The organism is Janthinobacterium aestuarii, from assembly GCF_051380835.1.
In the GTDB taxonomy this organism is placed as follows: Bacteria; Pseudomonadota; Gammaproteobacteria; order Burkholderiales; family Burkholderiaceae_D; genus Janthinobacterium; species Janthinobacterium aestuarii.
This window is the reverse complement of sequence record NZ_JBNYXU010000009.1, coordinates 222,458-276,634: the sequence shown is the minus strand read 5'-3', so window position 1 is coordinate 276,634 and position 54,177 is coordinate 222,458. Positions and strand designations below refer to the sequence as shown.

The following is a 54,177-nucleotide window of genomic DNA, read 5'->3' as shown; positions in this document are numbered from 1 at the left end:
CCCACCCCTTCCCATCCCGAACAGGACCGTGAAACAACTTTGCGCCGATGATAGTGCTGCAACCAGTGTGAAAGTAGGTTATCGTCAGGCTTGTTATTCGCAGTAGAGAGAAACCCGATCAGCATGCTCGGGTTTTTTTTCGTCTGATGGTTTTGTTGGGCGCCGCGGGTGCTTGTCGGATTACGCGCGTAGCGCTAATCCGACCTACGTCCGTTTACAGCCGGCCAGGTCGGTAGGTCGGATTAGCGTAGCGTAATCCGACAACATTGTTGGCATTTTCGTGCCGATGCCGGCTTACGCGCTTGTGCGTCAAGCTGACTTACGGTATAATTCGCCTCCTCAGATCAGACGACTTGCTGCCCCGCTGGGAGCAGGTTGTTGAAAAAGTTATGCCTGATGACCATAGCAAGTTGGTCCCACCCCTTCCCATCCCGAACAGGACCGTGAAACAACTTTGCGCCGATGATAGTGCTGCAACCAGTGTGAAAGTAGGTTATCGTCAGGCTTGTTATATAAAAAAACCCCGCTAGGTGCGGGGTTTTTTTTCGTCTGCAGCGTTCATCGGATCAGATGCCCCAGGTGATGCTTTCATTTTCCGCCTTGGCCGAGCGCAGCATTTCCATCAGCGGATAGGCGCGCTGAGAAAAATGCACTTTTTGCGCGCGCGCATGGGCGCCCGTTTCGCCATCTTCCAGGGTTTCCGGCGTATGCACATCGTGTTCGATGTCGTTTTCCGGATGCAGTTTGCTTTCCGCGACTTCTTTTTCCAGCAAGGCCAAGGCATCGCCCGCTTCCGCTGGCGTGATGACGCCGCGCGTGGGGTTCTTGTGCAGGATGTCGAGGATACGCTGGGCATGTTCCTGATACATCAGCACTTCAGGGGAAGATTTGGATTTGAATGAGATCAACATAAGCGCTTTCTGAAACTTGTTGTTAGTGTCGAAACAATATCACGACTTGAAATGTCGCACAGGCCGTCCGTTTGTCCGGGATTGCATATTTGCAAGCCGGATAGAGCCATCTGTTGGACAACGCACGTATTTACAAGAGCTCGCTTATCGTGAAAACACCCGTTTAAGCGATCGTTAAGTCTCAATCCAGTTTCACCGAGTCCATGAAAGTGTCGATGGTGTCACGCGACAGCTTGCTTTCTTCGCCGAGAATGATGATCTGGAAGATACGTTTATCCTGCGCCACAAAACGGCCGACCAGCAAGACAGGCTTGCCTTGCTGCGTGCCTTTGGCTTCGATGCTGAGCGAACTGCGCTGGTGCGTTCCGGCAGCCGTGCTGCTGGCCGCCGATGCGGATTTTTCGCTGCGCACGGTGCCGTTGATGTTTTTCAACAGGGCAGTCTGCATGGCGGGCAGGGCCGCTTGCGCCTGTTCTGCGCTGTCGAGTACGGCGCTGCCGATGGCGAAGGTATTGCCATCGACTTCGCTGGCCGTCATGGTCAGGCTGACTTTCTTGCCATCGAGATCGACCTCGCGCGTCAGCACGGCGGGCTTGCTTGGAAACAAGGCCGTGAACTGCGCATCCGGACTGCGATAATCGCGCCAGTCGAATTTCGGACTACAGGCGGACAGGACGCTGGCGGCCGCGAGCGTAGCCAGAAAGAGGCAAAGTGATGGTTTTTTCATCAGCAGATGGTAGCAGCGCCGCCAGCCACGCGCAATCGCGCACGTGTGGCCCTCGCTCACTGGCCGGCTTATATTTCACGCAGTACGCGCCGGTACTGGATCGCTTCGGCGACGTGCGCTTGCATGATGACGGGGCTGCCCGCCAGGTCCGCGATGCTGCGCGCCACGCGCAGTACCCGGTGATAGGTGCGCGCCGACCAGTGCAATCGCGCCATGGCACCATGCAGCAGCTGTTCGCCATGCGTTTCAAGGCGACAATGCTGTTCGATTTCCGTGCTGCTCAGGCGCTGGTTCGCTTTCCCCTGGCGTGCCAGCTGCAGGGCAAAGGCTGCCGCGACCCGCGTGGCGATGGCTTGCGTGCTTTCGCCTGCGCCTGCGTGCCGCCCCAGCGCCGCCGGTGGCATGGCGGCCACTTCAATCTGCAGGTCGATACGGTCGAGTAGCGGACCGGACAGGCGGCTGTGATAACGGAGCACGGCGTCTGGCGTGCAGCGGCAGCGTCCCGAAGCATGGCCCAGATAACCGCAGGGGCAGGGATTCATGGCGGCGATCAATTGAAAGCGGGCAGGAAACTCGGCCTGGCGGGCTGCGCGTGAAATGCTGATCACGCCCGATTCCATGGGCTGGCGCAGCACCTCGAGCACCCGGCGCTGGAATTCGGCGATTTCATCGAGAAACAGCACGCCGCAGTGGGCCATCGAGATTTCTCCCGGGCGCGGCACGTTGCCGCCGCCCACCAGGGCCACGCCGGACGCCGTCTGGTGCGGAGCACGGTAGGGGCGCCGTTTCCAGTGTTCCACCTTGAAGTGGCCGCCCAGCGAATGCACGGCGGCCGATTCCAGCGCTTCTTCGTCGCTCATGGGCGGCAGCACGCCAGGGAAGCGGCTGGCCAGCATGGTCTTGCCTGCGCCCGGTGGCCCCACCATCAGGACGTTATGGCCGCCCGCCGCCGCTACCTCGAGCGCCCGCCGCGCCTGCTGCTGCCCCTGTACGTCGGCAAAGTCCGGATACGCAAAAGCGGGTACGGCCAGCATGGGCTGATGGCGTTGCAGGGTGATCCGGCTGGCGTGCGCGGCAAAATGCGCGCAGACCTCGAGCAGGCTGTGGGCGGGATAGATGCAGGCATCGCTGACGAGAGCCGCTTCGTCCGCGTTCGCCTGTGGCAGGATGAAGGCGCGCGGTGCGCCTGACTGGCTGCGCTGCATGGCAAAGGTCATGGCCAGGGCGCCACGGATGGGGCGCAACTGGCCCGACAGCGACAGTTCGCCAGCGAATTCGTAGTGGTGTAATTGGTCGCTCGGCAACTGGCCGGAGGCGGCCAGGATGCCCAGCGCGATGGGCAGGTCGAAGCGCCCCGATTCTTTGGGCAGGTCGGCCGGCGCCAGATTGGCCGTGATGCGCCGCGCCGGCATCTCAAAGCCGCAGTTTTGCAGCGCGGCACGGACGCGGTCGCGCGATTCCTTCACTTCCGTATCCGGCAGGCCGACAATCGTAAACGAAGGCAAGCCATTGGCAAGGTGGACTTCGACACTTACCTCGGGCGCTTCCATGCCGGCCAGGGCGCGGCTTTTCAGGACGGCCAGACTCATCAGACTCCCCTGTGGCGCGGGCGCGGGCAGGATCAGTCTAGCGCATGGAAGGCCCTCGGGCTTGAGCTATGCCAGCAAGGCCGTCAATATCGGCGCCTGGCTGGCGGCACCTTACGCCTTGCTATCGTTCAGGCGCGTTTCCAGCTCGATCAGGCGCAGTTCCAGCGCGTCCAGCTTGGCGCGGGTCTTGGCCAGTACTTGCGCCTGGATATCGAATTCCTCGCGCGTGACCAGATCGAGGCGGGCGAAGCCCTGGGTCATCATCGATTTCACGTTTTTCTCGATATCCTTGGCTGGCGAGTTTTCGATGGCTTGATGGATCTTGCCTTGCAAGTCGTTAAAGAAGGTATTCATGTCCATGGTCAGTCCTTTTATGGTGCGGCCTGTGCATCGCACCATTGCGGTGCACAGCGGCGTTAATCTGGTGCGAAACTGGGCAAATTCACAATGCTTCAGCAGCCCGTACCCGCATGCCCAGAGGCTTGGAGGGTATGTATGGCCGGAAACGCACCTGTCAAGGTGGCAATGTAGCTGGCACGTATTCTGCTAAAGAAGGTATGAACGCTTTGTGATCTCCAGCCAAGATTTTAAACCTCAACCGCTTTAAAAGTTCAATAAAAGGGAATCGCCATGAAGAATCTGTCCAAGAACATGACTTTAGCTGCAGCGTTGACGCTGGCCATGACCGCCTTGTGCGGTAGCGCCATGGCCCAGGATGCAGTGGCGGCGCCTGCTGCAGCCGAGGCCGTACCTGATAACGTGGTGAGCTACAACGTGGCGCTGACCAGCGACTACCGCTACCGCGGCATCTCGCAAAGCCGCTTGAAACCGGCCATCAGCGGCGGTGCCGACTATACCCACAATCCGACGGGTTTGTACGTCGGTACCTGGCTGTCGAGCATCAAATGGATCAAGGACGGCGGCGGCGATACCAACCTGGAATGGGATGTGTACGGCGGCAAGCGTGGGGAGATCAGCAAGGATTTTACCTATGATGTAGGCGGCCTGTACTATTTCTATCCCTCGAATGGACTGAGCACCAATGCCAACACCTTCGAGCTGTACGGCCAGCTCGGCTATGGCCCGATGTATATCAAATACTCGCATTCGACCACGAATCTGTTCGGTGTTGCCGACAGCAAGAACAGCGGTTACCTCGATGTGGGGGCCAACGTCGAGGTGCACGATGGCTACATGCTGAACCTGCATGTCGGACGTCAGAAGGTCGAGCACAACGATTCCCTCAGCTACAGCGATTACAAGATCGGCGTGACCAAGGACTTCGGCATGGCGACCGTTTCCCTGGCTGCCGTGAAGGCCAACATCACGTCGCTGGCACCGAATGGCAAGAATCTGGCGAAATCCGGTCTCGTGTTGACCGTATCCAAAACCTTTTAAGCGAGACTGCCATGAAAATGATTACCGCAATCATTAAACCGTTCAAACTGGACGAAGTACGTGAAGCCTTGTCGGCTATCAATGTGCAAGGCATTACCGTTACCGAAGTCAAAGGTTTCGGCCGCCAGAAAGGTCACACGGAACTCTACCGTGGCGCCGAGTATGTCGTCGATTTCTTGCCAAAAACCAAGATTGAAGCGGCCGTCGATGACGCCATTGTCGACCAGGCCATCGAAGCGATCGAAGGTGCCGCGCGTACCGGTAAAATCGGCGATGGCAAGATTTTCGTCTACAACCTGGAACAAGTCATCCGCATCCGTACCGGTGAAACCGGTAACGAAGCGCTCTAAGGGGAATATCGATGCGTAAAAATATAACAAAATTGCTAGCTGGGTTTGCCTGTCTGTGTGCGTTTGGCGTCGCCGCGCCGAGCTTTGCCGATGCTCCCGCCAAAACGGAGGCGGCCACGACCACGGCCGTCGCCGCCCCCGCCGTCACGCCGGTGGCTGACGCAGCAGCACCGGCTGCCGCCGCTCCGGCCCCGGCCGCTGCAGCGCCAGCTGCCGCGCCCGTCGCCAACAAGGGCGATACCAGCTTCATGATGATCAGCACCTTGCTGGTGATCTTGATGACGATTCCCGGCTTGGCCCTGTTCTACGGCGGCCTAGTGCGTTCGAAAAACATGCTGTCGGTGCTGATGCAAGTGTTCATGGTGTTCGCACTGGTCATCGTGCTGTGGTGCATCTACGGCTATTCGATCGCCTTCACGGAAAAAACCGCCTTCTTCGGTGGCTTCGACCGCCTGTTCCTGAACGGTATCTGGGATCCGGCCAAGGGCACGTTTGCCGCGGCCGCCACCTTCAGCAAGGGCGTCGTCATTCCCGAGTTCGTCTTCGTCGCGTTCCAGGGCACGTTTGCCGCCATCACCTGCGCACTGATCGTCGGCGCCTTTGCCGAGCGCGCCAAGTTTTCCGCCGTGCTGGCCTTCGTCGTGCTGTGGTTCACGTTCGCCTACCTGCCAGCGGCCCACATGGTGTGGTTCTGGACCGGTCCTGACCTGATCACCAACGCCGCCACCTCGGCCAGCGAAGCCCTGAAGGCTGGCTGGATCTGGCAAAAAGGCGCGCTGGACTTCGCTGGCGGCACGGTGGTGCACATCAATGCCGCCGTCGCCGGCCTGGTGGGCGCGATCATGATCGGCAAGCGCGTCGGCTACGGCCGCGAATCGATGGCGCCGCACTCGCTGACGATGACCATGATCGGCGCATCCTTGCTGTGGGTGGGCTGGTTCGGTTTCAATGCCGGTTCCTCGCTGGAAGCGGGCGACGTGGCTGCGCTGGCCTTCGTCAATACCTTGCTGGCCACTGCCGCCGCCACCCTGTCGTGGGTATTTGGCGAGTGGATCAGCAAAGGCAAGCCATCGATGCTCGGTGGTGCATCGGGTGCAGTCGCCGGCCTGGTGGCGATCACCCCGGCGGCCGGCTTTGTCGGCCCGATGGGCGGCCTGGTCATCGGCTTGCTGGCCGGTGTCGTCTGCCTCTGGGGCGTGAATGGACTGAAACGCCTGATCGGCGCCGACGATTCGCTCGACGTGTTCGGCGTGCATGGCGTGGGCGGCATTCTCGGTGCCTTGCTGACGGGTGTGTTTGCTGCACCACAATTGGGCGGCCAGGGAATCTTCGACTATGTCACCAACAAGATGTCGGCGGATCCGTATTCGATCGGCCACCAGGTGTGGGTGCAGGCGCAAGCGGTCGGCACCACCATCCTCTGGTCTGCCATCATTTCCGTCATCGCCTATAAACTGGTCGACATCGTCATCGGCCTGCGCGTACCGGAAGAAGAAGAGCGCGAAGGCCTCGATATCACGAGCCATGGCGAGCAAGCGTATCATGGCTAAATAGTCATTATCTGGCATGCCAGCGCCCCGGCGCGGCATGTCCGGCTGGAAAAGGCGCCTCATTGAGGTGCCTTTTTTTCGTTGTGGGAATGTAAAAGGTCTTTAAAACAAGGCTTTTGCCCCGATTTGGGGTACTTACACGGTAATATAGTCGGCAGTTCTGTGTGCTTTTTTGAATACTGCACATAATTTAAGGATGTAACTATGGTTCCCCATCTCGTCACGGCCCTGACCGGACCGCTGCTCGACCTCGAAAAAAAGATTCTGGCCGCGACGCCGGCCATTGAGCGCTGGTTTCGCATGGAGTGGCAAGAGCACACGCCGCCCTTCTATTGCTCGGTAGACTTGCGCAACGCCGGCTACAAGCTGGCGCCCGTCGACACCAATCTGTTCCCTGGCGGTTTTCACAATCTGGCCACGGAAATGCTGCCCCTGTCCGTGCAAGCGGCCATGGCCGCCATCGACAAGTATTGCCCGGACGCCCGCAACCTGCTGATCGTGCCGGAATTGCACAACACCACGCCGCAGTACCTGCAAAACGTGGCGCGATTGATGCAGATTTTCCGCCAGACGGGGCTGCACGTGCGCTTCGGCTCGTGGTCGCCCGAGATTACCCAGCCCACGCCGCTGGCACTGCCTGACGGCAACATGCTCGTCATCGAGCCGCTCGTGCGCCTGAACAACGGCCGCCGCCTGGGCTTGAAGGATTTCGACCCGTGCACGATTCTGCTGAATAACGACTTGTCGGACGGTATCCCCGACATCTTGCAAAATATTCATGAGCAAAGTCTGCTGCCGCCCTTGCACGCGGGCTGGGCCTTGCGCCGCAAGAGCAACCACTACACGGCTTACGATGAAGTGGTGAAAAAATTCGGCAAGATGATCGATGTCGATCCGTGGATGCTCAACCCCTTCCACGCCAAGTGCAGCGACGTGAATTTCCAGGAAGGCGAGGGCGAAGATGCGCTGGCCGCCAGCGTCGACGTGCTGCTGGCCAAGATCCGCAAGAAGTACAAGGAATACGGCATCAAGGAAAAGCCGTTCGTCATCGTCAAGCCCGATGCGGGCACGTATGGCACGGGCATCATGACGGTGCGCGACGCCAGCGAAGTGCGCGACCTGTCGCGCAAGCAGCGCGAAAAAATGTCCATCGTCAAGGATGGCCAGCTGGTGACCGACGTCCTCATCCAGGAAGGCGTGCCCACGTTTGAAAGCATCAAGGATGCCGTGGCCGAGCCCGTCGTCTACATGATCGACCGCTACGTGGTGGGCGGCTTCTACCGCGTGCATGCTGAAAAAGGCGTGGACCAGAACCTGAACGCGCCAGGCTCGCAGTACGTGCCGCTGGCGTTTGCCCAGCAACATGCCGTGCCGGACTTGAAGGCCAAGCCGGGCACGGCCGCGCCGAACCGCTTCTATGTGTATGGCGTGGTGGCGCGCCTGGCCTTGCTGGCCGCGTCGCTGGAAATGGAGCGTACGGACCCGAATCCCGAGGTGTATTGAGCCCTCGCTGCAGCTCGCCGGGCCCGGTGACTACCGCGCCTGGCGATCTCGGCTAGAATCAAGCATTCCTTATCCAGGCTCCCCGATTGGACGCACCATGAAAATTGCATTCCTTGCCGACCCGCTGGCAGGCTTCAAGACTTACAAAGATTCCACCTTCGCCATGATGCGCGAGGCGGCCAAACGCGGCCATGCCGTGTATGCCTTCGAACAGAAGGACATGGCGCTGGAAGAGGGCATTGTCACGGCACGGGTCAAACACATCGAGCTGACCGGCGACGAGCACGACTGGTACAAGGTCGTCTCGACCGAAGAAGTGCGCCTGTCTACCCTGGACGCCATCATCGAACGCAAGGACCCGCCGTTCGACATGGAATACGTGTACGGCACGTATTTGCTGGAACTGGCGGAAAAGCAGGGCGCTTGCGTCTTCAACAAGCCGTCCGCCATCCGCGACAACAATGAAAAGCTGGCCATTGCCCAGTTTTCCGAATTCACGTCGCCGACCCTGGTGACGTCGGACGAAGCGCGCCTGCGCGCCTTCCACGCCAAGCACCAGGACGTCATCTTCAAGCCGCTCGACGGCATGGGCGGCACGGGCATCTTCCGCGTCAAGGCCGATGGCCTAAACCTGGGCGCCATCATCGAGACGCTGACGGACAATGGCGCGCAGACCATCATGGCGCAGCGTTTCATCGCCGACATCGTCAAGGGCGACAAGCGTATTCTCGTCATCGGCGGCAAGCCGGTGCCGTTTTCGCTGGCGCGCATCCCGCAGGCGGGCGAAGTACGGGGCAACCTGGCCGCCGGCGGCACGGGCGTGGCGCAGCCATTGACGGCGCGCGATCTGGAAATCGCAGAAAAGCTGGGCCCGATCCTGGCCGCGCGTGGCCTGATGCTGGTAGGATTGGACGTGATCGGCGACTATCTGACGGAAGTCAATGTCACCAGCCCGACCTGCTTCCAGGAAATCATGCAGCAGACGGGCTTTGACGTGGCAGCCATGTTTGTCGACGCCGTCGAGCATGGCGTTGCGCAAGCGCAGCAGCGCCAGAAGGTGAAATGACTATGGTAGGGATTTTGCTCATGACACATGCACCGCTGGGACAGGCGTTCATCGCCGCCTGCGCGCATGTGTTCCGGGGGCCAACGGAACGGTTTGAAGCCATCGACGTCGTCGCCGACCAGGACCTGATGGAAGTGCAGAAACTGGCGTCGGAAGCCATCTGCCGCCTCGACGACGGTTCCGGCGTACTGGTGATTACCGACGTGAAGGGCGGCACGCCGTCGAACTGCTGCAACAAGCTGGCCGATGCGGGGCGGGTGGAAGTCATCGCCGGCATCAGCCTGCCGATGCTGCTGCGCGCCATCACGTATCGCCGCGACACGCTCGACGTGGTGGTGGAGATGGCGCTGGCCGGTGCGCAAAGCGGCGCCGTGCGCGTCGATAACCGCATTCGCGTGGGCGAGTAAAGCGTGACATGGCCGCCGCCCTGAAGGCGGCGGGTTTTATAGCAGGGCTGGCAACAATGCAGTGCATTCAGGGATAGAGACCATACAAAAATGATTCAAAAAGAACTCGAAATCATCAACAAGCTGGGACTGCACGCACGCGCCTCCGCCAAATTTACCCAGCTCGCCGCCAAGTTCAAGAGCGACGTCTGGCTGACCCGCAACGCGCGCCGCATCAACGCCAAGTCCATCATGGGCGTGATGATGCTGGCCGCCGGCAAGGGCGCGAAAGTGACCCTGGAAGCAGAGGGCGATGATGAGCAGGCATGTGTCGATGCGTTGACCGCCCTGATTAATGACAGGTTTGGCGAAGGCGAGTAATGCCCGCCGAACGCAGCCGCAGCCGCATTCCGACAGGTCAACCCATGGCATCTTTCACGCTCCACGGCATCCCGGTTTCCCGCGGCATCGCCATTGGCCGCGCGCATCTGCTGGCGCCGGCCGCCCTTGACGTCAAACATTACCTGGTCGCCCAGGAACAGATCGAAGCCGAAGTGCAGCGCCTGCAAAGCGCAATCGCCACCGTCCACAAGGAACTGCAAACCTTGTGGAACGAGCTGCCCAAGGATGCGCCCACGGAGCTGGGCGCCTTCATCGACGTGCATGCGCTGATCCTCTCCGATCCGATGATTTCCGAAGCGCCGCTCGACATCATCCGCAAGCGCCACTACAACGCCGAATGGGCGTTGCTGACGCAGATCGATGAATTGTCGGCCCAGTTCGACGAAATCGAAGACCCCTATCTGCGCGAACGCAAGGCCGACATCCAGCAGGTGGCCGAACGCGTCTTGAAAGTCTTGCTGGGCACGGAGCAGCTGCTGCCCAAGGCCGCGGCCGAGGATGAATTGATGGCGCAGATGATCGTCGTCGCCCACGACATTTCGCCGGCCGACATGCTGCAGTTCCGCGACCGCTCCTTCATCGGCTTCATCACCGACGTGGGCGGGCAGAACTCGCACACTGCCATCGTCGCGCGCAGCCTCGATATTCCCGCCGCCGTCGGCATGTCGCAGGCATCGATGCTGATCGACCAGGACGACTGGCTGATCATCGACGGCGACGCCGGCGTCGTCATCGCCAACCCCAGCCCCCTGGTGCTGGAACAGTACCGCGAGCGCCAGGTGGCCATGCAGCGCGCGCGCAAGAAGCTGGGCAAGCTGAAAAAGACGCCGGCCGTGACCAAATGCGGCACGCCCGTCACCCTGCTGGCGAATATCGAATTGCCCGAGGATTGCCCGTTTGCGCTGGAGTCCGGCGCCAGCGGCGTGGGCCTGTTCCGTTCCGAATTCCTGTTCATGGGCCGCGCCCACAAGATTCCCACCGAGGACGAGCAGTTCGAGGCTTACCGCAACACGGTGCAGTCGATGAAGGGCCGCGTGGTCACCATCCGCACGCTCGATATCGGCGCCGACAAGCCGCTCGACCAGTCCGACCATACGGCCCTGAATCCCGCGCTGGGCTTGCGCGCCATCCGCTATTGCCTGGCCGAGCCGCAATTGTTCCTGACGCAGCTGCGCGCCATCCTGCGCGCCTCCGCCTTCGGCAAGGTGCGCATCCTGATTCCGATGCTCGCGCATGCGTTCGAGATCGACCAGTCGCTGGCCATGATCGCGCAAGCGAAGGCCAGCCTGCGCGAGGAGGGCGTCAAGTTCGACGACGAGGTCGAAGTGGGCGCCATGATCGAGATTCCCGCCGCCGCGCTGGCCTTGCCCATGTTCGTCAAGCGCATGGATTTCCTGTCGATCGGCACGAATGACTTGATTCAGTACACCTTGGCCATCGACCGTGTCGACTACGAAGTGGCGCATTTGTACAATCCGCTGCACCCTGCCGTGCTGCAACTGATCTCCATGACGATCGCCGCCGGCCACAAGGCGGGCATCGACGTGGCCGTCTGCGGCGAAATGGCGGGCGACGTGAAGCTCACGCGCCTGTTGCTGGGCATGGGCTTGCGCGAGTTTTCCATGCATCCGGCCCAGCTGTTGGCGGTCAAGCAAGAGATACTCAACAGCGACCTGGGCCTGATTGCGCCACAAATGCGCAAAATTATGCGTTCCATGGAACCAAATGTGATCGCGGAAGCCGTCCAGCAGCTGCAGCTCATGTAAACTGTCACCTTATCGGCATCAGGACACCTCGCGCGTGGCAAGAGGTGTCTTGATGCGAAAGTTGCAGCACCTATCATCGCGGTGCTGCATCGACCATGGCCCGTGGGGCCGCCCCCCTTTTATAAACCGACACATATGTCATCCATTGGAATCGTTTCGCCGCAAACCATGTATTTTGCGCAACCTCTGCAGCTGCAAAGCGGAGCATCGCTGCGGGACTATATGTTGATGTATGAAACCTACGGCACCCTGAACGCCGACAAATCGAACGCGGTGCTGGTCTGCCACGCCCTGAACGCCTCGCACCACGTGGCCGGCGTCTACGCGGACCAAGCGAAGAGCGCAGGCTGGTGGGACAATATGGTCGGCCCCGGCAAGCCGCTCGACACGGACAAATTCTTCGTCATCGGCGTCAACAACCTCGGCTCCTGCTTCGGTTCGACGGGCCCCATGCACACCAATCCCGCCACCGGCAAGCCGTATGGCGCCGCCTTCCCCGTCGTCACGGTGGAAGACTGGGTCAGCGCGCAGGCGCGCCTGGCCGATGAACTGGGCATCACCGAGTTCGCCGCCGTGATGGGGGGATCCTTGGGCGGCATGCAGGCGCTGGCATGGAGCATCATGTTCCCGGAGCGGCTGCGCCACTGCGTGGTGATCGCCTCGACGGCCAAGCTGTCGGCGCAAAACATCGCCTTCAACGACGTGGCGCGCCAGGCCATCCTGTCCGATCCCGATTACCATGGCGGCGACTTCTATGCGCACGGCGTGGTGCCGAAGAACGGCTTGCGCGTGGCGCGCATGGTGGGCCACATCACGTATCTGTCGAATGACGACATGGCCGAAAAATTCGGCCGCAAGCTGCGCGATGCGGCGCAGACGGGTGACTACAAATTCGGCTTCGGCATCGACTTCGAGATCGAATCGTATTTGCGCTACCAGGGCGACAAGTTCTCCGAATACTTCGACGCCAACACGTATCTCTTGATTACCAAGGCGCTCGATTATTTCGACCCGGCGCGCGCGCATGGCGGCGACCTGGCCAAGGCCCTGTCGGGCACCAAGGCCAAGTTCTTCCTCGCCTCGTTTTCCACCGACTGGCGCTTCTCGCCCGAGCGCAGCCGTGAAATCGTCGAGGCGCTCGTATGCAACCGCCGCCAGGTGACCTATGCCGAGATCGACGCGCCGCACGGCCACGACGCCTTTTTGCTGGAAGACGCGCGCTACATGAACATGGTGCGCGCCTATTATGGCCAGGTATGGAACGACATCGGGGCGGGCTTGCCTGCCGCCGCACAGCACACCGCCGTCCGCCAGGGCGCGAAGGAGACCGCATGACTTTTGACGAATTGAGCGCGCTGCGCCCCGACCTGGCCTTCATCGCCCACTGGGTGCCGAATAACGCGCACGTGCTGGACGTTGGCTGCGGCGAAGGCGTGATGCTGCAGTATTTGCAAAGCGACAAAGAGTGCAGCGGCTACGGCATCGAGATCGCCGACGACAAGGTGCTGGCCAGCACCCGCCGTGGCGTGAACGTGATCCAGCAGGACATGGAAAAGGGTTTGTCGATTTTTGGCGACAACAGTTTTGATACGGTGCTGTGCCTGTCGTCCCTGCAGATGATGACGCAGGTCGAGCCGCTGCTGCGCGACATCGTGCGCGTGGGCGCCGAAGCCATCGTCTCGTTCCCCAACTTCGCCTACTGGCCGCACCGCGTGGCGCTGCTCAAAGGGCGCATGCCCGTGTCGAAATCGCTGCCGTACCAGTGGTACGACACGCCCAACGTGCGCTGCGCCACCATCAACGACTTCCGCGAACTGGCCGAGGAATGCGGCCTGGAAGTGATCGAATGCGTGGCCCTGGCCGAAGGCAAGATGGTCTCCGTGCTGCCGAACCTGCGCGGCGACCTGGCCGTCTTCCGCCTGCGTAAAAAAGCGGTGCATTGATGAGCAAAAGCCCGGCGCCTGGCTGGCGTTCCTATGCCAACGGCCGCATGCTGGCCGTGCTGGTGCTGGGCTTCAGTTCCGGCCTGCCCCTGTTTATCCTGCTGTACCTGCTGCAGGCATGGCTGGCCAAGTCGGGCTTGAACGTCAAGGCGCTGGGACTGTTCGCGTTGGTGCAGTTCCCGTACATCTGGAAATTCCTGTGGGCGCCGCTGATGGACCGCTATCGCATCCTGGGACTGGGACGCCGGCGCGGCTGGATGGCGCTCACGCAAGTGGCGCTGTTCTTTTCCATCGGCGGCATGGGCATGCTGGACCCGCTCACGCAGATCGGCCTGATCGCGGCGGCTGCCGGCGGCGTAGCCTTTCTGTCGGCCAGCCAGGATATCGTCATCGACGCCTACCGGCGCGAAATCCTCAGCGATAACGAGCAGGGCCTGGGCGCGGCCGTCATCGTCAATGCGTATAAAGTGGCGGGCATGGTGCCGGGCGCGCTTTCGCTGATCCTGGCCGACCGCATGCCGTGGCAACCCGTCTTCTGGATCACGGCCGCCTTCATGCTGCCGGGGTTTGTCTGCACCCTGCTGATCAAGGAACCCACCGTGTACGGCTCGCCGCCGAAGACCATGCGCGAAGCGATCATCTTGCCGTTCCAGGAATTCATCGCGCGCGATGGCTGGCGTAACGCAATGTGGATCCTTGCCTTCGTACTACTCTACAAAATCGGCGACAGCATGGCCACGGCGCTGGCGACGAAGTTCTATCTGGACCTGGGTTTCAGCATGACGCAGATCGGCCTGGCCGCCAACACCACGGGTTTCTGGGCCAGCCTGGCCGGTGGCGTGGTGGGCGGCGTGTGGATGCTCAAGCTGGGCATCAACCGGGGCCTGTGGGTGTTTGGCGCGCTGCAGGCGGTCGCCATTCTCGGATTCGCCTGGCTGGCGCAGGTGGGGCCGAATACCATGCTGCTCAGCGCCGTGATCGGTTTTGAAGCCTTCGCCAGCCTGGGCCTGGGCGCGGCGGCCTTTGTCGCGTTCCTGTCGCGCAGCACGGACCCGCGTTACACTGCCACGCAATATGCCTTGTTTTCCAGCCTCAGTGCCGTGCCGCGCACCCTGATCAATGCCTCGGTGGGCTTTCTGGTCGCCGAGCTGGGCTGGTTCTCGTTTTTCATCGTGTGCTTCTTCCTGGCCTTCCCGGCCATGATGATGCTGCCTAAAATCGCTCCATGGAGGTCTGCCAATGGCACCAATATCCCTTAAACGTTACGCCGTCCTGGCCAGCCTGTGCGCGGCCACCGCGCTGTCGTCCCTGTCCGCCCACGCCCAGCAGGCGACGGTCCAGGATGGCATCAAGGTACGCCCCCTGTCGACTTCGCGCATTTTTGCCGGCGGCGCCGACTTCAATGAACAATCGAAGCAGCAATATACGCAGCTGGTCAACGAGGCGAAGGAAAAAAATGCGCTGGTACCCGACAGCGATCCGCAAGTCAAACGCCTGCGCGCCATCGCCCAGCGCATCATCCCGTTCGCCACGCGCTGGAACGAGGCGTCGGCCAACTGGAACTGGCAAGTCAATCTGCTCAATTCCGACCAGGTTAATGCTTTTTGCATGCCGGGCGGGCAGATCGCTTTTTACAGCGGCATCATCACCAAGCTGAATCTGACCGACGACGAAGTGGCCATCGTCATGGGCCATGAGATTTCCCACGCCTTGCGCGAACACTCGCAGGCGCAGGCCGGCAAGGGCAACCTGGCCGCCGTGGGCGCCAAGCTGGCCGGCGCCGGTCTGTCGGCCTGGCTCGGCGTCGATCCTAGCATCACCAGTACCGCCACGAATATGGCGGCGCAGGGTGTGATGCTGAAGTTTTCGCGCGACGATGAGCGCGAGGCGGACCTGATCGGCATGGACCTGGCCGCGCGCGCCGGCTTCGACCCGCGCGCCGGCGTCATCCTGTGGCAGAAAATGGCGGCCGTGAGCAAGGGCGCGCCGCCGGAATTCCTCTCGACGCACCCGTCGGGCAAGGACCGCATCTCGCAGATGAACAGCCACATGGCGCAAGTGCTGCCGCTGTACGCGCGCAGCAAGGGCGTCAGCGTGGACGCTTTGCCGCCGTACCGCAGCAACGCCATCGCGCAGCGCTAGGATGCCGGCCCGTCACGCCGCCGCACCCTTGCCCATGCGCGACGGCGTGGCGCCCAGCTACCTGTGGCTGCCGGAAGGGCAGTGGCCCGACATGCTGTCGTTCCTGCTCGAGCGCTATCCGCAGATCAGCGCCGCGCAATGGCAGGACCGCATGGCGCGCGGCGAAGTGGTCGATGGCGACGGCGCCGTGCTTTGCCCCGGCAGCGCGTACCGGCGCGGCATGCGCATTTTTTACTACCGCGAGCTGGAACGGGAAACGCCGATCCCCTTCCAGGAAGAGATACTGTTCCAGGACGAACACCTGGTGGTGGTCGACAAGCCGCATTTCCTGCCCATGACGCCGGCCGGGCGCTTCGTGCAGGAGACCTTGCTGACGCGCCTGAAGAAAAAGCTGGACTGCGCCGAGCTGACGCCGATCCACCGCCTCGACCGAGAGACGGCTGGCGTGGTGATTTTTTCGCGCCAGGTAGCCAGTCGCGGCGCCTATCAGTCGCTGTTCCAGCGCCGCGAAGTGCGCAAGACGTACGAGGCGCTGGCGCCCGTGCTGGCGGGGCGCGATTTTCCGTTTACCTATCGCAGCCGCATGGTCGAGGGCGCGCAGTTTTTCCTCATGCGCGAAGAGGCGGGCGAGCCGAATTCGGAAACCATCATCGAGGTGATCGAAGAGCGCGGCATTGTCGCCCTGTATCGGCTGCAGCCGCACACGGGCCGCAAGCACCAGCTGCGCGTGCACCTGGCCGCGCTGGGCATTCCCATCGTCAACGATGCGTTTTATCCGGTGGCGCGGCCGTGCAAGGAAGACGACATGTCGCAGCCCTTGCAGCTGCTGGCGCGGGCCATCGATTTCACGGACCCGTTGACGGGCGAGCCGCGCCATTTTGAAAGCCGGCGCATGCTCGGGTAATCCGACGCCACCACTGGCGCGGCCAACAATGTTGTCGGATGACGGTCCTGCGGCCCTCGGCGGCCCCACCTGATCCGACCTACGGTAGAGCAGGCGTAGGTCGGCTTAGCGCGAAGCGCGTAAGCCGACACCACCCGCGACGTGTCAAAGATCAGCCCTTGATCGTGTAATCGATGATCAGGGGCGCATGGTCGGAAAAACGCTCATCCTTGTAGACGCTGACCGTGTGCGCCTGGGCCGCGATGCCGGGGGTGGCGACGTGGTAGTCGATGCGCCAGCCCACGTTTTTCGCGTAGGCTTGTCCGCGGTTGCTCCACCACGTGTACTGGTCTTCGCGCTTGTCCAGGCCGCGGTGCACGTCGACGAAGCCCACTTCGTCGAAGACGCGCGTCAGCCAGGCCCGTTCCTCTGGCAGGAAGCCGGAATTCTTCTTGTTGCCCTTCCAGTTCTTCAGGTCGATTTCATGGTGGGCGATGTTCCAGTCGCCGCAGATGACCACTTCGCGTCCCAGCGCCTTCAATTCGAGCAAATGCGGCAGGAACAGTTCCATGAAGCGGAACTTGGCTTCCTGGCGTTCCGGCCCGGACGAGCCGGACGGGCAGTACACGGAAATGACGGACAGGTTGCCAAAATCGCAGCGTACGTAGCGGCCTTCGGCGTCGAATTCAGGGCTGCCGAAACCGATATGCACGGCGTCCGGCTCGACCTTGCTGTACACGCCAGTGCCCGAATAGCCTTTTTTCTCGGCGTAGTGGAAATGGCCATGGTAACCGTGCGGATTGAGGAATTCCGGCGTCATGTCGGGCAGCTGCGCCTTCAATTCCTGCACGCAGATGAAATCGGCCGTCTGCGTGCCCATCCAGTTGAAAAAGCCTTTTTTGGCGGCGGAACGGATACCGTTCAGATTGGCGGAAATAATTTTTGGCATAGGTCGAGAGTGAAAAGGGCGTTGTACGGGGCCGGCGGGCGCGGCATGGCGATTGTCTCGCCGGTGCGCGCGGATTAAAATACAGGCACTTTTAAAAAATGAGGCTAATGTGAATAATTTACGCCAGCAGTTTATCGCGTTTTCAGTATCCAAGGGAGTCTTGCGGTTCGGCGAGTTCACCACCAAGGCCGGACGTCAGTCGCCGTACTTCTTCAATGCGGGCCTGTTCCACGACGGCGCCACCCTGGCCGAGCTGGCGCAGTTCTACGCGCAAACCCTGCTCGATTCGGGCGTGGAATTCGACATGCTGTTCGGCCCCGCCTACAAGGGCATCACCCTGGCGTCGGCCACCGCCGTGGCGCTGGCCGGCAAGGGCCGCAACACCTCGTTCGCCTTTAACCGCAAGGAAGCCAAGGACCATGGCGAAGGCGGCACCATCGTCGGCGCCAAGCTGCATGGCAAAGTCGTCATCATTGACGATGTGATCTCGGCCGGCACCTCGGTGCGTGAATCGGTGGACATGATACGCGCCGCCGGCGCCGAGCCATGCGCCGTGCTGATCGCCCTGGACCGCATGGAGCGTTCCGGCCCGGACGGCCAGCTGTCGCCAAGTTCGGCCGTACAGGAAGTGTCGAAACAGTATGGCATCCCCGTCATCTCGATCGGCAACCTGGACGATCTGTTCGGTTACCTGAATGGCGCGGGCGCCGATCCGGAACTGCTCAAATATAAAGAAGCCGTCTCCGCATACCGCAATCGGTATGGTATTTAAGTCGTCCTCTCCAGCAGCGCCCGCAGCCGCGGGTCGCTGCAGGCCGTGGCAGCTTGCGGGTGGCATTGCAACAACCGCCGCAACAGTGCGCCGCCGATGCCGCGCCGGCGGAACGGCGGTTTCACGAACAGCATGTTCACCGCCACTTCATTGGCGTGTCGGCTGATGTCGAGCATGGCCACCTGCTGGCCGTCGATCCACGCGCATAGCGCGTTGTCCCCTTGCCAGTCTATCTGCATCACGTCAGCCATGGTTTCAACGCCGCATGCAGGCCCAGGGCGAACAGCCCGGCAAAAAAGCACCGCTTGAATACCTGCTGCGCGATGCGTCCGCGCAGCCATTGACCGGCCAGCATGCCGGCCAGCGCCGGCAGCAGCGCATACGCGGAGGTCCAGGCCGCGCCGAGGCTGAAGTTGCCGTGCAGGGCCAGGCTGGCCGCCAGCGCCACGGTCGATGCCGTAAACGCCAGGCCCAGCGCCTGCACCAGCGCATCGCGCGCCAGCCCCAGTCCCTGCAGATAGGGCACGGCGGGGATGACGAAGACGCCGGTGGCGGCCGTCACCAGCCCCGTTGCGGCGCCCGCGACGGGCCCCAGCCACGCTTCGTGCCGCGCCGGCACGCGCAACTGCAGCGAGAACAGTCCCGCCAGCGCATACAGCATCAGCGCCACGCCCAGCGCGACGACGGCCCAGGTGCCGCTGTCTTGCGGCAGCAGGGCGCCACCCGCCAGAGTGCCGGCCATGACGGCCGCCAGTATGGGCCACAAACGGCGCAGCAGGGCGCGCAGGCCGGGGCCGGCCGCCAGCTGCCACACGTTCGTCACCATCGATGGCACGATCAGCAGGGCGGCCGCCTGCACGGGCGGCATGACGAGGCTGAGCGTACCCATGGCCACCGTCGGCAAGCCGAGTCCGACTACGCCCTTGACGAAGCCAGCGGCGAGAAAACTGGCGCCGACGGCCAGCAGAAATGACGTCTCCATTTTTTCTATTCCACAGTGATTTTGCGTGGATTCTGCGCTTGCCCGGGGATTTCGCCAAGGCGGATTATTTTGAGTCAGCCTTAGTCAAATACGAAGGCTGCTAAGATGGCGAAAAGGAGAGCCGCCATGCGCTTTGATCTGGTCGATTTGCAGCTGTTTGTCAACGTGGTGGAGGCGGGCAGCCTGACGGCGGGCGCCGCGCGCAGCCATCTCGCATTGGCGTCGAGCAGCGCGCGTGTGCGCGGCATGGAAGAGATGCTGGGCATGCCCTTGCTGCTGCGCGGTCGGCGTGGCGTGGAGCCGACACCAGTGGGCCAGACCTTGCTCCATCACGCGCGCCTGGTGCTGCTGCAAATGGAGAAAATGCGCGGCGAACTTGGCGAATTTGCGCGCGGCTTGAAAGGGCAGTTGCGGCTGCTGTGCAATACGGCCGCGCTCAGCGAATTTTTGCCCGAGGCGCTGGGCGCATTTCTCGACCGCCATCCGAACCTGACCATCGACCTGGAAGAGCGCCTCAGTTACGATATCGTCAAGGCCGTCTCGGAAGGGCTGGCCGACATGGGCATCGTGTCCGACTCGGTCGACATGCGCGGCTTGCAGACGTTTTTGTTTCGCCCCGACCGGCTGGTGGTCATCGCGGCGGCCGACGGCGTGCACCACCGCGTGCTGGGCCAGGATGGTGTCGTCGAGTTCTCCACGGTGCTGGATCACGATTTCATCGGTCTGGCCGACGACAGCGCGATGCAGCAGTACCTGGGCATGCATGCAGCGCGCTTGGGACGCCCCTTGAAGGTGCGCGTGCGGCTGCGCAGCTTCGATGCCGTCTGCCGCATGGTGGCCAGCGGCGTGGGCATCAGCGTCGTGCCGCTGGCGGCGGCCAGCCGCTGCCAGCAGACGATGGCGCTGCGCTGCCTGGAATTATCCGATCCCTGGTCGGTACGCAATCTCACGATCTGCGTGCGCCAGTTCAGTGAATTACCCCTGTATGCGCGCCAGTTGATCGATCATCTGAAGGCGTGACAGGGCATGACAGGAGCAACGATGCGTTTTTCGGAAGACAAGATGGCCAGCCTGCTGTGCAGCGACCAGGTCGAGCGGCCCATCCACATCTGGCAGCCCGAGCATCCCCGCGCTGTGATCCTGGCGATCCACGGCGGCATGGCGCATGCGGGCGACTACGTCACGCCGGCGCTGACCTTCCGCCAGCACGGCATCGCCACCGTCAGCTTCGACATGGTGGGCCACGATGGCCAGCGCAAGGTGGACATTCCTTCGTTCGACACCTTCCTCGACGACGAGGAGCTGTTCCTCGCCTGGGTCAAACAGACGTATCCGGGCTTGCCCGTGTTCGTCATGGGCCACTCGATGGGCGGCCTGATCGCCACGCATTTGGGGTTGCGGCGCTTCGCGGGCGACCCGGCCATCAAGGGTTTTATTATCTCGTCGCCGTATTACGTGAATGCGATACCCGTGCCGAAGGTGCTGCAGATGCTGTCGGGCTGGCTGGCGCAGCGATTCCCCACGATGAAGGTGCCGCTGGGGAACCTGACCATGCTGCTCACGCACGATCAAACCATCACCGCGCGCCATTTCCAGGATGAGCGCGACGGCATCCGCGCCAGCGCGGCGTCGGTGCGCTTCGCCCATGCCTTGACGTCGGCGCAAAAGGAGCTGGCGGGCGGCTTGTCGGACTGGCGCTTCCCCCTGTTCGCCGTGGTGGCAGGCGACGACAAGCTGGCCGACAGCCGCGCCACGGAAAGCATGCTGCGCAGCGTGCCCGATGGCCTGCTCGACTATCACTACTATCCGGCCAATTATCACGAGAACTTCAATGAAGTGAACCGCGACGTCATCTTTGCCGCCATCCTGGCCTGGATGGAAAAACTGCTGGCGTCCGTAGCGCCTTGAGGGGCCAGTATCGTTATAATCGGTTTAACTAAATTTACCGCCGGCGAATGCCGGCCCGGTCCCCGCGGCACAGGGGAATACTCAAGGAACGAACGATGCGCTTGCTGATTGCCCTGATACTCCCGTGGCTGACCTTTTTCACGATCGGCCGCCCGATCGCCGGCATCATTTGCCTGATCCTGCAAATCACCTTGATCGGCTGGCTGCCAGCGACGATCTGGGCCGTGTACTCGCTGAGCCAGTACAAGACGGACCAGAAGATCGCCGAGGCCATGCGCCGGCGCTAACCTAAGACTGGCCTAAGCTGCGCTTCCTATCTTGATTCAACCGACATGAGGAGAGTGAGATGGCACCAGACAGACGCGGTACCTTGAACCTGGCGGCGGCAATGCTGGCCGCCGGGCTGTTGCTGGGAAGTGCGGCGCAGGCCCAAACCGACGGCGCACTGCCGCCTGTGCAGAAGAGCGGGGCGGTGGAATACCTGAGCGGCGGCATCGGCCTCGACGAATCGACGGCCATCAAGAGCGCCAGCCGGCATTGGCCCTTGAGCCTCGTGTTTTCCGTGCAGGCGGCGGACAAGGCAGAATTTGCTTCCGACGTGAAGCTGGAAATACGCGACGCCAAGGGCGCGCCGGTGCTGGAAACGACGGCCAGCGGACCGTTCCTGCTGGCGAAACTGGCACCGGGCAGCTACAGCCTGCGCGCCACCCTGGCAGGCAAGACATTGGAACGCAAGGTGCAGGTCAAGGCGGGATCGTCCGCGCGCGTGGAGCTGGTCTGGCCGGCGGGAACGAATCAAGGTAAATCCTGATGGCTGGCGACGGCAAGGCGCCTGAACAGGGCTTGTCGGCGCGGGGCCTGTCGGCGCATATCCTGCCCACGTCGGCGACCATGGTCGGCGTGTGCATGACGGTGCTGTCGATCGGGCACCTGGCGCCGCGCGGCGAGGTGCGCGTGGCCATCGACAAGCTGCTTGCTGTCGATGCCATCGTCTTTCTCGTCAGCGCAGTGCTCTCGTTCATGTCGCTGCGCCCCGGCCAGTCGCGCTTGCGCTACGAATGGTGGGGCGAGCTGCTGTTCATCTGCGGCCTGGCCCTGCTGGCGCTGGGCGCCGTGGTGCTGGCCTTTGTCATCAACTGAACCCGATCAACTGACCTTGAGCACGCGCCCTTCGGCGGCGCTTTGCAGCGCCAGTTCGATCAGGCGTATTGTCGCCGCCGCATCTTCGGCTGCCACGGGCGCCGCTGCGCCGTGGCGGATGGCGTCGGCCATGCCCTGGTAAAAGTCCTGGTAGCGGCCTGCCTGCATGTCGAGGTGTTCACAATGTCCGTCCGGCTGCGTGTCCAGGTGCAGCGCGCCGCGCACGGGATCGACACCCCAGCCGGGCTGGCCCGGCCTGCCGCCTGCCTTCAGGGCGTCTTCCTGCGGGTCGAGGCCAAACTTCACGAAACTGCCCTTGTCGCCATGCACGGCGAAGCGCGCCGTCGGCGCCTTCACCAGGCAACCCGCTTGCAGCACCACGCGCAGCCGGTCGTAGTACAAAACGATGTGCATGTAGTCGACGGCTTGCGCGCCATCACGCTGCAGGACGATATCGGCGTACAGTTTTTCCGGCTGGCCGAACAGCTGCATGGCCTGGTCCAGCATGTGCGGGCCCAGGTCGTACAGCAAGCCGCCACCCGGCGCGCCGGACTCGCGCCAGCGCTGGCGGATCTCGGGGCGGAAGCGGTCGAAGTGCGATTCGACGCTGGCGATGCGGCCCAGGGTGCCTTGTGCCAGCAGTGCTTTCAGGGTCAGGAAATCGCCATCCCAGCGCCGGTTGTGGTACACGCTGAGCACCAGCTTGCGTTCTTTCGCCAGCGCGATCAGGCTCTGCGCCTCGGCACTGGAAATGGTGAATGGCTTGTCGACCACCACGTGCTTGCCCGCTTGCAGGGCCGCCTGCGCCAGGCTGAAATGCGCTTCGTTGGGCGCGGCGATGACGACCAGTTCGATCGATGGATCGGCAAACAGCTGCGCGGGTTCCGCATACACGGTCGCGTGCGGCCAATCCTTGTGCACGAGCTCCGGCTTGCTCGAGGCGACGGCAGTCAGTTCCAGGGCATCGATGGTGGACAGGACGGGAGCGTGGAAGGTGGAGCCGGCAAAGCCGTAGCCGACGAGGCCGGTTTTGATCTTGTTCATGGCGTGTTCACAGGTGCGTGGAAGAATCCATGATCATACCCGCAAGCGGGCGGCGGCAACGCTGCTGCGATGTTGCTGCGCTGCCGCCGCCCGGACATTACTTCAGACTCCAGACGTATTGCACCTTGACGCTGGCGCCGACAGGCTTGCCGCCAGCGAGGGCCGGCTTGAACGTGCACTTGGCGATGCCGGTGCGCGCCGCTTCGTCGAGGGCCGGATGGCCGCTGCTTTTGACCACGCTCGAGCCCATTACCTTGCCGGTGGCATTCACGTCGAAGGACATGGTGACCGTGCCCTCTTCCTTCGCCTGCAGTGATGCGGCTGGCCAGGCCGGTTTGCCGCAGACGCCAAAGTCGACGATGGGGCGGCGTTCCAGCACGGGCGCGCTGTCGGCGGCGACGGCCTGGCCGTAGATGCCGAGGCAGGCGCCGGCCAGGGCCAGCAGCGGCACGGCCGCCTTCCAGTTCAGGGTGTGTGGTGCGGGGCGCAGCAATCGTTTGATACGTGACATAAGATCTCCTCCGTTGGCCGCCTGGGCCAGGTGGTGGGTTGAGAACTGGAGGCGTTCCAGTTCCGAGAGTGCAAGAGCCAGACGCCGCGGTTCGCCCAGTTGTCTTGCTGCGAAATCATCTGCAATGTGTTCGCGCTCGAGGCGCACGCCGCGTGAAATCCACCAGACGGCAGGGTGGAAGAACAGCAGCGCCTCGATGGCGTTTTGCAGCAGGTTGATCAGATAATCGTGGCGCCGGACGTGCGCCAGTTCGTGCGCCAGCAGCGCGTCGAGCAGGTGCGGCGGCATGCCGGTCAACAGCGCGGCGGGCACCAGCACCATGGGGCGCCAGATGCCGGCGGTGAGCGGGCTGGCGATGTTGTCGAGCACGCGCAGCCGCACGGGCCGCGTCACGCCGGCATCGTGCGCCATGCGCGACAGCCTGGTCTGCAGTTGGCCATGCGTGGCGCCCGTGTTCCTTGCGCTGCGCTCTATCCACAGCATGCCCAGCGCCATGCGCACGGCCAGCACGGCGGCGCATAGCGCCCACACGCCGACGACGGCGCGCAGCAGCAGGTCCAGGTCGGGCAGGCTGTCGGGCGCCAGCAGGGCGGCGGGCAGCAAGGCGCTGGAGTACAAGGCGCCTGTCACATCGCCGCCGGCCAGACGCAGATACAAGCCTGCCGCCGGCCATGCCAGGCAGGCCAGCAGGGCGCCGCAACCGACGGCGTAGCGCGCCTCCGGACGCGCATTGCGCAGGGCTGCCCGCGCCAGCGCCGTGGCGCAGCCGATCAGCAAGCCTTGCCACAGGAAGTGCAGCAGGGTCCAGCCCAGTGCTGGCACGAAGCCGCTCATGACTGATCGTCCTTGAGCATTTTTTCGATTTCCTCGCGTTCGGCGCGCGACACGCCCGTGCGCAGCGCCGCCAGCACCAGCGCCTTGGCCGAACCGGCAAAGGCCTTCTGCATCAATTCCTTGAGCAGATTCGTCTGCAGGCTGTCCTGCGCCTGCGCCGGCGCATACACGTGCGAGCGCTGACTTTCGTCGCGGATCAGCAAGCCCTTGCCGTGCATGATCTGCATCAGGCGCAGCACGGTGCCATACGTGATGGCCGGCTTGGCCAGCGCCATCGCCTCGTGCACCTGCTTGGCCGTGGCGGCGCCCAGCGGCCACAGCGCCTGCAGCAGATCGAGTTCGGCTGCCGTCGGTTTCGGAATGTCGTGCGTCTTGGCCATGCGGTTTTCCTCTTGCCTGAAATTCAATAAGGCTAGATTAAACCTTGTAGACAAAAATGTATACTTTAATTTTAATAAGCCTTCAAACGCCTTTCAGTACGGAGGAAAAGTCTAGACAAGGCTGTTTATAAGTGATGTGCGCAGGCGAAAAAAAAGACGCCGCAGCGTCTTTTTTTAGGCGAGGGGAGTTATCCCGCCAGCTTGGCCTTCAGCAGCTCCGTCAGCTGGGCCGGGTTGGCCTTGCCTTTGGAGGCTTTCATGGCCTGGCCGATCAGCGCATTGATGGCCGCTTCCTTGCCGGCGCGGTACTGCTCCACCGACTTGGCGTTCGCCGCCAGCACTTCGTCGACGATGGCTTCCAGGGCACCTGAGTCCGAGATCTGTTTCAGACCCTTGGCATCGATGATGGTGTCGACCAGGTTTTCGTCGCTGGATTTCGCTTCCCACATGCCGGCGAAGACTTCTTTCGCCGCCTTGTTCGAGATCGTGCCGTCGGCGATGCGCTTGAGCATGGCGGCCAGCTGCGCGGCGGAGACGGGGGCGTCGTCCAGGTCCACGCCTTCGCGGTTCAGGGTCGACGAGACGTCGCCCATCAGCCAGTTGGCGGCGGCCTTGGCGTTTTCCTTGCCGGCTTTGTCGACCACGGCGACGAAATAGGTGGCCATGGATTTCGACTGCGTCAGCACCAGCGCATCGTAGTCCGGCAGCGCGTATTCGCTGATGAAACGCGCGCGCATGGCGGCCGGCAGTTCCGGCATCGAGGCCTTGACCGTATCGATCCACGCTTGCGAGATGACCAGTGGCGGCAAGTCAGGGTCCGGGAAGTAGCGGTAATCCTGCGCGTCTTCCTTGCTGCGCATTTCGCGCGTTTCCTTGCGGTCCGGATCGTACAGGCGCGTCGCTTGCACGACCTTGCCGCCGTCTTCGATCAGTTCGATCTGGCGGCGTACTTCGACGTGCACGGCTTCTTCGATGAAGCGGAAGGAGTTCAGGTTCTTGATTTCGCAGCGGGTGCCGAATTCCTTCTGGCCGACGGGGCGCACGGAGACGTTGACGTCGCAGCGGAACGAACCTTCCTGCATGTTGCCGTCGCAAACGCCCAGCCACATGACCAGCGAGTGCAGCGCCTTGGCGTAAGCCACGGCTTCGGCGGCGCTGCGGATTTCCGGTTCCGAGACGATTTCCAGCAGCGGCGTGCCGGCGCGGTTCAAGTCGATGCCGCTCATGCCCGCGTAGTCTTCATGCAGCGACTTGCCGGCGTCTTCTTCCAGATGGGCACGCGTCAGGTTCACCGTCTTGGTGACGAATTCGCCATCTTTTTCGTAGCCGAAGGTCAGGGTGCCGCCGATGACGACGGGGTCTTCGAACTGGCTGATCTGGTAGCCCTTGGGCGAATCCGGATAAAAATAGTTTTTGCGCGCGAAGACCGAGTGCGGCGCGACGGTGGCGCCCACGGCCAGGCCGAAGCGGATCGCGCGGTCGACGGCCTGCTTGTTCATCACGGGCAGCACGCCTGGCAGGGCCAGGTCGACAGGACTTGCCTGCGTGTTGGCGTCGGCGCCGTACTTGATCGGCGAACCGCTGAAAATTTTGGATTCGGTCGTGAGCTGCACGTGGTTCTCAAGACCGATGACGACTTCCCATTGCATAGTGTTCTCGCTTATTTTTTGGTGGCGCCGCCTGGGCGGCGCGTCTGTTCTTATTAAATACCGGCAGGGCTGCGCGTATGCCAGTCCGTCACTTGCTGGAACTGGTGGGCGACGTTCAGCAGCTTCGCTTCGCCAAAATAATTGCCGATGATTTGCAGGCCGACGGGGCGCTTGCCGTTTTTCTCGCCTTCACCGAAACCGCATGGTATCGACATGCCGGGCAGGCCGGCCAGGCTGGTCGACAAGGTGTAGATGTCGGCCAGGTAGTTCGCCACCGGGTCGTCCGTCTTGTCGCCCAGGTCCCAGGCGACGGTCGGCGCGACCGGCCCCATGATGACGTCGCAGACGGCGTCCGGGCCATTCAGGACGGCGTCGAAATCCTGCGCGATCAGGCGGCGGATCTTTTGCGCCTTCAGGTAGTAGGCGTCGTAATAGCCGTGGCACAGCACATAGGTGCCGACCATGATGCGGCGCTGCACTTCCGGGCCGAAGCCCTGGGCGCGCGACTTCTTGTACATGTCCTGCAAGTCCTTGTACTCGGTGGCGCGGTGGCCATAGCGCACGCCATCGTAGCGCGACAGGTTTGACGACGCTTCGGCCGGGGCGATCATGTAGTAGGCGGGAATCGACAGGGCCGTATTCGGCAGCGAGATGTCGACCAGGGTGGCGCCCAGCTTTTCATACTGCGCCAGCGCGCCGCGCACGGCCGCTTCCACGTCCTTGGCCAGGCCTTCGCCGAAGTATTCGCGCGGCACGCCGATGCGCAAACCCGTGAGGGGTTGATCGAGGTCGCGCGAAAAATCTTCCGCCACGCCGCCCTGTTCCGGCGACAGGCTGGTCGAATCGCGCTCGTCGAAGCCGGCCATGGCACTCAAGAGCAGGGCGCAGTCTTCGGCCGAGCGGGCCATCGGGCCGCCCTGGTCCAGCGACGAGGCAAAGGCGATCATGCCGAAGCGCGAGACGCGGCCATACGTCGGCTTGATGCCGGTGATGCCGCAAAAAGCGGCTGGCTGGCGGATCGAGCCGCCCGTGTCGGTGCCGGTGGCCGCCGGCGTCAGGCCGGCCGCCACGGCGGCGGCCGAGCCGCCCGACGAGCCGCCTGGCACGGCGTGCTTGTCCCAGGGGTTCTGCACGGCGCCGAAAGCCGAATTCTCATTGCCGGAGCCCATGGCGAATTCGTCGCAATTGACTTTGCCCAAAGTGACCATGCCGGCCGCCTGGAATTTTTCCACCACGGTGGCGTCAAACGGGCTGGCGTAGTTGGCCAGCATTTTCGAGCCGGCCGTCGTGCGCCAGCCTTTCGTGACGAACAAGTCCTTGTGCGCGATCGGCACGCCCGTCAATGGCGTGGCCGTGCCGGCGGCGATACGCGCGTCCGCTTCGGCAGCTTGCGCCAGGGTCAGGGCACGGTCGACGTGCAAGAAGGCGTTCGAGTTGTCCGCTTCGATGCGGTCGAGGAAATGCGTCGCCAGCGCAACGGCGGAAATTTCCTTGTTCTGCAAAAGCGTGGACAGCTGTTTGATGGATTTTGTATGCATGGCGTTTCTATTTTGATATTCGGCAAAAAGGCGGGAACAACGCAACGGCGTGTTTATTCGATGACCTTGGGAACGAGATAGAGTCCATCCTGTACCTTCGGCGCCACGGCCTGGTAGGCGTCGCGGCGGTTCTGTTCCGTGGCCAGGTCTTCGCGCAGGCGCAGGGCGATATTGTCCATGTGGGCGGCCAGCGGGTGGCTCAGGGGCGCCACGCCATCGGTATTGACGGCTTGCATTTGTTCGGCGAGTGCAAAAATCTTGTTCAATTGGGCCAAAGACGTGACGGCCTGGTCGTCGGCCATTTCAAGTTGGGCCAGGTGGGCGATGCGTTTTACGTCGGAGAGTGTCAGGGACATGGCGAATGGCGCGGAGTGCCGCGCATTAGTATTAAGTTGGCGTTTTGATAAAACGCGGGTATTTACTGCTATTTTGCTCACAAAAATCGAGGAATGCCGCGTAACTCGCGGCTGCAAGAGTCGCACTTTTCCATGGTTTTTGAGCAAATCGCATTCAAATTATAAGGTAGAATGGCGGGTTAATGCGTTGCCGGCGCTGATGGACCGCTGCCGCAGCATAGAAAAGATTGCGCAAGCGCCAAGCGAAACCCGAAAAAATCGCCTCCATGGATTTTCAGGGTGCCTGAAAGCGCCCGCTTTGAAACTCCCCATAAACAGCTTTTGCGCAGCTCGATGCGCTACAGGACACTCATGTTTGGTTTTTTACGCAGGTATATCTCCACCGATCTGGCCATTGACTTGGGCACGGCCAACACCCTTATTTATGTACGCGGCCTCGGTATCGTCCTGGACGAGCCATCCGTCGTCGCCATCCGCCAGGAAGGCGGTCCGAATGGCAAGAAGACCATTCAGGCAGTCGGCAAGGAAGCCAAGCAGATGCTGGGCAAGGTGCCGGGCAATATCGAAGCAATCCGTCCGATGAAAGATGGCGTGATCGCCGACTTCACCGTGACCGAACAAATGCTCAAGCAATTCATCCGCATGGTGCACGACTCGAAATTCTTCCGTCCATCGCCGCGCATCATCATTTGCGTGCCTTGCGGTTCGACCCAGGTCGAGCGCCGCGCGATCCGCGAATCGGCCCTGGGCGCCGGCGCTTCGCAGGTGTACCTGATCGAAGAACCGATGGCTGCGGCCATCGGCGCGGGCTTGCCCGTGTCGGAAGCGACCGGTTCGATGGTGGTCGACATCGGCGGCGGTACCACGGAAGTGGGCATCATCTCGCTGGGCGGCATGGTCTACAAGGGTTCCGTGCGCGTGGGCGGCGACAAATTCGATGAAGCCATCGTCAACTACATCCGCCGCAACTACGGCATGCTGATCGGCGAACAGACGGCCGAAGCCATCAAGAAAGCCATCGGTTCGGCTTTCCCTGGTTCGGAAGTGAAGGAAATGGAAGTCAAGGGCCGCAACCTGTCCGAAGGCATCCCGCGTTCGTTCACCATCTCCAGCAACGAGATCCTCGAAGCGCTGACCGACCCGCTGAACAACATCGTCTCGGCCGTGAAAAACGCGCTGGAACAGACGCCGCCGGAACTGGGCGCCGACATCGCCGAAAAAGGCATGATGCTGACGGGCGGCGGCGCACTGCTGCGCGACCTGGATCGCCTGCTGATGGAGGAAACCGGCCTGCCGGTGCTGGTGGCCGAGGATCCGCTCACCTGCGTGGTGCGCGGTTCCGGGATGGCACTGGAACGTATGGACAAGCTCGGCTCGATCTTCTCCTACGAATAATCTGACAGAAGGGCCGGAAACCAATCCGGCCTTTTTTTGGTTTTGGCGTCGGCGTTTGACCGGGGCCTGCACGTTGGCGCACTGCGCCTGGCCTGATCATTGGAAGTCATGGAATACAGTCCTCCGCCACTTTTCAAACAAGGCGCCTCCGCCCGCGTCAAGATGATGGTGTTCGCCGGCATTTCTATCGCCCTGCTGCTGGTCGATTCGCGCATGCACGCGCTGACGGCCGTGCGCCAGGCAGTCGGCACCGTGCTGTATCCGGTGCAGATGGCGGCCCTGGTGCCGCGCGACGTGGCGCTTGGCGTCGGCAATTACTTTTCTTCGCTGTCCGCCCTGGAAAAACAGGTGCGCGACCTGAAGCACGAACAGATCGCCTCGGCGCAGATCCTGCAGCAGGCGCAGCTCAACATCGTTGAAAACAACCATTTGCGCAAGCTGATGGAAGCGCGCGAGCGCGTCCCCGTCAAGACCATGATGGCCGAAGTGCTGTACGACACGCGCGATTCGGCCACGCGCAAGATCGTGCTCGATCGCGGTATCCAGCATGGCGTGGAACTGGGCCGCCCCGTGATCGACAACCTCGGTGTGGTGGGACAGGTCACGCGCGTGTTCCCGTTTACTTCCGAAGTGACCTTGCTGACCGATGAAGAGCAGGCCATTCCCGTGCAGCTGCTGCGCAATGGCGTGCGCAGCGTGGCCATCGGCCGCGGCAAGTCCGGCACCATGGAGCTGCGCTTCACGGCCCCCAGCGCCGACATCCAGATCGGCGACATTGTCATTACCTCGGGCCTCGACGGCCTGTACCCGGCTGGCCTGGCCGTGGCGCGCGTGACCCTGGTCGAGCGCAATGCGCATGGCCCGTTCGGCCGCGTCGTGTGCCAGCCGCTGGCCGGCATCGAACGCAACACCCAGCTGCTCATTTTGATGACGTCGCCCGAGATTCCGCCGCGTCCGCCCGCTGAGGAAGTCAAGACGGGCCGCAAGATCGCCGGCAAGATGGCGCCAATCAAGGACCCTGCCAAGGAGGCTGCCGCTGCGGCAGCGCCTGCCGCCAAGCCGCCTGCCGCCAATGCGGCTGCGCCCGCGCCCGCAAAACCTGCTACGCCAGCGCCCGCACCAGCCGCCGTGCCACCGAAGGAAGCGACACGATGAACCGCCCGCATTACATCCTGCTGCCGGTCAGCCCCCTGTTCATCGGCTTTTCCCTGCTGTGCGCTTTTCTGCTGAACCTGCTGCCGTGGGGGCAGTTCGTCGGCGTGCCCGATTTCGTCGCCCTGGTGCTGGTCTTCTGGGGCATCCACCAGCCGCGCAAGGTCGGCATCGGCGTGGCCTTCTTCATGGGCCTGATGATGGACGTGCACGACTCGACCCTGCTGGGCGAGAATGCGCTGGCCTATACCTTGCTGTCGTATTTCGCCATCATGATGCACCGCCGCGTGCTGTGGTTCCCCATCATGACGCAGGCGCTGCACGTGCTGCCGCTGCTGCTGCTGACGCAGGCGCTGCAATTGCTGACGCGCTTGATCGTCTCGGGCCGCTTCCCCGGCTGGCTCAATTTCATCGAGAGCTTCGTCGCCGTCGCCCTGTGGCCCATCGTCACGTGGATCTTGCTCGCGCCGCAGCGCCGCGCCGTGGACCGCGACCATAACCGGCCGATCTGACGAGCGCTTGCCATGACTGAACTCAAGAACACCGAGCGCGAACTGCATTTTTTCCGCATGCGCCTGACCATCCTGGGCGCGCTCGTCTTCGTCTGCTTTTCGCTGCTGCTGGCGCGCTTCATCTGGCTGCAGGTGATCAAGCACGAGGACTATGCGACCAAGGCTGAAGACAACCGCATCGCCGTGGTGCCCATCGTGCCCACGCGGGGCCTGATCCTCGACCGCAACGGCGTGGTCCTGGCGCGTAATTACTCGGCCTATACGCTGGAAATCACGCCGTCGAAACTCAGCGCCAGCCTCGATTCCGTGATCGACGAGCTGTCGACCCTGGTGCAGATCGACATCAAGGACCGCCGCCGCTTCAAGAAGCTGCTGGAAGAATCGAAGAACTTCGTCAGCGTGCCGCTGCGCACGCGTTTGACGGACGAAGAAGTGGCGCGCTTCACGGCGCAGCGTTTCCGCTTCCCCGGCGTCGAGGTGCAGGCGCGATTGTTCCGCCAGTATCCGATGGGCGAAGTGGCCTCGCACGTGGTGGGCTTCATCGGCCGCATCAACCGCAATGAATCCAAGGCGCTGGAAGAGGGCGAGGACGCGGCCAACTACAATGGCACCGACCATATCGGCAAGGAAGGCCTGGAAAAAAGCTACGAAAAGCAGCTGCACGGCACCACCGGCTACGAAGAAGTGGAAGTGTCGGCCGGCGGGCGCGCCATGCGCACCTTGTCGCGCACGGCGGCCACCCCCGGCAACAACCTGATCCTGTCGATCGACATCGAACTGCAAAAAGTGGTCGAGGAAGCGTTCGGCGAATGGCGCGGCGCGGCCGTGGCCATCGACCCGGCCACGGGCGACATCCTCGCCTACGTGTCCAAGCCCGGCTACGACCCGAATCTGTTCGTCGACGGCATCGACCAGCAAAGCTGGAACGAACTCAATACCTCGCTGGACCGGCCGATGGTCAACCGTCCCCTGTCCGGCACCTACGCGCCCGGCTCGACTTTCAAGCCATTCATGGCGCTGGCCGCACTGGAACTGGGCAAGCGTACGCCGAGCCAGTCGATTTCCGATCCCGGTTTCTTCATCCTCGGCGGGCACACCTTCCGCGACGACAAGGTGGGCGGCCATGGCACGGTGGACATGCACAAATCCATCGTCGTCTCGTGCAACACCTATTACTATCAGCTGGGCCGCGACATGGGCATCGACGCCATTCACGACTTCATGAAGCCGTTCGGCTTCGGCCAGCTGACGGGCATCGACCTGAATAACGAAAAGACGGGCGTGCTGCCGTCGACGGAATGGAAGCGCAACCGCTTCAAGACGCCGCAGCAGAAAAAATGGGTGGGCGGCGACACGATTTCGGTGAGTAACGGCTCCGGCTACAATTCCTACACGCCGCTGCAGATCGCCCACGCGACAGCCAACCTGGCCAATAACGGCGTGGTGATGAAGCCGCATCTGGTGAAGATCATCGAAGACGCGGCCACGCGTGCGCGTACATTGACGGTGCCCAAGGAAAGCTACCGCATTCCGCTCAAGCAGGAAAACATCGACACCATCAAGCGCGCCATGGTGGGCGTGACGAGCGAGCAGGGCGGCACGGCCGCGCGCATCTTCACCGGCGTGCAGTACACGGTGGGCGGCAAGACGGGTACGGCGCAGGTGGTGGGCATCAAGAAAAACGAGAAGTACAATGCCAAGCTGCTGGCCGAGCGCCTGCGCGACAACGCCCTGTTTACGGCCTTCGCGCCGGCCGACAAGCCGCGTATCGCGATCGCCATCGTGGTGGAAAACGCGGGCTTCGGCGCCGGCGTGGCCGCTCCGATCGCGCGCAAGGCGCTCGACTACTACCTGCTGGGCAAGCGCCCGAGCGACAAGGAAAAGGACACCACCAAGGTGCCCAAGGAAGATGTCGACGAAGTGCGCACCCTGGAAGAAATCACGGACGAGCAGGCCGCCCCGGCACCTGCCAGGCAATAAGGAAGCACATGCCCATTAACGAGAGGCGCTCGCTGTGGCGGCGCGCCAAACCCTACCTGGCGGTGTTCGATCCGCCGCTGATGATCATCATCCTGATGCTGCTCAGTACCAGCTTGCTGACCCTGTATTCGGCCAGCATCGGCATCCCCGGCAAGATCGAGGATCACCTGCGCAACATCCTGCTGTGCTTTTTCGTCATGTGGGTGGCGGCCAACGTCACGCCGCAGATGATGATGCGCATCGCCGTGCCCGTGTACACGGTATCGGTGATCCTGCTGGTGGCCGTGGCGCTGTTCGGCACCATCAAGCTCGGTGCGCGGCGCTGGCTGCATATCGGCGTGATCGATATCCAGCCGTCCGAATTCCTGAAGATCGCCACGCCGCTGATGCTGGCCTGGTTCTTCCAGCATAATGCGGGCGCCCTGCGCTGGAAGTCGTTCCTGATGGCGGCCGTGCTGCTGCTGGTGCCCGTCTACCTGATCGCGCGCCAGCCCGACCTGGGCACGGCGCTGCTGGTGGTGGCGGCCGGCTTTACCGTCATCTTCCTGGCCGGCCTGTCGTGGAAGGTGCTGGCCGGCTTGCTGATCACCTTTGTTTCCTGCCTGCCGATCGCCTGGTCGCACCTGCATGATTACCAGCGCGACCGCGTGATGATGCTGATCGACCCGACCAAGGACCCGCTGGGCAAGGGCTTCCATATCATCCAGTCCATCATCGCCATCGGTTCCGGCGGCATGACGGGCAAGGGCTGGACGCACGGCACGCAGGCCCACCTGGAATTCGTTCCGGAGCGCACGACCGATTTTATTTTTGCCGTATATTCCGAGGAATTCGGCCTGGTCGGTAACTTGATCCTGATGCTGATGTATTTGCTGCTGGTGGGACGGGGGATGATGATCGCCGCCAACGCCCCCAGTTTTTTCACTCGCCTGCTGGCAGGAGCGATAACTATGATTTTCTTTACGTACGCCTTTGTAAACATGGGCATGGTCAGCGGCATCGTGCCGGTGGTCGGCGTCCCCCTCCCATTCCTCAGCTATGGCGGCACCGCGCTGCTGACCCTGGGCGTGGCCACCGGTATCCTGATGAGTATTCAGCGCCACCGCAAGCTGGTGCAGACCTGATGCGGGCGCCTTTCGACATCTTCGCCATGCGCGGATTGAGCCTGGCGGTCTTGCTGACCCTGGCCGCCTGCGGCACCACGCCGCAAAAGCCCGCATCGAATAACGTGCCGCTGCCATCCGGCGGCAAGGTCAAGGTGCCCGTGCGCCAGGATCCCACCTTGCCGGTATTGCCGGCGGCCGGCTCCGGGCGCGGCGGCTACTATAAGGATGACGGTCCGGGCGACAATCCGCCCGCCAACCTGCGCGACGTGCCCGATGCGGAAGTGCGCAACGAGCCGTATTCGACGCGCTCGAACCGCCCGTATGTCGTCTTCGGCAAGACCTACACGCCGATCACCGACAACGAACCGTTCAAGCAGAAGGGCACGGGCACCTGGTATGGCAAGAAGTTCCATGGCCAGCGTACCTCGTCGGGCGAAATCTACGATATGTACAAGATGACGGCGGCCCACCCGACCTTGCCGATTCCATCGTATGCGCGCGTGACGAGCATCGACAGCGGCCAGCAGGTGATCGTGCGCATCAACGACCGCGGCCCGTTCCACGCCACGCGCGTCATCGACGTGTCCTATACGGCGGCGCTGAAACTGGGCTTCCTGGGCAAGGGCAGCCACCAGGTGGTCGTCGAGCGCCTGCTGCCGGCCGATATCGATGCCATTCTGGCGGCCCGTGCGGCGCCAAAGCCGGTGCCGTCGGTGGTGGCCATTTCCATCGATACGCCCGTGGAAACGGGCGCTGTGGTGCAGCCGGAAGTGGCGTCGCAGATGCTGCCCGTCGATGCGACGGTGGCGATGCCTGCTCCGGCGGCGCTGGCCAGCGGCTTCTATTTGCAGCTGGGCGCCTACTCGCGCGCCGACAATGCGGAATCGGGGCGTTCGCGCCTGGCGCCGTACGCGGCAGCCTTGGGTACGCTGGGCGTGGTGCAGGCAGGTAACCTGTTTCGCCTGTACGGCGGACCGTTCTCCAGCCGTGCCGAGGCGGCACGTGCGGCGGCGAATTTGCCGGAATCGACGGGCATCAAGCCCATCGTCATCGAAAGATAAGCGTAGGCCGGATGAGGCGCAAGGCACCGTAACCCGACGCAATTGTCAGCAGTCATTTACAGGAGCGCAGTTCCTGCTCCGGGAACTGCGCCTTGATTTTCTCCAGCCGTGCGCGCGTGGCCGCGTCGAGGTCGCGGAACTGGTAAGCGAATTGCTTGCTGGCGCTGTAGCGCGGCGCGACGCGGGCGCTGTGCACACCCTGTTTGTTGAGCATTGCCAGCTGGCTTTGCGCGCTCGTTTCCGACTTGAATACGCCCAGTGAAATGCCCCAGCGCAGCGGGCTGCTTTCGTTCATGATGAAGTAATTCGTCACGCCCAGCTGCTTCAATTCGCCGGCCTTGCGGTCGGCGCCTTCCTTGCTGCCCTGCGGCGGGATATACACCATGTAGCTGGAAATGTCCTGGCCGGCCACGTTGCGGCGCGACTGGCGGTCGCCCAGGTCCAGCGCCGCCGCTTGCGCTTCGAAGCGGCGGCCGTCGGCCAGCAGGAAATTGCCCACTTCCGTGCACGCATACGATGGCGGCGCCGCTGGTGCTGCCGCTGCCGCTGGTGCTGCCGCTGCCGCGCCTTCGGCTGCTGGTAGCGCGACAGGCGCCGTGGCCTGCTCCTGCGTCAGCAAGGTGAGCTTGCTCGCCTGCAGCTGGTTTTTCAGGCGCGCCGGTTCGCGCGTCTCGGTGCGAAAACTGCCCAGATAACCCTGGCCGATGGCCAGCACCAGCAGGTTGACGCCGGCCAGCAGCCCGAAGACGAATTTCAGCATACGTGGTTTCCTTGTGTTCCTGCGGCCCCGGCGCGCGCGGCCGCCTGCAGGCCGATCATGACGATATTATCGACCAGGTGCAGCGGTACCGCCAGCGCCAGGGCCGGTGCGATGCGCGGTGCGGCACCGCCAGACAGCAGGCAGGCGCTGGCGCCGTGCATGCGCACGGCGCGTTCGATGGCCCCCGCCTGCGCGGCCAGGCAGCCGGAGAGGATGGCATCGTCCGTGTTGTCGGCAAAGCCGGCCGGCAGCATGGCGTCGCTGGCGATTTGCGGCAGCTGCGCCGTGTTGCGCGCCAGCGAACTGGCCATCAGTCCCAGTCCCGGCAAGATCATCCCGCCGAGGAAAACGCCATCGGCCGTGATGGCGTCGATGGTGGTGGCCGTGCCGCAATTGGCGACGATGACGGCCTGGCCAGGCGCCAGCGCCTGCGCGCCGATGGCGGCGGCAAAGCGGTCGCAGCCCAGCTGCGACGGCGCGCGGTAGCCGTTCGTGAGGCCCGCCAGCTGCGGCAGCGAGGTAAAGTTACGCGGCGCGACCGGCAGCATGGCGCGCAGGCGCGTGCCGATATTGGCGCCCGCCACGTTCGACAGCAGCGCCTCATGGATGGCCAGTTGCGCCCATTGCGCGGCCAGGGTGTCGATCTGCGCATGCGCGACGGCGCCGCTGGCCAGCCAGCCGCCAGCGGCACTGTCGGCGGCCACGAGTGCCCATTTGATGCGCGTGTTGCCGGCGTCGATCAGCAGCAGCATGTGCTTACTCTCCCAGCAGGCGCAAGGATACGTCGCCGGACATGACTTCCTGCAGGCCGCCATCGGTGCGCAGCAGCAGGCGGCCCAGGTGATCCACGCCGGCCGCCACGCCTTGCTGCAGCAGCTGGCCATTGTCGAGGATTTTCACGTGCTGGCCCTGCCATGCATGCAGCAGGTTCCAGCGCTCCGTAAACGGCGCAAAGCCCGTGTCGTCGAATTCGGCCAGCACGCCGGCCAGGCGGCTGAGCAGCGCCGCCACCAGGGTATTGCGTTCCATCTGCGCCAGCCAGGGCACGGCCGAGACGCTGCGGCCGATCTGCCGTTCCAGCGCATCGGGCATCAGCAGATTGATGCCGCAGCCGATGACGGCCCACACGCCGCCGTCGGGCGCCTGCTGCGTTTCGACGAGGATGCCTGCCAGTTTATGGCCATCCTTGAGCATGTCGTTCGGCCACTTCAGCTGCACCGGCACGCCCAGCGAGGACATGGTTTCGGCCAGCGCCACGCCGACGGCCAGCGGCAATCCCACCAGTTGATGCAGCGGTCCCTTGAAGCGCCAGGCCAGCGAGAACATCAGGCTGGCGTCCGCCTGCGACACCCACGGCCGTCCGGCGCGCCCCCGTCCGGCCGTCTGTTGTCCCGCGATGCGCAGGGTGGGGACGGCCAGGGTGGCGCAGCGCGCCAGCAGGTCGGCGTTGGTCGATCCCGTTTCATCGACCACTTCGATGGCCACGTGGGAGGCGCCGGTGGCGCAATGGGCGGCGATGGCCGCGCTGTTCAAGTCTGAGTGCTTCGTCATGGTAATAGGGTCAGTTGCGCGCCTTGTGCGGCGCATTCGCGAAGGCCCGGTCGTACACGGCATTGGGCAGCGCGCGCAGCAGCTTGGCGACGAGGCCCATCTGCCACGGGATCACGCGGTAGCTGTCGCCGTCGGCGATGGCACGCGCGGCGCGTGCGGCGAATTTTTCGGCCGGCATCAAAAAGGGCATGCGGTAGGCGTTGTGGCGCGTCATCGGCGTGTCGATGTAGCCGGGCGTGATGGTGACGACCTTGATGCCGGCCGGTTTCAATTCCAGGCGCAGCGATTCGCAGTAGCTGATGACGGCCGCCTTCGAGGCGCTGTAGGCTTCGGCGCCGGGCAGGCCGCGGATACCTGCCACGCTGCCGATGCCCACCAGGCGTCCGCTGCCCTGGCTTTTCATGGCGGCGATGAAGGGCGCGAAGGTGGCGACGGTGGCCGTGACGTTGATGGCCATGAGGCGGGCGAAGGCGTCGAGGTCTTCCGCGTGCTCGCTCAGGGTGCCGTAGGATACGCCGGCGCTGGCGATGACGACGTCGATGCCGCCGGCATGGGCGATGAAGTCATCGGCCGCGCTTTTCAGGGCGGCGTGGTCGCAGACATCGACGGCGTAGGCGCGGTGGCGTTCAGGGTGGGGCAGGGAAGCGATCAGTTGCCGCAGTGTGTCGCCGCGGCGGGCCAGCAAGCCCAATTGGGCGCCCTGGCGCGCGTACCGCAGCGCCAGGGCGGCGCCCAATCCGCTCGACGCGCCCGTGATGAAAACGCGATGCATCAGGCGATGCCCGGGCGCGCCAGGGAAGTGGCCATGCTTATTTCTTTTCCGCTTTGGCTTTCGCGACCAGCACGTCCATCACGGTGAGCGCCTGGGCGTTCAGCTGCTCTTCGTTCTTGGCCGACTTGCTGCCCTGATCGGCTTGCGAAGGCGACGTGATGTAGCGGCCATCGATGGCGATCATGGGCCAGAACGTGACGTTATAGCCCTGCATCATGGCGTCCGCACGGCGCACGCGGGCCGAGATGCCCATCGAGCGGTAGGTGTCGATGAACTTCTGGCGGTCCACGCCCTGCTTGGCGACGAAGTCGAAGACGGCGTCGTCGGTATTCAGGCGGTTGCGTTCCACGTGCATGGCGTGGAAGACGCTGGTGTGCAGCTTGTCGACCAGGCCCATGGCTTGCAGGGTGAAGAACAGCCGCTGCTGCGGCGCCACGCTTTCATCGCGCGACACGTGCACGCGCTTGAAGACGATATTGTCGCCCTGTTTCTTGACCCAGGCGGCCAATTGCGGTTCGAGCACGTTGCAATGCGGGCAGTAATAGGCGAAGAATTCCGTCACTTCGATTTTCTTGCCCGATTCCGTCGCCTGCGGCGTGGGCAGGGTTTCGTATTCGACGCCGTTTTTCGGGTCGGCCGGCGAGGCCGATGCGCCCATGGCGGCGGTGCACAGTGCGGCGGCGATCAGGATGTTCTTCAGAAAACGCATGCTGGTTCCTTATTTTTGGTTGCGGACGACGGCGACATCGATGCCGTTTTCAGACAGTTTGGTGCGCGCGCGGTTCATCGCTTCGAGCTGGTTGAACGGCCCGACGCGCACGCGGTGCAGCACGCCGGCATCGGTGCTGCGGTCGCTGATGGCCGCTTCGAAGCCGAGCAGCGCCAGTTTGCCGCGCGTGCTTTCGGCGTCCGACATGTCATGGAAGGCGCCAGCCTGCAGATAATAAATCCATTTGTCGCTGGCTGCATCGGCCTTGGCTTCTTTCACGTCGGCCTTCGCTTGCGGTGCTGGTGCCGCCGCTGGTGCCGCCGCTGGCGTTTTCGGCGCCGGCTTGTCTTTCAACGTACCGATCAATTCCTGCAGCGCATCCGGTGGCGGCGCCTTCGGTTGCTGCGCTGGCGCTGGCGCCGGTGCGGCAGGCTGCGTCGGCGTGACGATCTCGCGTGGCTCCTTGGAGAAGTCGCGCGCCGCTTCCTTGGCCGCTTCCTTGTTGCCGTACATCGGCTTGTTCGGGTCGGCGATCTGGCCGGCCGTCGGTTCGGCCGATTTGCCGGCCTTGCCCGACTTGTCGGTGAACGGCGAGGCGCCCTTGGTGATCACCAGGGCGACCACGACGGCGATGCCAAGGCCGATGACCAGGCCGATGATGATGCCGACCAGGGTGTTGCCCTGCTGGCGCCGGGTCGAAGAGAAGCGGGAAACATGATTCATTGACGGTTTGACCTTCGCGATTACATTTTGTTTGGCGCGGACACGCCGATCAGTGCCAGGCCGTTGCGCAATACCTGGCGCGCGGCGATGACGAGAGCCAGGCGGGCCATCTTGACGGCTTCGTCCTCGACCAGCACTTTTTCGGCGAAGTAGAAGCTGTGCAGGTTGGCGGCCAGGTCGCGCAGGTAGAAGGCGACTTGATGCGGTCCCAGTTCCGCTTGCGCGCGCGCCAGCATTTCCGGGTAGGCGGCCAGGGTCGCCAGCAGGGTCGCTTCCGTCGGCGCCGTGAGTGGGGACAAATCAACGCCGGCAACCGTGCTTTCATCGCCGCCCCAGTTTTCCAGGATGCGGCAGATGCGCGCATGCGCGTACTGCACGTAATAGACGGGGTTTTCATCGGTGGTTTTCAGCGCCACGTCGACGTCGAAGACGAATTCCGTGTCGGCCTTGCGCGAGATCAGGAAGAAGCGCACGGCGTCGCGGCCCTTGGCGATGTCGCCGCCGCCCGACCATTCGATCAGGTCGCGCACGGTCACGTAGGAGCCGGCGCGCTTCGAGATCTTGACCTCTTCGCCGTCCTTCATGACGGTGACCATCTTGTGCAGCACGTAGTCGGGGTAGCCTTGCGGGATGCCCATGTCGACGGCTTGCAGGCCGGCGCGCACGCGGGCGATGGTGCCGTGGTGGTCGCTGCCCTGGATATTGATGGCCTGCACGAAGCCGCGCTGCCATTTCGCCAGGTGATACGCGACGTCGGGCACGAAATACGTGTAGGTGCCGTCCGTCTTGCGCATCACGCGGTCCTTGTCGTCGCCGAAGTCGGTGGTGCGCAGCCACAGCGCGCCATCCTGCTCGTAGGTATGGCCGGCCTTGATCAGGGTTTCCACGGCGCTGTTGACCTTGCCGTCCGCGTACAGCGACGATTCCAGGTAGTAATTGTCGAACTTCACGCCGAAGGCTTGCAAGTCGATGTCCTGCTCGTTGCGCAGGTAGGTGACGGCGAACGGGCGGATTGAATCGATGTCTTCCACGTTGCCGTTGGCCGTGGCTGGCTGGCCATCGCTGGCCGAGACGGTCTTGCCGGCCTTGAAGTCGTTGGCGATATCGGCGATGTAGTCGCCGTTGTAGGCGGACTCGGGCCATTCGGCGTCGCCGGGCTTGAAGCCGCGCGCGCGCGCCTGCACGGAGTTGGCCAGGGTCTGGATCTGCACGCCCGCGTCGTTATAGTAGAACTCGCGCGTCACCTGGTAGCCTTGTGCGTCGAACAGCGAGGACAGGGCGTCGCCCAGGGCCGCCTGGCGGCCGTGGCCCACGTGCAGCGGACCGGTCGGGTTGGCCGAGACGAATTCCAGGATGACTTGCCTGCCGGCGCCTGCCGTGCTGCGGCCATAGCTGTCGGCTTCGCTCAGGATGGTTTTCACGACGGCCTGCTTGGCGGCGTTTGACACGCGCACGTTGATGAAGCCGGGACCGGCGATTTCCACTGCCTCGACCAGACCCTTGCCGGCCGGGTTGGCCAGCACGGCCGTCACGATGGTTTGCGCCAGTTCGCGGGGATTCTGTTTCAGCTGCTTGGCCAGTTGCATGGCGATATTGCAGGCGACGTCGCCATGCGATGCATCGCGTGGTCGCTCGAGCACCACGGTAGGCTCGAGCGTAGTGCCGGCCAGGACGGGAGCGAGGGCGGCCTGGAACAGGGCGATGATTTCTTGTTTCTGTTGGGCGAGCATGAGCAGGATGGCGGTGGAACCGCGTTAAGAATGAATAGAATGAATCAAAAAGCAAAACGGACGGCAAGTACACAAGCCGCCCAGACTGCGTTAATTATACTGGTTTGCTGCCGGGAACAATACGCCAGCCGGCAGTGTTCCCGTGCTGGCGCGTTTCACGATATTATCAGGACAGCATGCCCATGTTGGTGCGCGAAAACATCAGCATGGCGCATTCTGCTTGTATATATGCAGTTTTTTGCCGCAATTTACATGTATCGCTGCAATCGCTTGGGCCAGAGGGCGCCACAAACGCTACAATCGACCCTTTATTGATGACGTGCGGCCGCGACTTTGCCTCCATGCAGCCCGCCGCGCGCAGCCACACCGGATAACTATGAACAAGCGCCCCACGCTGAAATTGAAAACCAAGCCGGCGCCAGGCCAGGCTCCTGCCGCACCGAAATTGCGTCCCAGCTACCATCCCGACCTGAAGCCGGTCTTGCAGCCAGGCTTCCAACCCGATTTGCGCGCCGACTCGCTGGCGTTTTGCCTGCTGGGCGCGGCCAATGCCGTGGCGCAAGTGCGCACGGGCACGGCCCTGCCGCAGGCGCTGGCCAAGGTGTTTACGCAATCGAACGCCAGCCCGCAGGCGCGCGGCGCCATCCAGGATATTTCCTACCGTACCATGCGCCAGCTGGGCCGCAGCGAAACCCTCGTCGGCCTGATGACGTCGAAGGCGCCCGAGCCGCCGATGCTCGCGGCCTTGCTGTGCTGCGCGCTGTCCTTGATGTCGGCCGAGCCGGGCGAGCAGCCGTATGAGGAATTCACGGTGGTCGACCAGGCCGTCACCGTCGCCACCTCGCACCCTGACCTGGCGCACGCCAAGGGCATGGTCAACGCCGTCTTGCGCCGTTTCTTGCGCGAGCGCAAATCCTTGCTGGAAGCGGCCCTGCAGCAGCCGTTGGCGCAATGGAATTATCCGCAGTGGTGGATCGACTCGCTGCGCCTGGCCTATCCGCGCGACTGGCAAGCCATTTTGACGGCCGGCAACGCCGTGCCGCCATTGACCTTGCGCGTGAATCGCCGCAAGAGCACGGTCGAAGCCTACCTGGCCGTGCTGCAGGAAGCGGGCATCGCCGCGCGCCAGGTAGGAGCGTTCGCCGTGCGCCTGGACAAGCCGATCGGCGTGGCCTTGATTCCCGGCTTCGAGCAGGGCGTCGTTTCCGTGCAGGATGCTGGCGCGCAACTGGCCGCACCGCTGCTGGACTTGCAGGACGGCATGCGCGTGCTCGATGCTTGCGCGGCGCCGGGCGGCAAGACCTGCCACATCCTGGAACTGGCCGACGTGCAGGTGACCGCCATCGACGCGGACGCCAAGCGTTTGCCGCGCATCGCGGAAAACCTCGAGCGCCTGGGCCTGGACGCCACCCTGAAGGCGCAGGATGCGCAATCGAGCGCGTGGTGGGACGGCCAGCAGTACGACCGCATCCTGGCCGACGTGCCGTGCACGGCCTCGGGCATCGTGCGCCGCCATCCCGATATCCGCTGGTTGCGCCGCAAGGGCGACGCGTTCCAACTTGCAACACTTTCATCCAAAATTCTGGACAACCTGTGGCAGATGCTGCGCCCCGATGGTAAATTGCTGTTCGTGACATGTTCATTGTGGCCGCAGGAGTCCGAGGCACAGGCGGCGGCATTTGCGGTGCGCAATAATGCGACCCGATTGACAGCGCCTGGCCAGCTGTTGCCGACCGGCAGCGCGGAGCAGGACCACGACGGTTTGTTCTATGCGCTATTCCAAAAAAATGCGGCTTGAGCGATTCGTCGAACCTTATCCTACGGACTACACCGGCACACCTGTGACAACACGACTCTTCCGACTCCTGGCCCTGCTGCTGATGCTGGCATGTACCATGCCACGCGCGCATGCCGCCGATATGGTCGAGATCACCCGTGCCTACATCGAGGCTAGCGAAGAGGGCTACAAGCTGGCCGCCACGTATTCCTTCGAGCTCAATCACGACCTCGATGATGCCGTGCAGCATGGCGTACCCCTGTTTTTCACGACGGAAATCGAACTGACCCGGCCCCGCTGGTACTGGTTCGATGAAAAGGCCATCGTCGCGCGCCAGACCAGCCGGCTGTCGTACAACGTGCTCACGCGCCAGTATCATGTGTCGGGCGGCGGCTTGCAGCAAAGCTTTCCCACGCTCGACGATGCGCTGTTCCTGATCCGCCGTCCCAGCCGCTGGCTGGTGGCGCCGCGCGGCGCGCTGAAAGTGGGGCAGACGTATAACGTCACCTTGCGCATGGGCATGGACCGCGATTACCTGCCCAAGCCGATACAGGTCAATGCCTTCAATAACAGCGACTGGCGCCTGGCTTCGAATAAAAAAACCTTCTTGTATACGGCGGAGTAGTGAGTCAAGCATTGCGCTATCTGCTGGTGGTGGGCGGCGGCATTGTCAGTATCCTGCTGTTCCTGCTGGCGTCGGCTTCCGACAATTCCGGCTTTTTCGACCGTTACTACACCTGGCTGCTGGGCCTGAACGCGGCCGTGGCCGTGTCCCTGCTGGCGCTGGTGGGCATTTCCCTGGCCCGCCTGTACGCGCGCTACAAGAGCGGCAAGTTCGGCTCCAAGCTGATGACGCGCCTGGTGATGCTGTTCGCCGCCGTCGGCATCCTGCCGGGTCTCGTGATTTTCCTTGTCTCCGTGCAATTCGTCTCCCATTCCATCGAATCCTGGTTCAACGTCAAGATCGAAGCGGCGCTGGAATCGGGGATTGAGCTGGGCCGTGCCGGTCTCGATGCGGCCTTGGTCGAGCTCGACCACCGGGGCCACAAGGCGGTCGAAGAAATGGGCGCCGACCCGGTGGCCGGCCCGGCCGTGCTGACCAGCCTGCTGCGCGAAGAGGGCATGCAAAATGCCATGCTCGTCAGTGGCGACGGCGTGCTGCTGGCCAGCGCCGGACCGCACAGTGCGGCCGACTTGCCGACGCCGGCCATGCTGGTGCAGGCGGCCTCGCCGGCCGGCTATGCCTCGGCCGAAGGGGGGCTGGAATTGCACGACGATGGCACGGAGTCGGGCGGCGGCGGTTTCCGCTCGGGCCTGCCGGCGTCGCTGGAAACGGCGGCCAGCCTGCGCCTGCGCGTGCTGGTGGCCGTGCCGGGGCCGTCCGTCTCGCCCCGCTACCTGCAACTGCTGCAGGCCGTGCCGCCCAAGCTGGCGACGAATGGCGAAGTGCTGCGCGCCGCCTACAGCGAATACAAGGAACGTTTCGTCGCGCGCGTGGGTCTGCGCAAGATGTACATGGAAATCCTCACCTTGACCTTGCTGCTGGCCATCTTTGGCGCCATCGGCAGCGCTTTCCTGATCGCGGGCAATTTGGCCCAGCCACTGCTGCTGCTGGCTGAAGGTACGCGCGCCGTGGCCGAGGGCGACTTGTCGCCGCGTCCCATCGTCGCTACCAAGGATGAACTGGGCACCTTGACGCAGTCGTTCAACATCATGACGCGCCAGCTGCTCGATGCGCGCACGGCCGTGGAAAGCAACCGCGCCGCGCTGCAAAACGCCAAGGCCCACCTGGAATCGGTGCTGGCGAACATGTCGGCCGGCGTGATGGTGCTCGACGGCGACTTCAAGCTGGTGACTTGCAACGAGTCGGTCGAGCGCATCCTCCAGCATTCGGGCACGAGCATGGTGGGCCAGCCGCTGGCGCATATTGCTGGAATGGAAGAGTTTGGCGGCGCCATCATCAGCGCCTTCACGGCGCAAAGCGCGCAATCGGCATCGGGCCGCAACCAGCAGCGCCTGCACTGGCAGCGGCAGATCGAGATTCCGCGTCGCCTGGGCAGCAGTGCCGACGAGCATGACATCACCCTGCTGGCGCGCGGCTCGCGCCTGCCGCTGGAGTCGGGCAGCGGCTACATCGTCGTGTTCGATGATATTTCCGACGTCATTTCCGCGCAGCGCTCGATCGCCTGGGGCGAGGTGGCGCGCCGCCTCGCGCATGAAATCAAGAATCCGCTTACACCCATCCAGCTGTCGGCCGAGCGCCTGCAGATGAAGCTCGAAGGCAAGCTGGAGCAGCCCGATGCGGACCTGCTCAGCCGCGCCACCACCACCATCGTCAAGCAGGTCGACGCGATGAAGCGCATGGTCGACGACTTCCGCGACTATGCGCGCACGCCGCCGGCCGTGCTCGTGCCGCTGCGCCTGAACGAGCTGATCGAAGAGATACTGAACCTGTACCTGCGCGGCGACGATGGCGACATCATCCACCCGCTGCTGGCGGCGAATCTGCCGATGGTGATGGGCGATCCGACTCAGTTGCGCCAGGTGATTCACAACCTGCTGCAGAACGCGCAGGACGCCATGGCCGACCTGCCGCCGGACTCGCCGCATCCGCGGATTGACGTAAGGACGGAAGCAATTCATTATCGCAGTGCGGACGGCGGCGTGAATATCGCCGTGCGGCTGGCCATCACGGACAATGGTCCTGGTTTTGCGCCAAAAATCCTGGCGCGCGCGTTCGAGCCGTATGTGACCTCGAAGGCCCGCGGCACGGGATTGGGCCTGGCGATGGTCAAGAAAATTATCGATGAACACGGCGGACGCATCGATATCGAGAACCGGGTCGACGGCAATGGCGCTTCGGTGGTCATTTTGCTGTTAAAGTTAGCTCCCGACACTCCTGCCCAGGAATTCCTGGCGTGAGGGTCTGGTTTAGTATTTAAAACACTAATAAAATCATAGTTGTCCGCCGCGTGCATCTTGTGCGCGACGGCCGGCGAAATGAGGAAGGCAAGACACGAATGGCAAACATACTCGTAGTGGATGATGAAATGGGTATCCGTGAGTTGCTCTCGGAAATTTTGGGCGACGAAGGACATGCTATCCAGCTGGCCGAAAATGCGCAGCAGGCGCGCGAAGCGCGTGCCGCCGGTGCGCCGGATCTGGTATTGCTGGATATCTGGATGCCCGACACCGATGGCGTCACCCTGCTCAAGGAGTGGCAGCGCGATGGCTTGCTGACCATGCCGGTGATCATGATGTCGGGCCACGCCACCATCGATACGGCGGTCGAGGCGACGCGCATCGGTGCCATGAACTTCCTGGAAAAACCGATTGCCCTGCAAAAACTGCTGAAGGCGGTCCAGCAAGGCTTGACGCGGGCCCAGGAAACCGTGCGCGCGCCGAGCGTGGCGCCGCGTCCCGTGGCGCCCGTGGTGGCAGAGGAAAGCAGCCATCCCGTGCCCAGCTTTGCCGGCAGTGCGCCGCAACAGCTGATGGTGCGCCCAGGCATCGCCGTACCGGCGGTGGCCGAAGGCCATGGCTACAACCTGTCGTTCGACTTGCCGCTGCGCGAGGCGCGCGATGCGTTCGAGCGCATGTATTTCGAACACCACCTGGGCCGCGAAGGCGGCAGCATGACCCGCGTGGCGGAAAAAACGGGCCTGGAACGCACTCATCTGTACCGCAAACTGAAACAGCTGGGCGTCGAACCGGGCAAGCTGGCCAAGAAAGGCCTGTGACGTCAGCCGTACGGCGTCCGACGCCGCTGACCCTGGTCAGCGGTGGTCGCGCCGCCGAGCGCGAAGCGGCCATCGCGCAAGCCTTGCAGCTTGGCCACGCGACCGCCGTGATCCTCGAGGGGCTCGCCGACGGCAACGCCATCCTGGCCGACCTGGCCGAACAAACTTCCCCTCCTCCATCGTTTCCATTGCAACTGTTGCGCATCGCGCCCGGTTGCCTGTGCTGCAGCGGCAATCTCGTATTGCGTGTAACATTAAATCGTCTGCTGCGCCATCCACCCGCGCGCCTGTTCATCAGCCTGGCCGACGCCTCGCACATCGAACAGCTGCGCACCTGGCTGACCGCCAGTCCCTACGATGTCCTGCTGGCGCTGGAACCGGACTTGATTGTTTCCTCAGCGTAGTTTCCTGATCGTCTTACCGCAGTCGCAGTTTGCATCTCGTTACAACTCTGTAGCCCGCAGGGTGGCATTGCCGCTTGAAATGGCGGTGTGGGAACCCCACCTCTGTCCTGAAACCGCAAGAGTTTCTCTTGCTTGAGCGAAGGATGCAAAATGAACCTGATCTATAACAGCGAACAATATAGCGTCGTGGAATTCGGCGTCGATGGCGACCTGGAAGCCCTGCGCTTTGGCGGCTATGAAATCGTCGACAAGGGGGGCAAGCGAGAAACGTTTATCGCCGGCATCCTTGCGCAAAACTTCCGCCGCGACGTCACGGAATTGATCGCCAGCGAACCGAGCATGGAAGAGATCGATGAATTCTTGGGCAGCTACGATTCCCTCATGAGCCAGCCCGTCCTGTTGCACTGATGTGATGGCCATCGCCGCCATACCAATCCGCCAGGCGGCGTGGTATGGTGGCCGTGTTATCCCGCTGCAAACAGACCATGTGCCAACTTCTCGGAATGAATTGCAATGTCCCCACGGACATTGTCTTTAGTTTTACCGGCTTCGCCATGCGCGGCGGCCATACCGATACCCACCATGACGGCTGGGGCATCGCCTTTTTCGAGGGCGCCGGCGTGCGCCATTTCGTCGACCACCAGGCGGCCATCGCCTCGCCCGTGGCCGAACTGATCAAACGCTACCCGATCAAGTCGCGCAATGTCATCGCGCATATCCGCAAGGCCACGCAAGGCCAGGTGGCGCTGGAAAACTGCCACCCCTTCGTGCGCGAACTGTGGGGCCGCTACTGGGTCTTTGCCCACAATGGCGATTTGAAGGATTTCAATCCCGTGCTGACGGGCAGTTACCGCCCCGTCGGCTGCACCGACAGCGAACGGGCTTTCTGCTACCTGCTGCAAGAGCTGCATGCGCGCTTTGGCGACGCCCCGCCGGCCTTGCCGCAACTGCATGCCGCCCTGGCGCAGTTGTTGCCCAGCATCGCGGCCCACGGCACGTTCAACATGATGCTGTCGAGCGGCGAGGCGCTGTTTGCCCATTGCTCGACCAGCTTGCACTATCTGGTGCGACAACATCCGTTCCCAACTGCTAAACTCTCCGATGAGGACCTGAGCGTGGACTTTTCCCAGGTGACGACGCCCCAGGACAGAGTGGCCGTGATCGTTACCCAGCCGCTGACGACGAATGAACAATGGACGGCGTTTGCGCCCGGCGAATTGAAATTATTTGTCGACGGGATGGTGCAAGACACGCCAGTAGCCTAATTTGTTGACGACAATAAACTGGATTGCTGCCAAAATACCCACAGCGCGGGCGGAATTCAGCTAAAGTATTGTCAATAGTGAACCTTGATGCGGGCGCGGCGCGGCCGGTGTCACTCGACGTGATTGATGAAGAGTTAATGATCGATATTTCCAGCAACGACATCACCCCGAAACCCTTGCGCGTGCGCGAGTTCTATCTGGGTCGACAACCTATCCTCGACCGCAACCAGGCCCTGTTCGGCTATGAGTTGCTATTCCGCAACGCTCCGGTCGGCCCCGCCAACATTACCAGCGACCTGTCCGCCACGGCGTCCGTCATCGCCCACGCCTCCCAGCTGGGCATGGAAAAGGTCATCGGCGATGCGCTCGGTTTCGTCAACGTCGATGCCGACGTGATCATGAGCGACATCTTCGTCTTCCTGCCGCGTGAAAAAGTGGTGCTGGAAATCGTCGAATCGATGCCCGTCACGCCGGAAGTGCGCGCGCGCATCAGCGAACTGGTGGGCCATGGCTTCACCTTCGCGCTGGAAAACGTCGTTTCCGATACGGCGCAAGTGCAGGAACTGCTGCCGCTGGTGCAATACGTCAAGATGGACATGAGTACGGTCGACCCGAAAGTGCTGGCAGCGCTGGCGCCCCGTTTCAAGCAGGAAAACAAGAAACTGGTGGCGGAAAAGGTCGAGACGCGCGAAGAATTCAAGTCGGGCCTGGACCTGGGCTTCGATTACTTCCAGGGTTATTACTTTGCCAAGCCTGCCATCATGACGGGCAAGAAGCTGTCGCCGTCGCAACTGGCCGTCATGGAACTGATGACCCTGGTGACGTCGGACGCCGACAACATGGATATCGAGCGCGCCATCAAGCGCGACGTGTCCCTGGCCCTGAACTTGCTGCGCCTGGTCAATACGCCGGCCGTGGGCGCGCGCCAGCGCATCGATTCGCTGAGCCAGGCCGTGACCGTGCTGGGTCGCCGCCAATTGCAGCGCTGGCTGCAAATCATGCTGTACGCAGAGCCAAGCAAGCGCGGCCATAGCATGACGCCGTTGCTGATGCTGGCCACCACGCGCGGCCGTTTGCTCGAATTGCTCGCGCATAAGCTGCGCCCGAACCACGCCCATTCGGCCGATATCGCCTTTACGGTCGGCATCATGTCCTTGATGGATACCCTGTTCGGCGTGCCGATGTCGGAAATCCTCAGCCAGATCGAAGTGATCGACGAAGTGGCCGAAGCGCTGCTGTCACGCGAAGGCTTCTACGGCGACCTGCTGCGCCTGGCCGAATGCATCGAGCGCATCGAAGACATGGAAGGCGAGATCGTGCCGACCCTGCGCGACCTGGCCATGTCGCCGGACGACCTGGTGGAGTTGGAAATGGCCGCTTACGAATGGAGCGATAACGTCGTCCGCTACGCACTGTAGGTCGGATTAGGCCCAAAGGGCCGTAATCCGACAACGGTGTTGGCGATGACTGTGCTGGTGTCGGATTACGCGCAAGCGCTAATCCGACCTACGCGACCCGTCCAAAAAAACAGCCCTGCACGGCGTCGCCGTAGCAGGGCTTTTTTACGCCGCTACGCGGCAGCACTAGGCCAGTGCTTGTGCAGCTCGGGGTCGGTGCGCAGTTCCCACAGGGCCAGCACGACGACGGCGATACCGACGAGCAGCTCGTTCCACATGACGATGGACTGATCGGCCAACCGCAGGATCCACGGCGAGGCGGCGACCCAGGCGCCGACGAGCAGGTTGACGACGACGGCCCAGAAATAGGTCTTGTACAGGTCGAAGGCGGCCAGCGCGGCGATCACCAGGCCCGAGACAAAGGCGTTGATCATCTGCGGCGAGCCTTCGGGATAGGAAAAGGCCCAGGGCGAGACGATCAGCCATAGGCCCAGCAACAGGATCACTTGGTCCTGCCAGCGTTTCAGTGTGAAGTTGGTTGCCATATATCCTCCTTAGCCAGTTAGGGAACGGGCCGGAGCGGGCATGCAGCATGCCGGCCGGCATACTGCGTTAGTGCGCTGCGGCGCGCGGAAAGTTCCGCGCGCCTTGTGCCTATATTATGACAGATTGGGCGCCAGCCAGCGTTCCACGTCCTCGATATTGGCGCCACGGCGCTTGGCCATGTCTTCCACCTGGTCCATGCCGATTTTGCCGACGACGAAGTATTTCGACTCCGGATGAGCGAAATAGAAGCCGGACACGGCTGCACCGGGGAACATGGCATACGATTCCGTCAGCTGCATGCCGATTTCCTCGGCCTGCATGACCTCGAACATCTGTTTCTTGACCGTGTGCTCGGGGCAGGCCGGGTAGCCGGGCGCCGGGCGGATGCCGACATATTTCTCGGCGATCATGTCGTCGTTGCCCAGATGCTCGTCCGGCACATAGCCCCACAAATCCTTGCGCACGCGCTCGTGCAGGTATTCGGCAAACGCCTCGGCCAGGCGGTCCGCCAGCGATTTCAACATGATGGACGAGTAATCGTCGTGCGCATCCTCGAAGCGCTTTTCGTATTTCTCGATGCCCAGGCCGGACGTCACGGCAAACATGCCGATGTAATCCTTCACGCCCGATGCCTTCGGTGCAATGAAGTCGGCCAGGCACTGGTTCGGCCGCTGCACACCGTCGACCACGGGTTTGACGCCCTGCTGGCGCATGCCGTAGTACGTGAATGCCACGGTACTGCGCGTATCGTCCGTGTATACCTCGATATCGTCGTCATTGACGCTGTTCGCCGGCAGCAGGGACACGACGCCATTGGCCGTCAGCCAGCGCCCGTCGATGAGTTTTTTCAGCAAGGCCTGGCCTTCCGCGTACACCTTGGTGGCCGCGTCGCCCACCACTTCATCGGTCAAAATGGCGGGGAAGGGGCCGGCCAGATCCCAGGTCTGGAAGAACGGGCCCCAGTCGATGTAATTGGCCAGGGTGGCCAGGTCGACATTTTTAAAGACGCGGCGGCCGATGAACTTCGGTTTCACGGGCGTGCAGGCGCCATCGAAGGGCACGACCATGCGGTTGGCGCGCGCTTGCGCCAGCGGCAGGATGGGCAGGACCTTCTTGTTGGCGTGCTGCTCGCGGATGCGCGCGTAGTCGAGTTCGATGTCTTCCACGTATTTGTCGCGCTGCTCCGGCGTCAATAGCGATTGCGCCACGGACACGGAACGCGAGGCGTCCGGCACATAGATCACGGGGCCTTCGTAGTTGTGCGCGATTTTCACGGCCGTGTGGGCGCGGCTGGTGGTGGCGCCGCCGATCAGCAGGGGAATCTTGAGCATGCGGAAATGTTCGTCGCGCTGCATTTCCTTGGCGACATACGCCATTTCTTCCAGCGACGGCGTGATCAGGCCGGACAAGCCGATGATGTCCGCGTTTTCCACCTTGGCGCGGGCGAGGATTTCCGAACACGGCACCATCACGCCCATGTTCACCACTTCGAAGTTATTGCACTGCAGAACGACGGTGACGATGTTCTTGCCGATGTCATGCACGTCGCCTTTCACGGTCGCCATGATGATCTTGCCCTTCGGCTTGGCGACAATGCCCGTGCGCTTTTCTTCCAGCAGCTTTTCTTCCTCGATGAACGGAATCAAATGGGCCACGGCCTGTTTCATCACGCGCGCCGATTTCACCACTTGCGGCAGGAACATCTTGCCTTGGCCAAACAGGTCGCCGACCACGTCCATGCCGGCCATCAAGGGTCCCTCGATCACGTGGATCGGGCGCCCGCCATTGTGCAGCAGTTCCTGGCGCGCTTCTTCCGTGTCTTCCACGATGAATTGCGTGATGCCGTGCACCAGCGCGTGCGACAGGCGCTCCTGCACCGTGCCTTCGCGCCACGCCAGGGTTTGCGCTTCGGCCTTGCCGCCTGCCTTCAGGGTGCCGGCAAACTCGATCATGCGTTCGGTCGAATCTTCGCGGCGGTTCAGCACCACGTCTTCCACGCGCTCGCGCAATTCCGGGTCCAGATTGTCGTACACGCCCACCATGCCGGCGTTGACGATGCCCATGGTCATGCCCGCCTTGATCGCGTGATACAGGAACACGGTATGGATGGCTTCGCGGGCTGGATCGTTGCCGCGGAAACTGAAGGACACGTTCGATACGCCGCCCGAGATCTTCGCGTACGGCAAGTTTTCCTTGATCCAACGCGTGGCGTTGATGAAGTCGACGGCGTAGTTGTTGTGCTCTTCGATACCGGTGGCGACGGCAAAGATATTTGGATCGAAAATGATGTCTTCAGGCGGGAAGTCCAGCGCATCGATCAGCAGGTGGTAGGCGCGCGCGCAGATTTCGATCTTGCGCTCGAAGGTGTCGGCTTGTCCCTTTTCATCGAAAGCCATGACGATGACGGCCGCGCCGTAGCGGCGGCACAGTTTCGCCTGGCGCAGGAATTCCTCTTCGCCTTCCTTCATGGAAATCGAGTTGACGATGGCCTTGCCCTGCACGCATTTGAGGCCCGCTTCGATGACCGACCATTTCGACGAGTCGACCATGATGGGCACGCGCGAAATATCGGGTTCCGAAGCGATCAGGTTCAAAAAGCGCGTCATGGCGGCCAGCGAATCGAGCATCGCTTCGTCCATGTTGATGTCGATCACTTGCGCGCCGTTTTCCACCTGCTGGCGCGCCACGGACAAGGCTTCGTCGTATTGTTCGTTGAGAATCATGCGCGCGAACGCTTTCGAGCCCGTGACGTTGGTGCGCTCGCCCACGTTGACGAACAGCGACGCGTCATTGACGACGAACGGTTCCAGGCCGGCAAGGCGCAAGTCGTGCGATGGGGCCGGCACGGTGCGCGGCGTGTTTTTCGACAGCAATTGGCCGATGGCGGCGATGTGCTCGGGCGTGGTGCCGCAGCAGCC

The 54,177-nt window shown here is 62.7% G+C and carries 55 protein-coding genes and 2 rRNA genes (1 of these 57 running past the window's edge); 35 read left to right on the top strand and 22 right to left on the bottom strand.

The window, feature by feature from the left end:
• Together rrf (ACQ4WO_RS22875) and rrf (ACQ4WO_RS22870) are read left to right on the top strand one after the other, a co-directional pair.
• Window positions 1-90: ribosomal RNA gene (gene rrf, locus ACQ4WO_RS22875) — 5S ribosomal RNA — on the top strand; the annotation flags it as partial.
• A 302-nt stretch (window positions 91-392) separates the two neighbouring features.
• Window positions 393-505 (top strand): 5S ribosomal RNA (rrf, locus tag ACQ4WO_RS22870).
• A 61-nt stretch (window positions 506-566) separates the two neighbouring features.
• Here rrf (ACQ4WO_RS22870) and ACQ4WO_RS22865 read toward each other — a convergent pair.
• The 4 genes from ACQ4WO_RS22865 to ACQ4WO_RS22850 form a co-directional block, all read right to left on the bottom strand.
• Window positions 567-911 (bottom strand): DUF1840 domain-containing protein, encoded by a 345-nt coding sequence (locus ACQ4WO_RS22865; protein WP_092716690.1) that lies wholly within the window; start codon window positions 909-911, stop codon window positions 567-569.
• Window positions 912-1,092: 181 nt separating this feature from the next.
• Window positions 1,093-1,638, bottom strand: coding sequence for a hypothetical protein (locus ACQ4WO_RS22860; RefSeq protein ID WP_436483360.1), 546 nt, complete (start codon window positions 1,636-1,638; stop codon window positions 1,093-1,095).
• 68 nt (window positions 1,639-1,706) lie between these two features.
• Entirely contained in the window at window positions 1,707-3,227 is a 1,521-nt protein-coding gene (locus ACQ4WO_RS22855; protein ID WP_436483359.1) for a YifB family Mg chelatase-like AAA ATPase, read from the bottom strand.
• A gap of 111 nt (window positions 3,228-3,338) precedes the next feature.
• Entirely contained in the window at window positions 3,339-3,587 is a 249-nt protein-coding gene (locus ACQ4WO_RS22850; RefSeq protein WP_128141223.1) for an accessory factor UbiK family protein, read from the bottom strand.
• Between the two features lie 270 nt (window positions 3,588-3,857).
• Between ACQ4WO_RS22850 and ACQ4WO_RS22845 the strand changes: the two genes are divergently transcribed.
• The 13 genes from ACQ4WO_RS22845 (at window position 3,858) to ACQ4WO_RS22785 (ending at window position 16,637) form a co-directional block, all read left to right on the top strand.
• A complete protein-coding gene (locus tag ACQ4WO_RS22845) occupies window positions 3,858-4,625 on the top strand; it encodes a TorF family putative porin (protein ID WP_436483358.1) in 768 nt (255 codons plus the stop codon).
• A gap of 11 nt (window positions 4,626-4,636) precedes the next feature.
• Complete coding sequence (locus ACQ4WO_RS22840; RefSeq protein ID WP_010393464.1) at window positions 4,637-4,975, top strand: P-II family nitrogen regulator; 339 nt, start codon at window positions 4,637-4,639, stop codon at window positions 4,973-4,975.
• An 11-nt stretch (window positions 4,976-4,986) separates the two neighbouring features.
• The gene (locus tag ACQ4WO_RS22835) at window positions 4,987-6,525 is read left to right on the top strand and encodes an ammonium transporter (protein WP_436483357.1); all 1,539 of its coding nucleotides are present in this window, start codon (window positions 4,987-4,989) and stop codon (window positions 6,523-6,525) included.
• A gap of 204 nt (window positions 6,526-6,729) precedes the next feature.
• Window positions 6,730-8,028, top strand: a complete 1,299-nt coding sequence (gene gshA / locus ACQ4WO_RS22830) for a glutamate--cysteine ligase (RefSeq protein ID WP_436483356.1) — start codon at window positions 6,730-6,732, stop codon at window positions 8,026-8,028.
• Between the two features lie 97 nt (window positions 8,029-8,125).
• Window positions 8,126-9,094: a glutathione synthase gene (gene gshB, locus ACQ4WO_RS22825; protein ID WP_436483355.1), complete on the top strand. Its 969-nt coding sequence runs from the start codon at window positions 8,126-8,128 to the stop codon at window positions 9,092-9,094.
• Between the two features lie 2 nt (window positions 9,095-9,096).
• Window positions 9,097-9,501, top strand: a complete 405-nt coding sequence (locus ACQ4WO_RS22820; protein ID WP_070301592.1) for a PTS sugar transporter subunit IIA — start codon at window positions 9,097-9,099, stop codon at window positions 9,499-9,501.
• Between the two features lie 90 nt (window positions 9,502-9,591).
• A complete protein-coding gene (locus ACQ4WO_RS22815) occupies window positions 9,592-9,861 on the top strand; it encodes an HPr family phosphocarrier protein (RefSeq protein WP_010393142.1) in 270 nt (89 codons plus the stop codon).
• Window positions 9,862-9,905: 44 nt separating this feature from the next.
• Complete coding sequence (ptsP, locus tag ACQ4WO_RS22810) at window positions 9,906-11,648, top strand: phosphoenolpyruvate--protein phosphotransferase (RefSeq protein ID WP_436483354.1); 1,743 nt, start codon at window positions 9,906-9,908, stop codon at window positions 11,646-11,648.
• 135 nt (window positions 11,649-11,783) lie between these two features.
• Complete coding sequence (metX, locus tag ACQ4WO_RS22805) at window positions 11,784-12,983, top strand: homoserine O-succinyltransferase MetX (protein ID WP_436483353.1); 1,200 nt, start codon at window positions 11,784-11,786, stop codon at window positions 12,981-12,983.
• Window positions 12,980-13,591 (top strand): methionine biosynthesis protein MetW, encoded by a 612-nt coding sequence (gene metW / locus ACQ4WO_RS22800; RefSeq protein WP_436483352.1) that lies wholly within the window; start codon window positions 12,980-12,982, stop codon window positions 13,589-13,591. The genes metX and metW overlap by 4 nt, the downstream gene beginning before the upstream one ends.
• Complete coding sequence (locus ACQ4WO_RS22795) at window positions 13,591-14,850, top strand: AmpG family muropeptide MFS transporter (RefSeq protein WP_436483351.1); 1,260 nt, start codon at window positions 13,591-13,593, stop codon at window positions 14,848-14,850. The genes metW and ACQ4WO_RS22795 overlap by 1 nt, the downstream gene beginning before the upstream one ends.
• Window positions 14,831-15,733 (top strand): M48 family metallopeptidase, encoded by a 903-nt coding sequence (locus ACQ4WO_RS22790; RefSeq protein ID WP_034749404.1) that lies wholly within the window; start codon window positions 14,831-14,833, stop codon window positions 15,731-15,733. The genes ACQ4WO_RS22795 and ACQ4WO_RS22790 overlap by 20 nt, the downstream gene beginning before the upstream one ends.
• 1 nt (window position 15,734) lies before the next feature.
• Entirely contained in the window at window positions 15,735-16,637 is a 903-nt protein-coding gene (locus tag ACQ4WO_RS22785) for a pseudouridine synthase (protein WP_436483350.1), read from the top strand.
• 151 nt (window positions 16,638-16,788) lie between these two features.
• Here the strand turns inward: ACQ4WO_RS22785 and ACQ4WO_RS22780 are convergent, their stop codons facing one another.
• Window positions 16,789-17,565 carry an exodeoxyribonuclease III gene (locus ACQ4WO_RS22780; RefSeq protein ID WP_034749399.1) on the bottom strand — a complete coding sequence of 259 codons (777 nt, stop codon included), beginning with the start codon at window positions 17,563-17,565 and terminating at the stop codon, window positions 16,789-16,791.
• A 109-nt stretch (window positions 17,566-17,674) separates the two neighbouring features.
• Here ACQ4WO_RS22780 and pyrE point away from each other — a divergent pair, with 109 nt between their 5' ends.
• A complete protein-coding gene (pyrE, locus tag ACQ4WO_RS22775) occupies window positions 17,675-18,337 on the top strand; it encodes an orotate phosphoribosyltransferase (protein WP_010393161.1) in 663 nt (220 codons plus the stop codon).
• Here the strand turns inward: pyrE and ACQ4WO_RS22770 are convergent.
• Together ACQ4WO_RS22770 and ACQ4WO_RS22765 are read right to left on the bottom strand one after the other, a co-directional pair.
• On the bottom strand, window positions 18,334-18,588 hold the full coding sequence (locus ACQ4WO_RS22770) for a GNAT family N-acetyltransferase (RefSeq protein ID WP_436483349.1): 255 nt from the start codon (window positions 18,586-18,588) through the stop codon (window positions 18,334-18,336). The two genes, pyrE and ACQ4WO_RS22770, sit on opposite strands and share 4 nt — an antisense overlap.
• Window positions 18,576-19,319 carry a sulfite exporter TauE/SafE family protein gene (locus ACQ4WO_RS22765; RefSeq protein ID WP_436483348.1) on the bottom strand — a complete coding sequence of 248 codons (744 nt, stop codon included), beginning with the start codon at window positions 19,317-19,319 and terminating at the stop codon, window positions 18,576-18,578. The genes ACQ4WO_RS22770 and ACQ4WO_RS22765 overlap by 13 nt, the downstream gene beginning before the upstream one ends.
• A gap of 126 nt (window positions 19,320-19,445) precedes the next feature.
• Here ACQ4WO_RS22765 and ACQ4WO_RS22760 point away from each other — a divergent pair, with 126 nt between their 5' ends.
• From ACQ4WO_RS22760 to ACQ4WO_RS22740, 5 genes are all read left to right on the top strand, one after another.
• Complete coding sequence (locus ACQ4WO_RS22760; RefSeq protein WP_436483347.1) at window positions 19,446-20,339, top strand: LysR family transcriptional regulator; 894 nt, start codon at window positions 19,446-19,448, stop codon at window positions 20,337-20,339.
• A gap of 21 nt (window positions 20,340-20,360) precedes the next feature.
• Window positions 20,361-21,227 carry an alpha/beta fold hydrolase gene (locus tag ACQ4WO_RS22755; RefSeq protein WP_436483346.1) on the top strand — a complete coding sequence of 289 codons (867 nt, stop codon included), beginning with the start codon at window positions 20,361-20,363 and terminating at the stop codon, window positions 21,225-21,227.
• 95 nt (window positions 21,228-21,322) lie between these two features.
• Window positions 21,323-21,514 carry a YqaE/Pmp3 family membrane protein gene (locus ACQ4WO_RS22750; RefSeq protein WP_099379993.1) on the top strand — a complete coding sequence of 64 codons (192 nt, stop codon included), beginning with the start codon at window positions 21,323-21,325 and terminating at the stop codon, window positions 21,512-21,514.
• A gap of 59 nt (window positions 21,515-21,573) precedes the next feature.
• Window positions 21,574-22,038: a carboxypeptidase regulatory-like domain-containing protein gene (locus ACQ4WO_RS22745; RefSeq protein ID WP_436483345.1), complete on the top strand. Its 465-nt coding sequence runs from the start codon at window positions 21,574-21,576 to the stop codon at window positions 22,036-22,038.
• Window positions 22,038-22,367, top strand: coding sequence for a hypothetical protein (locus ACQ4WO_RS22740; protein WP_051959363.1), 330 nt, complete (start codon window positions 22,038-22,040; stop codon window positions 22,365-22,367). The genes ACQ4WO_RS22745 and ACQ4WO_RS22740 overlap by 1 nt, the downstream gene beginning before the upstream one ends.
• Before the next feature lie 6 nt (window positions 22,368-22,373).
• Here ACQ4WO_RS22740 and ACQ4WO_RS22735 read toward each other — a convergent pair whose 3' ends face one another.
• The 6 genes from ACQ4WO_RS22735 to gatC all read right to left on the bottom strand — a co-directional run bounded on the left by ACQ4WO_RS22735 (window position 22,374) and on the right by gatC (window position 28,679).
• A complete protein-coding gene (locus tag ACQ4WO_RS22735) occupies window positions 22,374-23,411 on the bottom strand; it encodes an oxidoreductase (protein WP_436483344.1) in 1,038 nt (345 codons plus the stop codon).
• 97 nt (window positions 23,412-23,508) lie between these two features.
• Complete coding sequence (locus ACQ4WO_RS22730) at window positions 23,509-24,756, bottom strand: TonB family protein (protein WP_436483343.1); 1,248 nt, start codon at window positions 24,754-24,756, stop codon at window positions 23,509-23,511.
• The gene (locus tag ACQ4WO_RS22725; RefSeq protein WP_046683490.1) at window positions 24,753-25,136 is read right to left on the bottom strand and encodes a BlaI/MecI/CopY family transcriptional regulator; all 384 of its coding nucleotides are present in this window, start codon (window positions 25,134-25,136) and stop codon (window positions 24,753-24,755) included. Before ACQ4WO_RS22725 ends, ACQ4WO_RS22730 begins: the two co-directional genes overlap by 4 nt.
• 188 nt (window positions 25,137-25,324) lie before the next feature.
• Window positions 25,325-26,800, bottom strand: a complete 1,476-nt coding sequence (gatB, locus tag ACQ4WO_RS22720; protein WP_436483368.1) for an Asp-tRNA(Asn)/Glu-tRNA(Gln) amidotransferase subunit GatB — start codon at window positions 26,798-26,800, stop codon at window positions 25,325-25,327.
• A 38-nt stretch (window positions 26,801-26,838) separates the two neighbouring features.
• Complete coding sequence (gene gatA / locus ACQ4WO_RS22715) at window positions 26,839-28,323, bottom strand: Asp-tRNA(Asn)/Glu-tRNA(Gln) amidotransferase subunit GatA (RefSeq protein ID WP_436483342.1); 1,485 nt, start codon at window positions 28,321-28,323, stop codon at window positions 26,839-26,841.
• Between the two features lie 53 nt (window positions 28,324-28,376).
• Complete coding sequence (gene gatC, locus ACQ4WO_RS22710) at window positions 28,377-28,679, bottom strand: Asp-tRNA(Asn)/Glu-tRNA(Gln) amidotransferase subunit GatC (RefSeq protein WP_034749369.1); 303 nt, start codon at window positions 28,677-28,679, stop codon at window positions 28,377-28,379.
• A 351-nt stretch (window positions 28,680-29,030) separates the two neighbouring features.
• Here gatC and ACQ4WO_RS22705 point away from each other — a divergent pair, with 351 nt between their 5' ends.
• From ACQ4WO_RS22705 to ACQ4WO_RS22680, 6 genes are all read left to right on the top strand, one after another.
• Window positions 29,031-30,074, top strand: a complete 1,044-nt coding sequence (locus tag ACQ4WO_RS22705) for a rod shape-determining protein (protein ID WP_010393186.1) — start codon at window positions 29,031-29,033, stop codon at window positions 30,072-30,074.
• A gap of 108 nt (window positions 30,075-30,182) precedes the next feature.
• Window positions 30,183-31,229: a rod shape-determining protein MreC gene (gene mreC / locus ACQ4WO_RS22700; RefSeq protein WP_139091769.1), complete on the top strand. Its 1,047-nt coding sequence runs from the start codon at window positions 30,183-30,185 to the stop codon at window positions 31,227-31,229.
• On the top strand, window positions 31,226-31,738 hold the full coding sequence (gene mreD, locus ACQ4WO_RS22695; protein ID WP_034749354.1) for a rod shape-determining protein MreD: 513 nt from the start codon (window positions 31,226-31,228) through the stop codon (window positions 31,736-31,738). Before mreC ends, mreD begins: the two co-directional genes overlap by 4 nt.
• Before the next feature lie 12 nt (window positions 31,739-31,750).
• Window positions 31,751-33,718 (top strand): penicillin-binding protein 2, encoded by a 1,968-nt coding sequence (gene mrdA, locus ACQ4WO_RS22690; RefSeq protein WP_436483341.1) that lies wholly within the window; start codon window positions 31,751-31,753, stop codon window positions 33,716-33,718.
• Window positions 33,719-33,726: 8 nt separating this feature from the next.
• A complete protein-coding gene (gene rodA / locus ACQ4WO_RS22685) occupies window positions 33,727-34,842 on the top strand; it encodes a rod shape-determining protein RodA (protein ID WP_034749348.1) in 1,116 nt (371 codons plus the stop codon).
• Entirely contained in the window at window positions 34,842-35,885 is a 1,044-nt protein-coding gene (locus ACQ4WO_RS22680; RefSeq protein ID WP_436483340.1) for a septal ring lytic transglycosylase RlpA family protein, read from the top strand. The genes rodA and ACQ4WO_RS22680 overlap by 1 nt, the downstream gene beginning before the upstream one ends.
• 52 nt (window positions 35,886-35,937) lie before the next feature.
• On the opposite strand, the gene ACQ4WO_RS22675 is transcribed toward ACQ4WO_RS22680, so the two are convergent.
• The 7 genes from ACQ4WO_RS22675 to argS are packed head-to-tail and all read right to left on the bottom strand — an operon-like array spanning window position 35,938 to window position 42,130.
• Window positions 35,938-36,645: an SPOR domain-containing protein gene (locus tag ACQ4WO_RS22675; RefSeq protein ID WP_436483339.1), complete on the bottom strand. Its 708-nt coding sequence runs from the start codon at window positions 36,643-36,645 to the stop codon at window positions 35,938-35,940.
• Window positions 36,639-37,397 (bottom strand): type III pantothenate kinase, encoded by a 759-nt coding sequence (locus ACQ4WO_RS22670; RefSeq protein ID WP_436483338.1) that lies wholly within the window; start codon window positions 37,395-37,397, stop codon window positions 36,639-36,641. The genes ACQ4WO_RS22675 and ACQ4WO_RS22670 overlap by 7 nt, the downstream gene beginning before the upstream one ends.
• 4 nt (window positions 37,398-37,401) lie before the next feature.
• Window positions 37,402-38,196, bottom strand: coding sequence for a biotin--[acetyl-CoA-carboxylase] ligase (locus ACQ4WO_RS22665; protein WP_436483337.1), 795 nt, complete (start codon window positions 38,194-38,196; stop codon window positions 37,402-37,404).
• Between the two features lie 10 nt (window positions 38,197-38,206).
• Complete coding sequence (locus ACQ4WO_RS22660) at window positions 38,207-38,968, bottom strand: SDR family oxidoreductase (RefSeq protein WP_436483336.1); 762 nt, start codon at window positions 38,966-38,968, stop codon at window positions 38,207-38,209.
• A 37-nt stretch (window positions 38,969-39,005) separates the two neighbouring features.
• Window positions 39,006-39,677: a thiol:disulfide interchange protein DsbA/DsbL gene (locus ACQ4WO_RS22655; RefSeq protein ID WP_034749335.1), complete on the bottom strand. Its 672-nt coding sequence runs from the start codon at window positions 39,675-39,677 to the stop codon at window positions 39,006-39,008.
• A gap of 9 nt (window positions 39,678-39,686) precedes the next feature.
• Window positions 39,687-40,400: an SPOR domain-containing protein gene (locus ACQ4WO_RS22650; RefSeq protein ID WP_436483335.1), complete on the bottom strand. Its 714-nt coding sequence runs from the start codon at window positions 40,398-40,400 to the stop codon at window positions 39,687-39,689.
• 20 nt (window positions 40,401-40,420) lie between these two features.
• Window positions 40,421-42,130: an arginine--tRNA ligase gene (gene argS / locus ACQ4WO_RS22645; protein ID WP_436483334.1), complete on the bottom strand. Its 1,710-nt coding sequence runs from the start codon at window positions 42,128-42,130 to the stop codon at window positions 40,421-40,423.
• 376 nt (window positions 42,131-42,506) lie between these two features.
• Here argS and rsmB point away from each other — a divergent pair, with 376 nt between their 5' ends.
• The 8 genes from rsmB to ACQ4WO_RS22605 all read left to right on the top strand — a co-directional run bounded on the left by rsmB (window position 42,507) and on the right by ACQ4WO_RS22605 (window position 50,734).
• Window positions 42,507-43,928 carry a 16S rRNA (cytosine(967)-C(5))-methyltransferase RsmB gene (gene rsmB, locus ACQ4WO_RS22640; protein WP_436483333.1) on the top strand — a complete coding sequence of 474 codons (1,422 nt, stop codon included), beginning with the start codon at window positions 42,507-42,509 and terminating at the stop codon, window positions 43,926-43,928.
• Window positions 43,929-44,025: 97 nt separating this feature from the next.
• A complete protein-coding gene (locus ACQ4WO_RS22635) occupies window positions 44,026-44,532 on the top strand; it encodes a DUF4390 domain-containing protein (RefSeq protein WP_230537298.1) in 507 nt (168 codons plus the stop codon).
• The gene (locus ACQ4WO_RS22630) at window positions 44,532-46,829 is read left to right on the top strand and encodes a sensor histidine kinase (protein WP_436483332.1); all 2,298 of its coding nucleotides are present in this window, start codon (window positions 44,532-44,534) and stop codon (window positions 46,827-46,829) included. The genes ACQ4WO_RS22635 and ACQ4WO_RS22630 overlap by 1 nt, the downstream gene beginning before the upstream one ends.
• 98 nt (window positions 46,830-46,927) lie before the next feature.
• Window positions 46,928-47,647: a response regulator gene (locus tag ACQ4WO_RS22625; protein ID WP_128141245.1), complete on the top strand. Its 720-nt coding sequence runs from the start codon at window positions 46,928-46,930 to the stop codon at window positions 47,645-47,647.
• Window positions 47,644-48,051, top strand: a complete 408-nt coding sequence (locus ACQ4WO_RS22620; RefSeq protein ID WP_436483331.1) for a GTPase — start codon at window positions 47,644-47,646, stop codon at window positions 48,049-48,051. Before ACQ4WO_RS22625 ends, ACQ4WO_RS22620 begins: the two co-directional genes overlap by 4 nt.
• A 150-nt stretch (window positions 48,052-48,201) precedes the next feature.
• Window positions 48,202-48,459 (top strand): BTH_I0359 family protein, encoded by a 258-nt coding sequence (locus tag ACQ4WO_RS22615; RefSeq protein WP_034749313.1) that lies wholly within the window; start codon window positions 48,202-48,204, stop codon window positions 48,457-48,459.
• Between the two features lie 77 nt (window positions 48,460-48,536).
• Entirely contained in the window at window positions 48,537-49,316 is a 780-nt protein-coding gene (locus tag ACQ4WO_RS22610; RefSeq protein ID WP_436483330.1) for a class II glutamine amidotransferase, read from the top strand.
• A 137-nt stretch (window positions 49,317-49,453) separates the two neighbouring features.
• A complete protein-coding gene (locus ACQ4WO_RS22605; RefSeq protein ID WP_035824533.1) occupies window positions 49,454-50,734 on the top strand; it encodes an EAL and HDOD domain-containing protein in 1,281 nt (426 codons plus the stop codon).
• Between the two features lie 152 nt (window positions 50,735-50,886).
• Here ACQ4WO_RS22605 and ACQ4WO_RS22600 read toward each other — a convergent pair whose 3' ends face one another.
• Window positions 50,887-51,258 carry an SPW repeat protein gene (locus tag ACQ4WO_RS22600; RefSeq protein WP_436483329.1) on the bottom strand — a complete coding sequence of 124 codons (372 nt, stop codon included), beginning with the start codon at window positions 51,256-51,258 and terminating at the stop codon, window positions 50,887-50,889.
• Between the two features lie 114 nt (window positions 51,259-51,372).
• On the bottom strand, window positions 51,373-54,177 hold the 3' portion of the coding sequence (gene metH / locus ACQ4WO_RS22595; protein ID WP_436483328.1) for a methionine synthase. It continues 990 nt past the right edge of the window; the window shows 2,805 of its 3,795 coding nt (coding positions 991-3,795); its start codon lies off the right edge, out of view; its stop codon occupies window positions 51,373-51,375.

Coding starts and splice junctions, on each gene's coding strand:
- ACQ4WO_RS22730 (WP_436483343.1), bottom strand. CDS start 24,756: ATGAGCGGCTTCGTGCCAGCACTGGGCTGGACCCTGCTGCACTTCCTG.
- rodA (WP_034749348.1), top strand. CDS start 33,727: ATGCCCATTAACGAGAGGCGCTCGCTGTGGCGGCGCGCCAAACCCTAC.
- ACQ4WO_RS22745 (WP_436483345.1), top strand. CDS start 21,574: ATGGCACCAGACAGACGCGGTACCTTGAACCTGGCGGCGGCAATGCTG.
- ACQ4WO_RS22865 (WP_092716690.1), bottom strand. CDS start 911: ATGTTGATCTCATTCAAATCCAAATCTTCCCCTGAAGTGCTGATGTAT.
- ACQ4WO_RS22860 (WP_436483360.1), bottom strand. CDS start 1,638: ATGAAAAAACCATCACTTTGCCTCTTTCTGGCTACGCTCGCGGCCGCC.
- metX (WP_436483353.1), top strand. CDS start 11,784: ATGTCATCCATTGGAATCGTTTCGCCGCAAACCATGTATTTTGCGCAA.
- ACQ4WO_RS22840 (WP_010393464.1), top strand. CDS start 4,637: ATGAAAATGATTACCGCAATCATTAAACCGTTCAAACTGGACGAAGTA.
- ACQ4WO_RS22765 (WP_436483348.1), bottom strand. CDS start 19,319: ATGGAGACGTCATTTCTGCTGGCCGTCGGCGCCAGTTTTCTCGCCGCT.
- mrdA (WP_436483341.1), top strand. CDS start 31,751: ATGACTGAACTCAAGAACACCGAGCGCGAACTGCATTTTTTCCGCATG.
- ACQ4WO_RS22735 (WP_436483344.1), bottom strand. CDS start 23,411: ATGAACAAGATCAAAACCGGCCTCGTCGGCTACGGCTTTGCCGGCTCC.
- gatA (WP_436483342.1), bottom strand. CDS start 28,323: ATGCATACAAAATCCATCAAACAGCTGTCCACGCTTTTGCAGAACAAG.
- ACQ4WO_RS22680 (WP_436483340.1), top strand. CDS start 34,842: ATGCGGGCGCCTTTCGACATCTTCGCCATGCGCGGATTGAGCCTGGCG.
- ACQ4WO_RS22705 (WP_010393186.1), top strand. CDS start 29,031: ATGTTTGGTTTTTTACGCAGGTATATCTCCACCGATCTGGCCATTGAC.
- ACQ4WO_RS22655 (WP_034749335.1), bottom strand. CDS start 39,677: ATGCGTTTTCTGAAGAACATCCTGATCGCCGCCGCACTGTGCACCGCC.
- ACQ4WO_RS22780 (WP_034749399.1), bottom strand. CDS start 17,565: ATGCCAAAAATTATTTCCGCCAATCTGAACGGTATCCGTTCCGCCGCC.
- ACQ4WO_RS22795 (WP_436483351.1), top strand. CDS start 13,591: ATGAGCAAAAGCCCGGCGCCTGGCTGGCGTTCCTATGCCAACGGCCGC.
- argS (WP_436483334.1), bottom strand. CDS start 42,130: ATGCTCGCCCAACAGAAACAAGAAATCATCGCCCTGTTCCAGGCCGCC.
- ACQ4WO_RS22605 (WP_035824533.1), top strand. CDS start 49,454: ATGATCGATATTTCCAGCAACGACATCACCCCGAAACCCTTGCGCGTG.
- ACQ4WO_RS22755 (WP_436483346.1), top strand. CDS start 20,361: ATGCGTTTTTCGGAAGACAAGATGGCCAGCCTGCTGTGCAGCGACCAG.
- metW (WP_436483352.1), top strand. CDS start 12,980: ATGACTTTTGACGAATTGAGCGCGCTGCGCCCCGACCTGGCCTTCATC.
- rsmB (WP_436483333.1), top strand. CDS start 42,507: ATGAACAAGCGCCCCACGCTGAAATTGAAAACCAAGCCGGCGCCAGGC.
- ACQ4WO_RS22650 (WP_436483335.1), bottom strand. CDS start 40,400: ATGAATCATGTTTCCCGCTTCTCTTCGACCCGGCGCCAGCAGGGCAAC.
- ACQ4WO_RS22615 (WP_034749313.1), top strand. CDS start 48,202: ATGAACCTGATCTATAACAGCGAACAATATAGCGTCGTGGAATTCGGC.
- gshA (WP_436483356.1), top strand. CDS start 6,730: ATGGTTCCCCATCTCGTCACGGCCCTGACCGGACCGCTGCTCGACCTC.
- ACQ4WO_RS22750 (WP_099379993.1), top strand. CDS start 21,323: ATGCGCTTGCTGATTGCCCTGATACTCCCGTGGCTGACCTTTTTCACG.
- ACQ4WO_RS22740 (WP_051959363.1), top strand. CDS start 22,038: ATGGCTGGCGACGGCAAGGCGCCTGAACAGGGCTTGTCGGCGCGGGGC.
- ACQ4WO_RS22665 (WP_436483337.1), bottom strand. CDS start 38,196: ATGACGAAGCACTCAGACTTGAACAGCGCGGCCATCGCCGCCCATTGC.
- gatC (WP_034749369.1), bottom strand. CDS start 28,679: ATGTCCCTGACACTCTCCGACGTAAAACGCATCGCCCACCTGGCCCAA.
- ACQ4WO_RS22855 (WP_436483359.1), bottom strand. CDS start 3,227: ATGAGTCTGGCCGTCCTGAAAAGCCGCGCCCTGGCCGGCATGGAAGCG.
- ACQ4WO_RS22770 (WP_436483349.1), bottom strand. CDS start 18,588: ATGGCTGACGTGATGCAGATAGACTGGCAAGGGGACAACGCGCTATGC.
- ACQ4WO_RS22760 (WP_436483347.1), top strand. CDS start 19,446: ATGCGCTTTGATCTGGTCGATTTGCAGCTGTTTGTCAACGTGGTGGAG.
- ACQ4WO_RS22815 (WP_010393142.1), top strand. CDS start 9,592: ATGATTCAAAAAGAACTCGAAATCATCAACAAGCTGGGACTGCACGCA.
- ACQ4WO_RS22635 (WP_230537298.1), top strand. CDS start 44,026: ATGCCACGCGCGCATGCCGCCGATATGGTCGAGATCACCCGTGCCTAC.
- ACQ4WO_RS22725 (WP_046683490.1), bottom strand. CDS start 25,136: ATGGCCAAGACGCACGACATTCCGAAACCGACGGCAGCCGAACTCGAT.
- ACQ4WO_RS22610 (WP_436483330.1), top strand. CDS start 48,537: ATGTGCCAACTTCTCGGAATGAATTGCAATGTCCCCACGGACATTGTC.
- ACQ4WO_RS22785 (WP_436483350.1), top strand. CDS start 15,735: ATGCCGGCCCGTCACGCCGCCGCACCCTTGCCCATGCGCGACGGCGTG.
- ACQ4WO_RS22820 (WP_070301592.1), top strand. CDS start 9,097: ATGGTAGGGATTTTGCTCATGACACATGCACCGCTGGGACAGGCGTTC.
- ACQ4WO_RS22670 (WP_436483338.1), bottom strand. CDS start 37,397: ATGCTGCTGCTGATCGACGCCGGCAACACGCGCATCAAATGGGCACTC.
- mreC (WP_139091769.1), top strand. CDS start 30,183: ATGGAATACAGTCCTCCGCCACTTTTCAAACAAGGCGCCTCCGCCCGC.
- ACQ4WO_RS22675 (WP_436483339.1), bottom strand. CDS start 36,645: ATGCTGAAATTCGTCTTCGGGCTGCTGGCCGGCGTCAACCTGCTGGTG.
- ACQ4WO_RS22660 (WP_436483336.1), bottom strand. CDS start 38,968: ATGCATCGCGTTTTCATCACGGGCGCGTCGAGCGGATTGGGCGCCGCC.
- ACQ4WO_RS22600 (WP_436483329.1), bottom strand. CDS start 51,258: ATGGCAACCAACTTCACACTGAAACGCTGGCAGGACCAAGTGATCCTG.
- ACQ4WO_RS22850 (WP_128141223.1), bottom strand. CDS start 3,587: ATGGACATGAATACCTTCTTTAACGACTTGCAAGGCAAGATCCATCAA.
- ACQ4WO_RS22790 (WP_034749404.1), top strand. CDS start 14,831: ATGGCACCAATATCCCTTAAACGTTACGCCGTCCTGGCCAGCCTGTGC.
- ptsP (WP_436483354.1), top strand. CDS start 9,906: ATGGCATCTTTCACGCTCCACGGCATCCCGGTTTCCCGCGGCATCGCC.
- mreD (WP_034749354.1), top strand. CDS start 31,226: ATGAACCGCCCGCATTACATCCTGCTGCCGGTCAGCCCCCTGTTCATC.
- ACQ4WO_RS22835 (WP_436483357.1), top strand. CDS start 4,987: ATGCGTAAAAATATAACAAAATTGCTAGCTGGGTTTGCCTGTCTGTGT.
- ACQ4WO_RS22845 (WP_436483358.1), top strand. CDS start 3,858: ATGAAGAATCTGTCCAAGAACATGACTTTAGCTGCAGCGTTGACGCTG.
- gshB (WP_436483355.1), top strand. CDS start 8,126: ATGAAAATTGCATTCCTTGCCGACCCGCTGGCAGGCTTCAAGACTTAC.
- ACQ4WO_RS22625 (WP_128141245.1), top strand. CDS start 46,928: ATGGCAAACATACTCGTAGTGGATGATGAAATGGGTATCCGTGAGTTG.